Below are 54,679 nucleotides of genomic sequence, written 5' to 3' on the forward strand. Positions count from 1 at the left end.
GAATCGATGGCTCGCTGGTCTGATACTGCTCGTCGACTTTAATGAAGCCTTTGTCGGTAAGCTGCACATCGGTGTTTTCCAGGCCCAGATTGTCGAGCATCGGACGCCGGCCAGTGGCGTAGAAAATGCAATCCGCCTCCAGCTCTCGACCATCTTTAAGCGTGGCTTTCAAGCTGCCGTCAGCCTGCTTGTCGATGCGCGCGATGTCGGCGTTGAATTGCAGATTCAGGCCACGCTTGGTCAGTTCTTCCTGCAAGTGCTTGCGCACCGAACCATCGAAACCGCGCAGGAACAGATCGCCGCGATACAGCAGCGTGGTGTTCGCACCGAGGCCGTGGAAGATCCCGGCGAATTCGACCGCGATGTAACCGCCGCCAACCACCAGCACACGCTTTGGCAGCTCTTTCAGGAAGAACGCTTCATTGGAACCGATCGCATGTTCGCGCCCCGGAATCTCCGGAATCTGCGGCCAGCCACCGGTAGCGATCAGAATGTTTTTCGCGGTATATCGCTCGCCATTCACTTCGACTTCATGCGGACCAACGATCTTCGCGTGCGCCTCATGCAAGGTCACACCGCTATTGACCAGCAGATTGCGGTAAATGCCGTTGAGGCGATTGATCTCGCGATCCTTGTTGGCGATCAGCGTCGCCCAATCGAAATTCGCTTCACCCAGGCTCCAGCCAAAACCGGACGCCTGCTCAAAGTCTTCGGCGAAATGCGCGCCGTACACCAACAGTTTTTTCGGCACGCAGCCAACATTGACACAGGTCCCGCCCAGATAACGGCTCTCCGCCACCGCCACTTTCGCGCCGAACCCGGCCGCAAAACGCGCAGCACGCACACCGCCGGAACCGGCACCAATCACATAAAGGTCAAAATCGTAGGCCATTTCTATCTCCTCGGCAGGGGATCAGCATACCTGCAGTCACCCATTGGGCAAGCGCTGCCAGTCATATGGGGGCGTAAAATGAAAAAACCCGCCGAAGCGGGTTTTTCTTACCAACCGATCAAGCGCTCTTAGTAAGCCTTGCCAGTCTTGTAGAAGTTCTCGAAGCAGAAGTTGGTCGCTTCGATGTAGCCTTCAGCGCCACCGCAGTCGAAACGCTTGCCTTTGAACTTGTAGGCCATGACGCAGCCGTTCTGGGCTTGTTTCATCAGGGCGTCGGTGATCTGGATTTCACCGCCCTTGCCTGGCTCAGTCTGTTCGATCAGGTCGAAGATGTCCGGGGTCAGGATGTAACGACCGATGATCGCCAGGTTCGACGGCGCATCTTCCGGCTTTGGCTTCTCGACCATGCTGTGTACGCGGTAGATGTCGTCGCGGATCATCTCGCCGGCGATCACGCCGTACTTGCTGGTTTCCTGCGGATCGACTTCCTGGATGGCGATGATCGAGCAGCGGAACTGCTTGTACAGCTTGACCATCTGGGTCAGTACGCCGTCGCCTTCGAGGTTGACGCACAGGTCGTCCGCCAGGACCACGGCGAACGGTTCGTCACCGATCAGCGGGCGACCGGTCAGGATCGCGTGGCCCAGCCCTTTCATTTCGGTCTGACGGGTGTAGGAGAACGAGCACTCGTCGAGCAGTTTGCGGATGCCGACGAGGTATTTCTCTTTGTCGGTGCCTTTGATCTGGTTTTCCAGCTCGTAGCTGATGTCGAAGTGGTCTTCCAGAGCACGCTTGCCACGACCGGTCACGATGGAGATTTCCGTCAGGCCAGCGTCCAGAGCTTCTTCAACGCCGTACTGGATCAGTGGCTTGTTTACCACCGGCAGCATTTCTTTAGGCATGGCTTTAGTCGCTGGCAGGAAGCGAGTACCGTAACCGGCTGCTGGGAACAAGCATTTCTTGATCATATAAGTCCTTGAAAGGGCTGTGTGTACGAGTTTCGGCGCAGTCTAATCAGGCGGCGTGCACCTTACAATGCCCCGCACTGGCTAACCGATGCCAACATAGAGAAATATTCTCGCCGATAGTTCCATCGGCATACGGGCGCAGCCAGATCAGCGTAGCTCAAAGCTACCGGCAAACTGAATCACCATACGCTCATCGCCCCCCAATGCGAGCATTTGCCGGTATCATGGCGCCTTTGAACCAGCGAACGAGACAGATAGATGGCCGCGGTAAAAATCATCAACGGGTATGTGATCGACAAGAAAGACGGCAAGTGGACGCTGACCACCACCAATGGCGAGCACATCGCCGGGCCTTTCGACAGCGAGCAAATGGCGACCGATGTTGCTTCCGTATTCACGGACACTCCGGCATCGGCCAAGCGCCGTGGCAAAGATCAGGACTGATCTGCTGCGATATGCCCCAGCCCTGCCTTGAGCAGGGCTTTTTTGTGCCCGCGTACAAACAAGTGGCCAAACGCTATAACCTTTTCACACCGGCGCTGTCAGAGCGTCTAGTCCCCCTTGCTGAAGACCCGAACATGACCCTGAAAAAATGTCTGCCCCTGATTGCGGTATTGGCACTGGCCGGCTGTGCCACCTCCCAACCCACCTACCTGAACAACGGCGAACAGGGCCTGTCGATCGACTGCTCCGGCGAAGCCAACTCCTGGGCGACCTGCTATGAAAAAGCCGATGCGTCCTGCGCGGGCACCGGTTATCGCATTGTTGGCACTGACGGCACGCCCCAGCCCAAAGAAAGCGACAAAACCCTGGGTGTCGATGTCGGCAACTACAAGAACCGCAGTGTCGTCGTGGTCTGCAAATAGACCTTACATATGTATTTCGGCGAATTTGATCCCGAGTCCACGCACGACTTCGATCAGATCGTCGAGACGGTTGAACGACTCGACTTCGTCGTTTTCGTCGACCAGGAAGTAACTGCGGCCGGCGCTCTTCTTGAAAAACACAATCCACTCTCCCGGATTCGCCGGGTTCTGGATGACATGGGTGGCAGAGATCAGGCCCTCTACGTGGCGCTCCCGTACTTGCTCTCGCTTCATCGCGACTCCAGAAATGAAAATGCCGTCACAGCATGACTGCGACGGCATCGGTGCTGATGACTGTCAGTCTATCAGCCGGAAATGCACGCATTGGCGGCATTTTGTACGTCATGAGGACGAACCGGCACATTCGACATGCGCTCATGCAGCTTGATACTGCTGCCGCCGGAGCGATCTTCGATATCAAATACCGCCGCTGCGCCAGTGGAAAATTTCCCCGGCACGATGACCCGAACCCCATCCTTGTGCGGCTGCATTTGCAGCGCGCCACGACTGCCTGCCAGCTTATCGGCCAGGCATTGGGCATATTCATGGGGTTTCTTGCCGGAGATCACGCTCATGGTCGGCAGCGTTTCATTGATTTCCGAAACACTCGCACAACCACCCACAGCCAGAACCAATGGCAGACACACCACACCCCACTTCATACAAAACCTCCGTTAAAGACCGTCCGACAGCACAAATGCCGTTTTTCTCCGGGGCCTTCTGCATTTAACCCGCATCCGATTGCGAATATCTGTTCAAAATTGTCAAACCAACGCCCGACGGCCAGATAATAACCCGTGCGGGCTGATAAACTGCGCGCAATTACAAGCTATCGTTTTGATTTTGTAGAAAAAGCCCTTCTGGAGGCGCCCATGAAATTCATTCACCAGCGCGAACACCTCAACGAAGACGACATCGTCGTCATTCAATGCTCGCAAATGTGCAACATCCGTCTGATGAACGACGCCAACTTCCGCAGCTTCAAGAATGGCGGCCGTCACACCTATCACGGCGGCGCCTTCGACACCTTCCCGGCCCGTATCACCGCGCCGAGCACCGGTTTCTGGAACATCACCATCGACACCGTCAACCGTCGTCCGATCAGCGTGACGCGCAAGCCGACGCTGACTCACTCGATCAAGATCATCCGTCGCTCCAGCACCAAACTCAGCTGAGACACGCCGTTAAACCAGAAAGGAATACATGACCGTGGCCCAAACGACCAAATATGTCATCAAGTACAAGCTCAACGGCGAGCGCCGCTTCGAGTTCGCGCAGCTGGAAAACGGCACTGCCGAAGAAGCCAAGGCTGCGCTTGACGCGATCCACGGCAATGATGATGTGATCAGCGAAATTAGCGTCAGCAAAGCACTGTAAGCATCGACAGCGAATTCGACCGCAAGCGGCGGAGTGTTCTGCCGCAAGGCCCGGCCTAGACTGACTTTCTTCGACCAAGTGTCAAGGAGTCAGCATGTCGATGTCCCCTTCCCGGCTGGATTCGCTCGACTGGGCAGGCCTTGCGCAGCAACTGGATCAGGATGGCTATGCAACCATCCGTTCGCTGTTGCTCGCCGAAACCTGCGATCAACTGAGTGCGCTGTATCCGCAGACCGAACCGTTTCGTTCGCAGGTCATCATGGCCCGCCACGGCTTCGGTCGCGGTGAGTACAAATACTTCGACTATCCCCTGCCGACACCGGTAGAACGCCTTCGCTGCGCGCTGTATCCGCACCTGGTTCCATTGGCCAATCGCTGGTACGAACGCATGAACCTGCCCGAGCGTTTTCCGGCGAGTCACGCCAAGTTTCTTCAGCGTTGCCATGCCGCCGGTCAACGACGCCCTACCCCTCTTTTGCTGCAATACGGTCCGCAGGATTACAACTGCCTGCATCAGGACCTGTACGGAGAATCGTTTTTTCCGCTGCAAGTGGCGATTCTTCTGTCAGAACCCGGCCGCGACTTCAGCGGCGGAGAATTCGTTCTTACCGAACAGCGCCCGCGCATGCAATCTCGCCCGCACGTGCTGGACCTGACGAAAGGTGATGCGGTGATTTTTGCCGTCAACCAGCGCCCGGTCAAAGGCGTTCGCGGTGATTATCGAGTGACGATGCGCCACGGTGTCAGTCGCCTGCACAGTGGAAAAAGGCATACCCTAGGCATCATCTTTCACGACGCCACATGACACTCATGCAACCCAACACTTTTGATCTGTTCGCCGATCACGAACCCGAGCAACGCCCTCGCACCGAGCAGATTGGCGAACAATCGTGGGTGCTGCACGGTTTCGCACTGCCGTGGATCGAGCAGATCCTGCCGGCACTGGATGCAATTCTTGCCGCGGCGCCATTGCGCCACATGGTCACGCCGGGCGGATTCAGCATGTCAGTAGGCACCAGCAGTTGCGGGCCATTGGGCTGGATCACTGATCACCATGGTTACCGTTATTCAGGCGTCGATCCGCTCAGTGATTTGCCATGGCCAGCGATGCCGGAAGTATTCTCGGAGCTGGCGCATTCGGCAGCGACACAGGCCGGATTTGCTGACTTCAACGCCGATTCCTGCCTGATCAACTGCTATGTCCCCGGCGCCAAGATTTCATTGCACCAGGACAAAGACGAAAACGCCTACAGCGCACCGATCGTTTCGCTGTCACTCGGGTTGCCGGCGATGTTCCTCTTCGGCGGTTTCAGTCGCAGCGACAAGAGCCAGCGCATTGCCTTGCTGCATGGCGACATGGTGGTCTGGGGTGGCGTTGATCGCTTGCGTTATCACGGCGTGTTACCGATCAAGCAGGGCCGGCATCCGCGTCTGGGTGAACAGCGGATCAATCTGACCTTTCGCGTGGCCGGATAACCTGCAAAAGTTTGACCGCAAGGCCCGGAGTGTTACGCCTTGCGACGCTGGTTAACCTGAATCAAACAGGACAACGGATAACCACCATGAAAACGCTTTCGACCCCCTTCACGATTGAAAACGATCCACGCTGGGCCGCTGTGGTTGCCCGAGACTCACGAGCGGACGGGCAATTTGTATACGCGGTGAAAACCACCGGCATCTATTGCCGCCCGAGCAGCCTCTCGCGCTTGCCGAAGCCGCAGAACGTCGAGTTTTTCGATACCGCTGAACAGGCCGAGGCTGCCGGCTATCGGCCGAGCAAGCGAGCCGGCAAGGATCAGAGTGATGTCGCCGCGCAGCATGCCGCAACCGTCGCCATTGCCTGCCGCCATATCGAATCCGCCGAGACGTTGCCGGCGCTCAGCGAACTGGCGCAAACCGCTGGCCTGAGCCCGTTTCATTTCCATCGCGTGTTCAAAGCCGCGACGGGGTTGACGCCCAAGGGCTACGCAACGGCGCATCGCTCGCGCAAACTCCGTGAGCGCCTGGCGGACGGCGGCTCGGTAACCAATGCGTTGTACGACGCGGGCTTCAATTCCAATAGCCGTTTCTATGAATCAGCGGATCATCTGTTGGGGATGAAACCCGGTGACTATCGCGCGGCCGGGAAGAACAACGACATCCGCTTCGCCGTTGGCCAATGCTCGCTCGGAGCGATTCTGGTGGCACAAAGCGAACGTGGTGTGTGCGCGATTCTGCTGGGTGACGATCCGCATCAGCTGGTGTGTGATCTTCAGGATCAGTTTCGTAAAGCCAACCTGATCGGCGCCGATACCGGGTTTGAGCAATTGATCGCCAGAGTCGTGGGATTTATTGAAGCCCCGGCGATTGGTCTCGATCTGCCACTGGACGTTCGCGGCACGGCGTTTCAGGAGCGCGTGTGGCAAGCCCTGCGGGAAATCCCGGCGGGCCATACGGCCAGCTACGCCGAAATTGCCCGGCGCATCGGCGCACCGACGTCCATGCGCGCGGTAGCCCAGGCCTGCGGGGCCAACCGCTTGGCGGTGGCGATCCCTTGCCACCGCGTGGTGCGCAGCGATGGCAATCTTTCGGGGTATCGCTGGGGGGTCGAGCGCAAGCGTCAGTTGCTGGAACGCGAGACGACGTCCTGAGCGGACGTCCCGCCCGGTCGGCAGCTGTCAGCGATTAACGTCTACTACAACCCGTCCGCGAAGTTGCCCGGCGAGCAGCTTCGGCGCCGCATCAATGGCCTCACTCAGACCGATTTCATGGCTGATCAATGCCAGCAACGAGAAATCCAGATCCCTCGCCAGACGATCCCACGCCTCCAGACGACGCACCTTGGGTTGGGTCACGCTGTTGATGCCGGCCAGGGTCACGCCACGCAAAATGAACGGGGCGACCGAAGCCGGGAAATCCATGCCCTGCGCCAGACCACACGCGGCGACGGTGCCTTCGGAGCGAGTGCTGGCGCAGGCATTGGCCAAAGTATGACTACCGACCGAATCGATCACCGCGGCCCAGCGCTCTTTTGCCAACGGTTTGCCGGGCGCTGACAACGTTGCCCGGTCGATGATTTCGCCGGCGCCCAATTGCTGAAGATACTCGTGCTCAGAGACGCGGCCAGTGGAGGCGACGACGCTGTAGCCAAGTTTGCTCAGCAGCGCGATGGCGAAACTGCCGACGCCGCCATTGGCGCCCGTCACCAGCACTTCGCCCTGGTCCGGCGTCACGCCATTACGCTCGAGCGCCAGGATGCACAGCATCGCCGTATAGCCCGCCGTACCGATGGCCATGGCTTGCGCCGCTGTGAAGGCGTTGGGCAATGGGATCAGCCAGTCGCCATTGAGCCGGGCTTTCTGCGCCAGACCACCCCAGTGATTTTCGCCGACACCCCAGCCATTGAGCACCACCTGATCACCCACCTTATAGTCGGGGTGCGAACTGGCTTCTACGGTGCCCGCCAGGTCGATGCCCGGCACCATCGGGAATTTGCGCACCACCGGACTGCTGCCGGTAATCGCCAGACCATCCTTGAAGTTCAGCGTGCTGTACGCAACAGCGACGGTGACATCGCCTTCGGGCAATTGCTCCTCGTTGACTTGCTGCAGGTTGGCGCGATAACCGCTGTCGTCTTTGTCGATCACAATGGCGTTGAACATGACTGCCTCGCATGACTGGTTTCAGAATGTCGTGCCTTGAAATACCACATCGCAACACCCTGCCACATTCGACTTTGCGCCAACCGGTGAATCGGCCGGGTATTTCCAACGCGGGCGACTATGCTTTTTCGACGGTCGTGGTTTCGCCGTTATCTCTTCAGAATCTGGTTTGTCGATGGAGCTGACAATGTCTTACCCGCGCTCGTTCTTCGCGATGTTGATGCTGTGCCTGCTGGCGTTCGCAAATGCCTTGGCGGCGCCAGCCACTGAGGCCCCGAGCGAGCCGACCTGGCCGCAAGTCATCACCAGCGGCAAGGCGAAACTGACGGTGTATCAACCGCAACTCGACAGCTGGGACGGCTACACCCTCAACGCCCGCGCCGCCGTCGAAGCCACCGCTGCCGATGGCAAATCCACCTACGGGATCGTGCAGTTCAGCGCGCATACGCTGGTCGACAAGGCCACCCGCTGGGTCGCGCTGGATCAGTACAAAATCATCAAGGCCGACTTCCCGGCCGATGCCAGTCAAGCCGACACCTGGGTCGCGGCGCTGCAGAAAGACGCCGGAAATCGCAAGAAAACCATCTCGCTGGATCAACTCGAAGCGGCCGTCGGTGTACTGTCCGCCGAGCAGAAAGCTGACAGCGCGCCGCTGGAAAACACACCGCCAACGATCATCAGTTCCGACGTCCCCGCCCTGCTCGTCTATATCGATGGCGATGCGGCCTACCGACCGGTAGAGGGTACTGCGCTGCAGCGGGTGATCAACACGCGGCCGCTATTGTTGAAGGACGCGCAAGGCAAACATTATCTGCACGTCTTCGATGGCTGGATGGTCGCCGACCAGCTCGATGGTGCCTACACGCGCCTGGCCTCACCGCCGACGGAACTGGAGAAAACCAAGCAGGCCGCGATTCAGAGCCGGCAAGTGGATCTGCTGACCGGGCAAAGCGACCCGGAAGACAAGGTCCCCAGCCTTGCCAAGCCACCACAGCCAAAGATTTTCGTCGCGACCACGCCGACTGAATTGCTGGTCACTGACGGCGCGGTGCAATGGTCGCCGATTCAGGGCACAGGCTTGTTGTATGTCACCAATACCACCGGGCACATTTTCAAGGAAATCGGTGACCAGTACAGCTACGTGCTGATCTCCGGGCGCTGGTTTCGAGCAAGCGACATGAATGGCCCGTGGACATTTACCCCAGCCGACAAACTGCCGGCGGACTTCGCCAACATCCCCGACGACAGCCCGAAAGAAAACGTCAAAGCCTCGGTTGCCGGCACGCCGCAAGCCAAGGAAGCAGCGATTGCCGCGACCATTCCACAGACGTCGGCGATCAAAAAAAGCGCGGTGAAAATGACCACGCCACAATTCGATGGCGAACCGCAGCTCAAGGCTATCAATACGACAACCCTGCAATATGTGGTCAACAGCGCCACACCCATCATCCGTGTCGACAACAACAGTTGGTATGCGGTGGAAAACGGCATCTGGTTCACTGCCACCAGCGTGAACGGCCCCTGGGTTGTGGCCAGCTCCGTGCCGGCGGTGATCTATTCGATCCCGCCGAGCTCGCCCATGCATTACCTCACGTACGTCAAAGTCTACGAGTCCAGCGGCGATACCGTGGTGGTCGGCTACACGCCGGGTTATCAGGGTTCAAACCTGGATCCGGACACCGGCGTCGTGGTGTATGGCACCGGTTATCCCTACACGCCCTGGGTGGGCAGCGTCTGGTATGGCCCGCCGGTGACTTACGGTTTCGGCGTCGCCATCCGCTATACACCGTGGACAGGCTGGACCTTCGGCTTCGGTTTCGGCTGGAGCTGGGGCGGCAGCACCGTGGCGATGGGCTGGGGTTGGGGCGCGTACCCGTGGTGGGGCAATTACGGCTGGGGTTACGCCTGGGGACCGCACCTGTATCCGGCGCCACTGGCCTGGGGCGGCGCCGCTTACGGTTATCGCGGCGGCGCGGTGGCCTGGGGTCCGGGAGGCTGGGCCGGGACCACCGGTAATATCTACCATCAGTGGGGTGATCGCGCGACGGTCAGTCGCTCGGGCGCTGGGTACAACGCCTGGACCGGTAATCGCTGGGCCGGTCAGGTGGGTTCTTCCTATAACTCACGCACTGGCGTCGCGGCTGCTGGGCAACGCGGTGCCGTGCACAACGTCTATACCGGCAATTACGCAGCAGGACGCAGTGGCGTGGCAGTCGGGCCAAACGGCGGCGCCATTGCCGGCGAACGGGTCACGGCCGGCAATGTGCGCAACGGCACGCAGGTCACCGCCAATCGTGGCGCCGTGTACAACCCCAACACCGGCAACACCACTCAATATGGCGGTGTTCGCGGGCGCAATGGCGGTGCGGCACGCGTGGGCGACAACGTCTACGCGGGACACGACGGCAACGTGTACAAGAAGACCGACAACGGCTGGCAATCGATGGTCGGGGGCGGCGCGACTCGCACGGCACCGGTCAATAACAATGCGCAGTTGCAGAACCTCAACCGAGAATCCGCCGCTCGCAATTTCGGCAACCAGCGCACCAACAACTTTCACAACTCCTCACAATTCATGAACCACTCGTTTGGCGGCGGAGGCGGTGGGGGATTTCATCGACGCTGAAAAACTGTACGGGTTGTTCTGAATTTCGAACTGGCTGCGGATCCGCTTTTACTGCTAAAAAACCGGCTTTGCCTTTCATAGTTTGGAGTACAGCCTTCATGAGCCAATGGCCAGACACCCGCATTCTTGACCTGTTCGGCATTGAGCTGCCGATCATCCAGGGCCCGATGGCCGGTGCGACGAATTCGTCCATGGTCATCGCCGTGTGCAATGCCGGGGGCCTTGGCTCCATGCCGGCGGCGATGCTGAGCCTCGAGCAACTGCGCGAAGAGCTGAAAACCATTCGTCAACACACCGACAAGCCCTTCAACGTGAACTTCTTCTGCCATCAGCCACCGGCCGCCGATGAGCAACGCGCACGTGACTGGAAGCATCTGCTGGAACCGTATTACCGCGAACTGGGCATTGACTTCGATGCACCGACGCCGGTGTCGAACCGAGCGCCGTTCGATGCGGCGGCCTGCGACGTACTGGAAGAATTTCGACCTGAGGTCGTGAGTTTCCACTTCGGTCTGCCAGAGAAATCCCTGCTGGATCGGGTCAAGGCAACCGGGGCGAAAATTCTTTCTTCGGCCACCACTGTCGATGAAGCGATCTGGCTGGAACAGAACGGCTGCGACGCGATCATCGCCATGGGCTACGAGGCCGGCGGCCATCGCGGCATGTTTCTCAGCGATGACTTGAGCAGCCAGGTCGGCACGTTTGCCCTGGTGCCACAGGTAGTCGACGCGGTGAACGTACCGGTGATTGCCGCTGGGGCCATCGCTGATGCGCGAGGCGTGGCGGCGGCGTTCACATTGGGCGCTTCGGCAGTACAGGTCGGGACGGCCTATCTGTTCACACCGCAAGCGAAAGTCAGCGCCGCTCACCACAAGGCGTTGCGTAGCGCCAAAGAGAGCGAAACGGCGATCACCAATATCTTCACCGGGCGACCAGCGCGGGGTATTCTCAACCGCGTCATGCGTGAGCTGGGCCCGATGTCGCCGACGGCACCGGCATTCCCCTTGGCCGGTGGTGCGCTGATGCCGTTGCGAGCAATCAACGAAGCAGAGTTTGCCAACCTCTGGGCCGGTCAGGCATTCACTCTCGGCAAAGACATTGGCAGTGCTGAACTGACCCGGCAATTGGCCGAAGGTGCATTGGCAAAACTCACTCGCCAGTGACGCTAAACAGCGTGAGGATCAAGCCTCCTCACACTGGTTTTAACCAACGCTTCCCGTTTGGCGGCATTTCGCTATATATTTCGTTATATAGCGAATTCACCCCCTCGCATCGGCGCAGTCCACCTCCAACAATCACTGCCCTCTGCACCCGCCAACAACGGAGCTGTTACATGACCACTCGTGCCTCACGTTTTGCCCCTACCTGCCTGGCCTCTTTGCTCGCGGTCTTCGCCATCGGCGCTGCTCAGGCTGATGAAGTACAGGTGGCGGTGGCAGCCAACTTTACCGCGCCGATCCAGGCCATCGCTGCCGATTTCGAAAAAGACACCGGGCACAAACTGGTCGCAGCCTACGGCGCCACCGGCCAGTTCTACACCCAGATCAAAAACGGCGCGCCGTTTGAAGTGTTCCTCTCCGCTGACGACACCACCCCGGAAAAACTCGAAAAAGAAGGCGATACCGTCAAAGGTTCGCGCTTCACCTATGCCATTGGCACATTGGCGTTGTGGTCGGCGAAGGAAGGTTATGTCGATGCGAAGGGCGAGGTTCTGAAAAAGAACGAGTACCAGCACCTGTCCATCGCCAACCCGAAAGCAGCACCATACGGCCTGGCCGCCACGCAAGTGCTGGAAAAGCTCAAACTGACCGAAGCCACCAAAGCCAAGATCGTTGAAGGCCAGAACATCACTCAGGCTTACCAGTTCGTATCGACCGGCAACGCCGAGTTGGGTTTTGTCGCGCTGTCGCAGATCTACAAGGACGGCAAAGTCAGCAGCGGTTCGGCATGGATCGTCCCTGCTGATATGCACGACCCGATCAAACAGGACGCCGTCATTCTCAACAAAGGCAAAGACAATGCTGCCGCCAAGGCCCTGGTTGAATACCTCAAAGGCCCGAAAGCCGCTGCGGTGATCAAGTCCTACGGTTACCAGCTCTAAATGTCGCTGACGAGTGCCGATTTCGCGGCGATCTGGCTGACCCTGAAACTGGCGTCCCTGACCACCGCGATCCTGCTGGTTGTCGGCACTCCGATTGCCCTGTGGCTGTCGCGCACCCGCTCGTGGTTGCGCGGCCCGATCGGGGCGATCGTCGCCCTGCCCCTTGTTTTGCCGCCGACGGTGATCGGCTTCTACCTGCTACTGATGATGGGTCCGCACGGGTTTCTCGGCCAATTCACCCAATGGCTGGGCCTGGGCACTCTGACCTTCAGCTTCACTGGCCTGGTGATCGGCTCGGTGATCTATTCCATGCCGTTCGTGGTGCAACCGTTGCAAAACGCGTTCTCGGCGATCGGCACCCGTCCACTGGAAGTGGCCGCTACCCTGCGCGCCAATCCGTGGGACACTTTTTTCAGCGTGATTCTGCCACTGGCACGTCCCGGTTTTATCACGGCGGCGATCCTCGGCTTCGCGCATACCGTCGGTGAATTCGGCGTGGTGCTGATGATCGGCGGCAACATTCCCGACAAGACCCGCGTGGTTTCGGTACAAATTTATGACCACGTCGAAGCGATGGAATATGCACAAGCGCACTGGCTGGCCGGGGTGATGCTGGCGTTCTCGTTTCTGGTGTTGCTGGCGCTGTACTCCAGCCGCAAGACCCGCGCAGGCTGGAGCTGATCGATGATTGATGTACGTCTGAACATTGCCTATTCGGATTTCAGCCTCGACGTCGACCTGAATTTGCCGGGACGTGGCGTGACGGCGCTTTATGGGCATTCCGGCTCAGGTAAAACCACCTGCCTGCGCTGCATTGCCGGACTTGAGCGCGCCGAACACGGCTTTATCCGGATCAACGACGAAGTCTGGCAAGACAGCGAAAACGGTATTTTCGTCGCGCCACACAAACGTGCGCTCGGCTATGTATTTCAGGAAGCCAGCCTGTTTCCTCACCTGTCGGTGCTGGCCAATCTGCAATTCGGCCTCAAGCGTATCGCCAAATCACAGCGTCGGGTCGACATGGCGCAGGCCACCGAACTTTTGGGCATCGGTCATTTGCTCGAACGCCATCCGCAGCACTTGTCGGGAGGCGAGCGTCAGCGTGTCGGCATCGCCCGAGCGTTACTGACCAGCCCGAAACTGCTGTTGATGGATGAGCCACTGGCGGCGCTCGACAGTCAGCGCAAAAATGAAATCCTGCCCTACCTGCAACGTCTGCATGACGAGCTGGAGATTCCAGTGCTGTACGTCAGCCATGCGCAGGATGAAGTCGCACGCCTGGCCGATCACCTGGTGTTGCTCAGCGAGGGCAAAGCACTGGCCAGCGGCCCGATCGGCGAAACCCTCGCACGTCTGGATCTGCCGATGGCGATGGGCGATGACGCCGGCGTGATCATTGAAGGCCAGGTCAGCGCTTACGATAAGGAATATCAATTACTCAGCCTGCAGTTACCGGCCACCGAGATGAACATCCGCGTCACCCACGCGCCAATGGCATTGGGTCAGGCCCTGCGCTGCAAAGTACACGCACGCGATATCAGCCTGACCCTGCAGAACAGCGAGTTCAGTAGCATTCTCAATCGATTGCCGGTGATCGTGGTCAGCGAACAATCGGCCGACAATGCCGCCCACGTGCTGATTCGTCTCGATGCCGGCGGCACCCCGCTGCTCGCGCGCATCACCCGCTATTCCAGAGATCAGCTGGGTGTGCACCCGGGCCAGCCATTATGGGCGCAGATCAAAGCGGTCGCGGTCCTCGCCTGAATCATTCGGCACGACGGCAGTGGCGTGCGGTCAATCGTTTTACAGACCGCCGCGCCATCGAAGGAAACCGCCATGCCCGACACCGAGTTGATTGCCGAATTGCCCTCCGACCTGCATTACGTCGATGACACCCAGCCCGGTATCACCCGCAAAAAACTGCGCGGCAAGTTCAGCTATTTCGAACCATCAGGCCAGCGCATCAGCGATCCCGACGAGATCAAACGCATCAATGGCCTCGCCGTGCCGCCAGCCTATACCGACGTATGGATCTGCCCTGACCCGCGCGGTCATCTGCAAGCCACCGGCCGTGATGCCCGTGGCCGCAAGCAATATCGTTATCACGCTCGCTGGCGCGAAGTGCGCGATGCCGACAAGTACTCGCGGCTACGCGAGTTCGGTCTGGCGCTGCCAAAATTGCGCAAACAACTGGAGGCGCTGTTGGCCGCGCCCGGCTTCAGTCGTGACAAGGTCATGGCCACGGTGATCACTCTGCTCGACGCCACACTGATTCGCGTCGGCAACACGCAATATGCTCGCGACAACCGTTCCTATGGCCTGACCACCCTGCGCAGCCGACATGTCGAAGTCAACGGCAGCGCGATCCTGTTCCAGTTTCGCGGCAAGAGCGGCATCGAGCATCAGATCACCGTCAAGGATCGACGCCTGGCGCGCATTATCAAGCGTTGTCTGGAGATTCCCGGGCAGAACCTCTTCCAGTACCTGGATGAAAACGGCGAGCGCCACACCGTCAGCTCTTCCGACGTCAACGCTTACCTGCAAACCCTGACCGGCGCCGATTTCACCGCCAAGGACTATCGGACCTGGGCGGGCAGTGCTTTGGCCCTGGCGGTGTTGCGCGAGTTGCAATGGCAGTCCGAGACCGAGGCCAAACGGCATGTGGTGGAGATGGTCAAAGGCGTCGCCAAGCAGTTGGGCAACACCCCGGCGGTCTGCCGCAAGTGCTACATCCACCCCGCCGTGGTGGAAAAATTCATGCTCGGCGCTCTCGCGGAACTGCCTCGTCCACGCGTGCGCAAAGGCTTGCGCGCCGAGGAAGTGGCATTGGCGATGTTCCTTGAGCGAATGAGCGAAATGACCGACGCATCTTGATCCACGGGGGAGCGTCATCTAGGCTAGCCACCCTCTCCTCTTCCGGACGACTGCAGACGTGAACAATTCAACCTTCTAAAAATGTACTCGCGACACGCCGTTCTCGGCGTTTGTCAGTGTTCACGACATTTTTTGGAGGTGCCGATGACTCACGTCTCGCGTACAGCCGCACTCGTTTCCCTGAATCAACTGGGTTTTCAGTTTGCCAATGGCGCAACGCTTTTCGAAAGCCTGAGCCTGAATTTTGATGGTCAACCGACCGCTATCGTCGGGCGCAATGGTGTCGGCAAAAGTGTACTCGCACGTCTGATTGCCGGACAGTTGCAGCCCACCTCCGGCAGCGTGTTACATTCAGTTCCCGCGCATTACGTCGCGCAGACTTTTGTTATTAAACCGGGGCAAACCGTGGCAGAAGCTACGGGAACGGCCCCGGCGCTCAGCGCACTGGAGCGACTGAAGCTCGGCGGTGCCACTGCCGGCGACTTCGATCTCATCGACGAACGCTGGGATCTGGCGGAGCGTTTGCGCCAAATGCTCGATGAGGCCGGGTTGAATGACATCACCACTACGGACCTCGCCGAAAATCTCAGCGGCGGCCAGCAGGCCAGAATTGCCCTGATCGGTGCGCTGCTGAGTCCGGCGCAATTGCTGGTACTCGCCGAACCGACCAACCACCTCGACGGTGCCGGTCGGCAATGGTTGAGGAACGTGCTTGAACGATGGCGCGGCGGTCTGATTATCGTCAGTCACGACCGGCAATTGTTGGAGCAGATGCAGCGAATCGTCGAACTTACGTCTACGGGGGCAAGCGCTTTCAGCGGAAGGTTCTCGGAATTCGCCGAGTATCGCCGGGTACATCAACAAGCGGCGCAGGCGCAACTCGATCAGGCCCGTACCGAGCGTCAGCGTCAGCGTGAACGCGCACGACTGCAACGCGAGCACGACACGATTCAGCGCCATGCGGCTGGCAGCCGGCGCAATGCGCAAACTGCAAACGTCTCTGGCTTCGAACGGGCGGCGATGAAAGCGGCCGCGCGCGACATCATGGGCCACGTAAAGGTCGGTCATCAGGCACGCAAATCCGATCTGGATGAGCGCGTTCGAGAGGCGTACGCCAACGTCCGCCCGGACGACGGCGTGCTGATCAATCTGCCGGGCAGTGTGGTTCCGAGTAATCGCCGGGTGTGCACGCTGATCGACGCATGCTTGCCATGGTTGCCGGCCGATGCGCCCAGCACACGACTGGATCTCGTCATTCAAGGACCGATGCGTATTGCTGTCAGCGGGCACAACGGTTGTGGCAAATCGACGTTGTTGAAATTATTTGCAGGCGAAGCGTCGCCGGTCAGCGGTGAGTGCAACACGCATGTGCCTTTTGCCTTTCTCGATCAACAGCTTAAATTGCTGGATGACCACACCTCCATCGTCGATCAGTTGCAGGCGCAGCAAACGCCCCTGAGCGAAGGCACGTTGCGCAGCTTCCTCGCTCAACTGCAACTGGATGCGCAGCGTGTCACCCGGCCCTGCGCCTCACTCAGTGGTGGCGAACGCTTGAAAGCAGCGCTCGCGTTGGCGCTGTGGCGCCAGACACCGGCGCAATTACTGCTGCTGGATGAGCCCACCAATCATCTGGACCTGGCGTCGGTGCAAGCTTTCGAACAAGCCCTGCAGACATTTCCTGGAGCGATTGTCGTGGTTTCCCACGATCAAGCATTTCTAAGGGTGTTAAATCCAAGCCATCACCTGATCTGGCACATCGAAGGCTGGCGTTGGCAACCGACGAGCTGAGCTGTGTATTTTTTGCACGATTGCCGAGGGCTTCTATAGTTGATCTGACACGAATCAGCTGCGGTGACGCCATGGAAGACATTTTCGTCGTGAAGCGTTGCAACAAGATCATTATTCACGGTCGACGTGCCGGTGATTGCCAGCATGATCCCGCAGAAGCCATTGGCTGGCATCGCATCTGTGACACGCGCACGGGCGGTTTCATCGGCGATGGCTACGACGCAGAGGAAGACGCGCTGCGCGAATGCAAGCGTCTCAACGCAGTCAGTTCCCCACTACCGGCCCGCGAATCGTCCGGCTGATGCCAATCAGAAGCGGGTCTATACTGAAACCAGCTGAAGGAGCAGCACCCCACGGCAGAAGGCTCGCAACACGCGGGCTTTTTGCTGCAGCTCAGGTTTCATAGAACGGAGGTGTTCCATGTCCGAAAAAGAGTCCATCACCACCCTCCTCACCCTGCTCGACGCTCGACAAGCGCGCCTCGCGGCCGCCTGCAAAGAGATCGCCGACTGGGTCGACCACCAAGGCGGACACCCGACCGCCCTGCGCATCCGTGACCGGCTGAACGACATCGAGAAGGATGCTCCGCTGATTCGCAATACGCTGTCGGCGCTCAAACCTGCCGATCGGCCACTGCCTCGGTTCAGATGACGCAGAACTCGCCAGGGCCTCGGGAGTTTTCTTCACCGCGGTGACACATCCGTCACCGCGTGCGCGTATGGTCGCTATGTTGGTTTTTCCAGCAATTACGTGTTTCACCTAACGACCACTGTGCACCAATGACTCCTTTGCACGACAGCGATCACCCGCCCGCATGCGGGTATTTTCTTGTCTGCGCCCAAGCAGCGAACGGCGCTGGGCGTGAGTTGTCACAACTCATACATGTTGCAAAGGAGACAGTTATGGTTATCCACTTCAATGTTGACGGGCATCTGGCCTGTGGGCATCAAGGCAAACAACTTTCAGCGAGTACCGAACTCAATCGTGTGAAGTGTCGCAGTTGCCGCAATACCGATGCCTACAAACAGGCACGAAAGGATCAGCGTAACGCAGCCCGAAGAATGTCCCGACAGGGCAAAACCACACACAGCGCAACAGACTGGCGCACAGAATGGATCGAACGGCTGACAGCAATGGCCGGACTCCAGCGCTTGCCTCGAGGTTTTAGCGGCCAGGCGTTTGTTTAGCCCCGCATAAAAAAGGCACAAAAAAAGGCCTGCATGAGAAAGCTCATGCAGGCCTTTGATATTCATGGTGCCCGAAGCCGGAATCGAACCGGCACGCCCTTACGAGCGGGGGATTTTAAGTCCCATGCGTCTACCAGTTTCGCCATTCGGGCGGTAGCGCGGTACTGCTGTCTTTCTGCTTCAGAAGTCGAGATCCTGACAGGATCCAACCTTGAACAACAGAGCGGGAAATATATACATCACTTCCCGGTGAAGCAAGTTTGCAATGGCCGTTTTTCAAGACTAAATCTTGCGGCGCAATGCAAATAAAAAAGCTCCGTAAATCATGGATCTACGGAGCTTGTTTATAGTGGAGGCCGAGGTCGGAATCGAACCGGCGTAGGTGGATTTGCAATCCACGCTACAAAGCTAAGTAGATCAATAGGTTAGCACGCAATGCGTTCCGCAAGCTACTGATTTCTAAAGCGCTCTAGGGCCCGTTCCATAAGGGTGCCTGAAACAGCTGCGGAACGCTTTTCAAGCTGATTACTACTGCCCAACTGCTGGATTGCGAGCGCATTTGGATGGTCGACTACGCATTTTTGGATACTCAATGCGGCCTTGTAGGCCGCATGATTAACCGAGAAAAAGGAACCTGCCATGTCATCACGCCTAGCAGCCGTGCACCCTAACAAGAATCCAAATGAAGGAATTTGCTAGTCAATGCACGCCCTTTTCAACCCTTACAAACTCATCCGTTCAGATCAGCGATGGATGGGGCTCGATCATAGCCGTGATCAATGATCGCCTCCATGGTTGACGTTTCCGAAGGAGGTGTCAGGAGAAACCCACTACGAACGGCCGTAAGCGCAAGAGAAGCATTTTCGTCATCTATCAGGTCGCGATAAGTTGCCAGGATATCCTTGTACGTTTTGACTGCGATGCGTTCCGCGTCATACCAAAGGTAGATTTCACTCCACAGTATGTACGTCCACCCCTTGCATTTGACTTCCTCCAAGCGGGTTTCGAGAGTCTCCCTGTGACGCTTAAGCATAATTTCTCTCCAGATGCGATGGGTTGCGAGGGAATTTACAACAGACAACCCATTTAACACCGACTAAATTATTAGTGCTAGCTATTTAATTAACAGCGGATAAATTTGCGCACCTCCCATTGCTTCGCTAGGTGCTTGAGATGTCCCCGGGCAGTCGTGCTGAAGATACAGAACGAAATTGAAATCGCTCCGAGGATCGCGGGTAATGAAAGATTCGAAACAGCCCGATTGCGCTTTTCGCGGAGTCAGTGCCCGGTTTACAAGGGGTCAGGCAGATAGTTAGCGCGCAAGCGTTCCCATGGCAGTCCCATGGGTTTGTGGGGCATTCGAACACGCAAAGGGCTATAGAGGGATATCCGTTTTTTCGGGAACGGCATCGGAAAAAGGTAATTTCGGCAATTTAATCAACTGATCGGTCTGAGAGGCATGATTTGACTGGCCTACAAGGAATCGGCACAAGGTAATTCTTAGGTAATGTAGAGGTAAGGTAATTACCTTGTAAGTAAGTAATTTTTCTGTTTATTCACCCTCTATAAATCAGTCACTTACGCTCATATTACCTTTTTCATTACTCAAAATTACCCTCCGAAGTAATCCAGCGAAGCCAGTGGATACGGGGCTTTCAGCGGTCTACCGATATCCGAATTACCACATTACTTTTTTCCGACTCCGCTCCTGAAAATCAGCGCCTGAGGGTGCCTCATGTCTGACGAAACAACGACCCTGGGAAAACGCATCGGGTGCCCTACCCTTCGCAGGGATTCGCAGGCTTTCTATCTCATTCATTCAGTATCACAATGCCCAGCCTTAGCTGCGCTAAGTGGATCTCAGGACTGCGGAAAAAAAGACCCATTTAGCCCGCAGGCGAGGTGGGGGGACGACGGCGCGCGCCAGCGAGCATCATTCGCCACGACAGCGCTGCCGTGCATACGCGTTAGAAATTGCCGAACACCGGTATACTGAGAACGATTAACCCTGGTCTGATGAGCAAGATCAGTGAAGTGATAGCAGCGCTGCCGAAAACAACACTTTGTGAAAGGAATCTCTGGGATGATCGAAGGCTACTCAGAAGAACAATTCGGGACAGAAATCCATAGGCATGTTCGTCCATCGAAACCAATTGACACTATTGAACTTCTGAAAGGACGTCAGAGCGAACTTGACGAAATAAGGAGAGCGTTATTTGCGGATGGACGCCATATATTCATTTACGGTGATCGCGGGATAGGAAAATCATCACTTGCCCAAACCGCAGCATTCCAATACCAAACTTCTGACGCTTCAATAATTCAAATAGGGTGTACTAAAACCAGTACATTCCTAGACATAATTGAAAGCATTGCTCGAAGCCTAATTGATTCTCTAGATACTACAGAATTACAAACCAAAGGCGGCATAAATCTAAAAATAATAACCCTCGAAGTAGCATATAAAACAAGCAGCAAACCAGAAGCACCAAAAATAACAAACATGGACCAAGCGCTTGATGTAATTTCCGACATTCGCGAAATACACTCTGACAAACCAATAATTGTAATTGACGAATTCGATGCAATAACCAATCAAGAAGAGCGCTTTAAATTTGCCGAATTCCTTAAAAAAATGGGAGATTCCGGCATATATGTACCAATGATTTTTAGCGGTATCGCTACTTCCTTGGACGATCTTCTAGGCGGACACTTATCCAGCATTAGGCAACTCAAACCAATACCCCTTAGCCCAATCTCCTGGGACTCAAGATGGGATATCTTAGTTGAAGCTCTCGAGGCCTTTAAGATAACCTTCGACGAAGAAATAAAATATCGCGTTGCTGGAATAAGTGATGGCTTCCCCTATTACGTCCACTTGATAACCGAACATTTACTTTGGGCGGTATTTGATGATAAGGAAACTAGCCATCAAGCAACATCCAAGCATTACATCATAGCATTAGAAAACGCCGTAAAATCTGTGCAAGAGCAAATAAGGAAGCCTTATGATAAAGCCACTCTCAGGCACAGCCAAGATTTTCACCATATAATTTGGGCGGCGGCAGACTCTGCAAATTTACACCGAAACATAGATTCAATGTATGCATCATATGAGCGCATACTCAGAGACCTAAGTCGAAGTGATCATCCAGAAAAAATACAACCTATTGACCGTAAAAAATTCTCTCAACGACTTAGCATTCTAACCAAAGAATCCCATGGTGGTGTATTAAGGAAAATGAGTGAAAACAGGAATGGCTGGTATCAGTTCTCAGAGAATATGCTTCGTGGATTCGTTCGATTATTGGCAGAGACTCACGGTGTACAGCTGTGGATTGAGGAAGCCAAAGCTCCGAAACAGCTAATTCATCCTCGTCCGCAAACCCATGGTGGCTCAGCACGATACCAGTCATCAGTGCCCTATGGTGTCGGACTTAAAGATGATGAGTAATAGACACCCACCATCGTCTAATATAGAAACGCGCTCAGCAACTCTTTGGGAGAAATGAAATGCCTTTGGACATGACTGCAGATCTTCGCTTTCCCATGGGTGCATCTACACCACTGGAAAGAAACGTAGTGGACGAGTTTCTTAGCTTGGCGAGGAGAATCACTACAAAAGGCGACAAGCAGTACGTAATTGAGAAATTCAAGGAGAACTTTTCAAAGGTTAGTAGCTACCCATACTCGAGTAGCTCCAGCCTCTCATGGGCAGAATCAGACCTAGAACAAAGAGCATCAGAGGCGGCTTCCGATGCGCCCGCCTTTATCTCTGCATTTTGTGACGCATGCGAACATTTGCAGCACTATGAAATCCACACACCTAGTCACGCGAATATAAATTCCATCCTTGAAAGAAACAACGTTCCGTTCCGAATTTCAGACAACACTCTTCTTGAGGCTTCAAATTATTTAACGCCTCCAGCACTTACATTATCCCCAACGAGTGTTGTAGAACGCGCTTTATCGGACGCAAAAGCACTCCTTGGCAGTACTAGTTCTTCAAACGCGGTGGACAGAGCACACACAGCCCTGCATGGATATTTATTGCATCTATGCGGACAGATAGGACTTCAACTACCAGAAGATACGACATCATCCAAAGCTTTCAAACTACTTCGGGAGCAGCATCCCGCCCTCGCTCCAGACGGCCCCCGCGCATCTGAAATAACAAGGGTACTCCAGTCATTTTCCGCGTCCATCGACGCATTTTCCACGATCAGAAACAAAGCGAGTCTCGTGCATGCAAACGAGCTACTTGATGAACCTGAAGCAACCTTCATTATAAATTCTGTTTACTCAGTTTTCAGGTATATCCAAGACCGAATTAAAAGACACGAACAAAATAATACCTAATGATAGAACAAAGAGAGCTACAACTCATTACTAGCTCTCTTTTACTCCAATGCACGGAGACTCAAAATTTACGACTATTACTCTGTTAATTCGACTCGATAAGCTCTGAATCGTATAACCTCATCCCCCATCCAATCGTTCACCTTTGTCATTCGGGTCTGAATCGGCTCCAGCTCATTGGCTGCATAGATTTGCGCCGCCTCCCTGATTGATCCGAACCCGCCCGCGTTCTGCGGAACGATGCCCATCAACTGCGGTGGAATCCGCAGGCTCGCCAATATGTCATCCCGCGTCTGATTCTTAATCGAGTTGAACTCATCCTTCGCCGCCACCTCGCTCACAGGGATCAGTTGAATCCCGTCTTTCTTACCAGTCGGCGAGTAAACGAACAAATTCCGGAAATTGCCTGGTCCCTTCGATTCCTTCAGCGCCTTGCGCAACGCATCGATGTCAGCCTCGGTTTGCGCCGCATCTGTCATATACAAGATGAACCCAGCATGACTCCCGTTCTCGTAATACTTGCGCCGAAACAACGTCGCCGACTCGTTCAACAGCGCCGACTGCAGCGCGCTGATCCACTCCGGCAACCCATAAATTTCCTGGTGCAGATCTGCCTCACGCAGATGAAAAATGCTGTCCGGCTCAAACGCATGTTCGTCCTTCCATCCCCGCACTTGGTAAAACTGCCCGTCCGGGCCGGCACGCATGTACTTGGCCAACGGCGTTTCCAGTTTGCGTACCCCGCTCAACTGCGAGCGGCGCCCTTCAAGGTAGCCATTGCCCAAGCACAGGAAGTCCAACGCAAACTGCTCAAACGAAGCCCGCGACAGCAGCCGATGCGGGATAAACGTCTTGCTCAATAGGTTGCGTTTGAACATCAATCCCGAATGCAAATGCACGCTCGCCCCCACCGACCGGGCCAGCCCGTCCAGCGACAACGGCGGCTCATACCATCGCCCGTTGAACCGGCACTCCAGGTAATCGAAAACCTCCCGGCCACCCAGCACTGGCGTCGGCTCGCCGAAGGAAAAAACCTGCGTCCCGGCGCCGGTAGCGGGTGCAGTGGCGGGCAACATCTGATTGGCAATTTGTTCAGTCATCAGTAAATCTCCATGCGCCCGGTATTGGCAGTGGTCTGCCCCTCAAGCGGTTCGTGGTGCAATGCGTGAAAGAGCGCCCAGGCCAGATCGGCGTGGCCGGTGTTGTCGTTGCGGCCGGCCGTGTAGGTGTACTGACGTCCGCCGGCGGTGACGGTTTTGCGGATCGCCATCAGTGACTGGGCCATGTCCGTCCAGCCGGCATCAAATTCGAGCCGGCCCTTGTGGATCACGTCGTAGGCCTTGAGTACCAGGCGGGTTTTGACTTCGGGCGAGTAGCTGAAGGTGGTCACCGCCGGGAAGAACTGGCGCACCAGCTGGGCCACGCCGCTGCCCAGACCGGTCACGTCGATCCCGATGTAGGTCACCCAGTAGCGGTCGCAGACGCTCTTGATGAACGCGGCCTGCGCGGCGAAGTCCATGCCCCGGAACTGGTGACGCTCGAGGATGCGGAACTTGCCGCCCGGAACCAGTGGCGGCGCGACCACCACCATGCCGGAACAGTCGCCCGTCTCGGCCGGGTCATAGCCGATCCAAACCTGGCGGTCGCCGAACGGGCGCATGGCGAAGGGTTTGTAGTCCTCGGCCCACTCGACCCAACTGTCCACCATGCACGATTGCAAAAGGGTCAGCGGAAAGATGCTCGCGCCATCGTCGACGAACTCGCACATCAGCAGGTTGGCGAACGCCTCGGGGCTGTACTCGCGGCGCAGTTCCTCAATATCGAACAGGTCACAACCGCCCCGCTCCGCATCCAGAATCGTGACGATCTGCCGCCACAACCGATCCTCACAGAACCGGCCCTGCTGGAGCGCACCGTGGGACACGTCAACCTTCGTATGCTGTGCGGCGGGCTTGCCCTTGTTGAAGCGCTCGCCCGTCCAGAAGGTGTACGCCTCGTGGGCCATGCTCGACGGCGTAGAAAAGTAGGTCTTGCGCCACTTCTTGTGCATCGCCATGCCCGAGGCGACCTTATTCAGCTCTTCAAACTTGAACGTCCAGAAGAACTCATCGAAGTAGAAATTGCCGTGATAGCCCTGGGCAGTGCGGGCGTTGGTACCGAGGAAAAACAGTTCGGCGCCGTTGGGCAAAACGATGGGATCGCCAGTCAGCTCGACGCCGATAATCTCGCGGCAGAACGCTTGAATGTAGCCCCGGAACAGGTAGGCCTGGTTCTTCGAAGCCGACAGGAAAATCTGGTTGCGGCCGGTCTCCAGCGCATCGATGAACGCCTCGCGGGCGAAGTAGTAAGTCGCGCCGATCTGCCGACTCTTGAGAATGACGCGAGTGCGCTGATTGCCGGCGCGGTACCAATCCTTCTGATAATCGAAACAGCCATCGATGAAGGCCTCGCGCAGCAGCTCGATCTGGTCTTCATCAATTTCGTTTTTAATGGCCTTCTTCTTTGGCTCAGCGTTGCGCTTTGCCAAGTTCGGGTTGAGGTCGGTTTCGGTACCGCCTCCCTGAAAGCGCTGGATCCGCGCTTGGCGCTCCAGTTGCCGGTGCAGCAGATCAATCTCTTTGAAATCAGCGCCGCTTTTCCCTTCCTTAAGGATCAGTTGCACCAACCGCGCTTCCAGTGCGCCACCAATGCGTTCGACGCTGTCCGCCCGGTCCCACTCATCGCGGGCCTTCCAGCTATGTAGCGTCTTTTCCTTTCCGCCCGTAGCCTCGGCGATCTCGCAGATACGCCAACCCATCCAGTAGAGAAACTTGGATTGGCGGCGCGGGTCGATAGGCAGCAGTTCGGTCGTAGTCATGGCCGCGATGCTGCCTTATGAACCGATGCTCTCTATAACCCTGTCCTTGTCGTCCTTTACCCAACAACTCAACGATCACGGCTATACGGACAGTCCTTTGCCTTATAATTGATTGCTCTTGCAGCGAAAATTAGATTATCTTCAGTAACATCTAATGCTTACTCAACATCCAGATCAATGACACCTACATTTGCTGTATATTCTCCAGTACGACCAATAACTCGATTCATAATCGCCGCGGGTGTCGTGGAACGGAAATTAATAACATGCCCAATGAGCACATCATCATCGGTGATTTCCTGAGATTCACTTTCCATCCATTGCTCTAATTCCTCTACAGTCAAACCTGTCATATCAGCTAGACGCTGCTCCAGAGTTAACTCGTAGGTTATTGTTTCGTCAGGATATAGCACGGCGTCATACTTTGCAGGCAGTAACGAAAACTCACCCCACCCTAGGTTTGTTATCGCCAGCCCCATACCACTGGTAACTACAGGCCCGTACATCAAAAGAGTTCGACCTATCGCGGTTTGATCAATACCATGTTCCACAGAGTCTCGAACGGACATTTTTAGGAAGAAATCTCGATAACCAGACTCAGAGCGGTACTCGATTTGAGTCATCTGTATATTTGAAGGATTGCCCGCTCCCATTGCAAATGAATCGATAATTTTCCCATAATATAGCTTTGCATGTTCATTTGTGTCTTCGACAAACGCTCCATCTGTCAAAGCATCACTTAACAATTGAGCATACTGCGCCCCCGGTAGATAGTAATACTTGTGGTAGTTCTTATCAAAATTGCGTGTCAGCCCACGCACCGTCGTAATACGACTAGGGACTTTAATCTTCTGGCCGTTATGCCTTGGAATGGGAATATCAGCAAGGTCACCGTTGATATCTTCGACTACAGGTCCACTGTATTGCTGGCCAGGTAGCATCGGAGCCACAGGCCGTTCCTTCATGAATTCTTTTACAACAACTAGCAACCCATCATCTATTGCTTGCTTCGCTTCCTCCTCGTCAGTGAAATGAAGCCCCTCACGCTTTTTCACTCTTAACCCACAAGGAAGCCTTCTTTTGCTGCTATGTGCAAAAAAAGCGGGTCTTCCATTAGCGTCATTTTGCGCATTACTTGGCGATATGAACAACTCAACGCAACATTCTGGGCAAAAAATTTCACCCTTCATTTCCTGTTGGTATTCTGATGTCAGAATAGATCTTGCTGTCGAACGAAGCACTGATTTATTACCCGAATCAAATCTCCATCCAGCAAGATAGTATGCAAATTTTATGCGGTTATTATTCAAGCTATCCCCTGCCATATCACGAACTCCTATTCAAATGCACTTAAGTCAGCAAACATGAACGACAAATCTAAAGTGGATCCAATTTCACACCGCACATAATGGCATGAAGCCAGCGCTTTTCAAAATGCCTGCTCCCGATCATGTGATCGCGAGATCTACAACCGCTACGCGTTGAAGTAATGAGTACGTGTAGCGACCATCCCCCCTCATCACAGCGTTCTGCTCGTCCAGCAGCAGGCTACCCTATGCACTGAGGTTTCCCGACATGAAGAAATTCCGCAGCAACTGGTTCCGCGTCGCCGTCGAGGGCGCTACCTCGGACAAGCGCACCATCAAACGCAACTGGCTGGAACAGGCTGCGAAGAACTTCAACCCATCCACCTACGGCGCGCGAATCTGGCTTGAGCATTTCCGCAGCTTGCTACCCGACAGCCCATTCAAGGCCTACGGCGATGTTCTGGCGGTGAAAACCGAAGAAGTGGACATCAACGGACAAAAGAAACTGGCTCTGTTCGCCCAGGTCGAGCCGACGGCTGACCTGATCGCCATGAACAAAGCAAAACAGAAGATTTACACCTCAATCGAAATCGACGACAGCTTCGCCGATACCGGTGAGGCTTACATCGTGGGTCTCGGTGTGACTGACTCACCGGCCAGTCTAGGCACCGACGTGTTGTCATTCTCGGCCCAGAAACCAGACGTCAGCCCGTTCAAGGATCGCCACTACTCCGCGACATCAATGTTCACCGAGGCGCTGGAAACAGAGCTGACGTTCGAGGAATTCGAAGAAAAACCGAGCATCGGCGCTCACTTACTCAGCACGGTGAGAAACCTGCTCGGCGGCAAGCAGAGCAAGGATGACAACGAGTTCGCTCACATCAGCCAAGCAGTCGAAACCGTCGCCGAACACGTCAAGGATCTGCCCGCACAAATGGCAGCTGCGAAGAAGTGTTCGGCAAGCCTGCAGAACCGGCTGGATCAACTGAGCAAAGACTTCACCGAACTGAAAACCCAACTTTCCACCACCCAGGATCCCAACCAGAAAACGCGCCCTCCGGTAACCGGCGGCGACAACTCGGTAGTGACTGACTGCTGAAAGTCAGCCCCGCACAACCAAGGACGACCATCATGCGCAACGACACACGCGTTCTTTTTAATGCGTACCTGCAACAGCTCGCCCAACTGCACGGCGTGAGCGACGTCACCACCAAATTCACCGCTGCACCGAGCGTTGCCCAAACGCTCGAAACCCGCATTCAGGAATCAAGCGCGTTCCTCACCTCGATCAACATCTACGGCGTAACTGAGCAGTCTGGCGAGAAGATCGGCATCGGTATCGACGGCACTATTGCCAGCACCACCGACACTACCGTGAAGGATCGCGAACCCCGTGACCCGAGCAGCCTGGACAACCGCGGGTACACCTGCACTCAAACTAACTTCGATACCGGCCTGCGTTACCAAAAGCTGGATCAGTGGGCGAAGTTCAAAGACTTCCAGGCGCGCATCCGTGACGCGATCATCAAAGTTCAGGCGCTCAACCGGATCATGATCGGCTGGAACGGCACCAGCCGCGCCTCCACCTCAAACCCGGCCACCAACCCGCTGTTGCAGGACGTCAACATCGGCTGGCTGCAAAAAATGCGCATCGAAAACGAAGCCCGCGTCATGGCCGAAGTTGTGGCAGGCAGTGGCAAGATCGAGATCGGCGCCGGCAAGGACTTCGAAAACATCGACGCCTTGGTTGTCAGCATGGTCAACGAGTTCATCGACCCCTGGTATCAGGAGGACACCGATCTGGTGGTCATCTGCGGCCGTCAGCTGTTGGCCGACAAATACTTCCCGATCATTAATAAAACCCAGGCGCCGACCGAAATGCTGGCCGCCGACATCGTCACCAGCCAGAAACGCCTGGGCAATCTGCCGGCCGTCCGAGTGCCGCACTTCCCGGCCAACGGCCTGCTGGTGACTCGCCTCGACAACCTGTCGATCTACTGGCAGGAAGGCACCCGCCGCCGCACCGTCGTCGACAACGCCAAACGCGACCGCATCGAGAACTTCGAATCAGTCAACGAAAGCTACGTGATCGAAGACCTGGGCTGCGCCGCCATGGCCGAAAACATCACCCTGAGCTGAGGCGGATACCATGACCAACCCCTGCCGTCGCCATTTTGTTCGTGTCAGTGCCGCCATCGAAGCGGCAGCGGCCAACCCCACTCAAACCATGGCCGGCGCCACGGCCTATGAACATCAGCTCAATCAACTGCTGCAAGACCGCCTGCGCCTGAAACAGGTGCAGTCCAATCAGGGCAAAGCCGAACTCAAGCGTCAGTTGCTGCCCGATTACATCCCCTACGTGCAAGGCGTGCTTGAGGGCGGCAAAGGCGCACAAGATGAAGTGCTGACCACCATCATGGTCTGGCGCATCGACGCCGAAGACTTCAGCGGCGCCCTCGACATTGCCGACTACGTGCTCAAACACAAATTGATCATGCCTGACCGGTTCGAACGCACCACCGGCTGCCTGGTCGCGGAAGAAGTTGCCACCGTCGCGCTCAAGGCGCTGAAAGTCGGCGAACCGTTTGAGCTGGCGATTCTGCAACGCACCGCTGAACTTACCGACGCCGAGGACATGCCCGATCAGGCCCGCGCCAAGTTGTTCCTCTCCATGGGGCGCGTGACGCTGGAAGGCATCACCGATGAGAAGCCCGGGCAACCCGGTCAGGTACAGGCCGGCATTGATCTGCTGAAAAAGGCCATCGACCTACACGACGCCTGCGGTGGCAAAAAGGATCTGGAGCGGGCCGAACGCCTGCTCAACAAACTCGCTGCCACTGGCAGCTAACCGAGCATCCCCACGCACCCCGCCGGCTCGGGGCGGATCGGCCAGGCCGCTCCTCCTGAACGTGAAGCCCCGACCACCGGCGACCTACAACAGAGCACAGACTCATGAGCGGATTCGTAGCGGGCGGCAGCACTACTCCGGCCCCCAGCGGCCACATCAACACCGACCCCTTCTGGCCATCGATCGACCTCGACGACGTGCGCGGCACTTTGCGCATCGACTCCAGCGTCACGCCGATCCGTCTGGAAACCGCGACCATCGCCGCCGCCATCAGCGTGAACCGCGAGTTCGCCACATGGCGCCGCGCCAAGCAGGCCGAAGGCTACGCCACTCTCGCGGACGTACCGGCCGAACAAATCGAGGACAAATCCGAACTTGTTCACCTTTATCAGCGGGCGATCTACGCCGCGACCGGTGCGGAGATCTGTGAGCGCTACCGCTCATACGACAGCACCAACAGCGGCAACCAGAATGCCGAAGAACTGACCCCGAGCATCGACGAATTGCGCCGCGACCAACGCTGGGCCGTGCGCGACTTCCTCGGCCTCGGCCGCACCACCGTGGAGTTGATCTGATGGCCGTCAGCATCCGTGCTCAGCAGAGCGACACCGTCGATGCCCTGTGCTGGCGTCACTACGGCCGCACCGCCGGCGTGACAGAAGCGGTACTCGAAGCCAACCCCGGACTCGCCGACCACGGCCCGACCTTGCCGCAAGGCCTTTTGGTGCAAATGCCCGAAGCACAGGTCGCAATCCGGCAACGACAGATGATGAACCTATGGAACTGAGAACCAATAATGAACAAGCCTGAAAACTTGCGCGCTCATTTGCTCGCAACCGTCAGTGAGCTGAAGCACAACCCTGACCGGCTGTTGATCTTCATCGACAACGGCAAGATCCGCTGCACCGCCGCTCACTCGCTCTCGTTTGAGTACAGCTTTTACCTACAGGTCATCCTCACCGACTTCGCCGGCCACCCCGATAGCGTGATGTTGCCGTTGCTGGGTTGGTTGAGCGTCCATCAGTCCGAGCTGCTGGAGAACCTGAGCAAGGCCGCTGACGGCATCCAGTTCGAGGCTGACATTCTCGACAACAGCAAAGTGGATATGAGCCTGACACTGCCGCTGACCGAGCGTGTGGTGGTGGGTAAGGACGACCAAGGCAACACTTCTATTCGACATCCTGGCGAACCCCAACGGGCCGCTGACTCTCTTGATCCGAACTGGATACCTGGTGCGCAGGGTACTGGTAGTGAATGGGTGCTGCCGAAATGACCAACCGCCTGGAAGCGCTGGAAGATTGGGCGGCGGGTTTGCTCGGACAGCTTGAGCCGACATTGCGAAACAAACTGGCTCGCAGCCTCGGTCAAGTGTTGCGCCGTAGCCAGCAGCAGCGAATCATTGCCCAGCAAAACCCAGATGGCAGAAAGTACGCGCCGCGAAAGCAGCGCAGCCTGCGAGGTAAACAGGGACGGGTGAAACGGAAGTTGAAGATGTTTCAGAAGCTTCGTGCCGCCAGTTTTCTGAAGAAATACGGCGATGGGAACGCGATATTCATTGGGTTTGCCGGGCGCGTAGCCCGAATTGCCAGAGTGCATCAGTATGGCTTGAGGGATCGTGCTGAGCGCGGAGCATCTGACGTGCAGTATGACAAGCGTGAAATTCTTGGCTTCACTGACAATGATCTTGATTTGATTCGAGATGGTCTTTTAACGCACCTTGGCAAGCCGCTTCACCGGTAAAATCCTGTTGCTCCCAAGCATAGATCGCATAAAGTAACGCCATACCAAAGCGCCACTACAGGAATTAAGCAATGGAGCGTATTGACGCGCCGGTCAAATTGAATGTCAACTTAACTACCGAAGACATAACTAAAAATTTAGAAATTATTGAGGTGTGCCACCGCAACACTCACGTTCAAGATAGTCACTACATACTCATTGAAACCCAGCTTAAATCAACAACATGGTCGTTACAGGGAACTCCGACCGCAAGCTCCAAGATAACAGTGAGAGCCACTTATTTATATGGAAGTCAAGGACTCTTCAAAGCAGGCCAATTGATCAGCGAGATGGGTGGGGAGCTTAACGATAGTCGCAAAATGGTAAAGCTGACAAACGGCTCAGTCATGGTAGACGGATGCATGCAAGGCTTACACATAGGCACCTATATCTTCCACAAAATTGTTTCTTGGGCGAAACAGTTCGACCCCTCTTACACTGTTGCTCCAATAACAGTGATTTCTGGTGATGCTGGCAAGGGAAACAAAGAGCGCCGTAATAAACTTTACATGAACTCAGGCATACGTTTTATATGGGAGGGAGAGGAAGGCAGGGAAGGAAGGTCCGACCCTGCATTAACTATTTCAGAACTCACTCCATATGCAAACTGGCCAAACATCAATAAAGACTATGGAATGAAAGCCCTAGACAAGACATGGAGGGAGCTTTCAATACTAAAAGAGAGAGTTCGAGGTCTAAAAAAATCGCAGCGATACTATCGAAAAGAATACGAAACTATCAGATCACGCCTGCGTGCTATAGCGAGCTTTCTGAATATGCCCATGTACGCCATTTGCATTTTGCTTGGGCTTGGCATCGGAAAAGCATTTGGATGGTATCAAGGTTTCTAAAACGAGCCTGCGAGATCGTAGTGTAGTTGATACGACTACCACTAGCCGAGGCTGCACTCGCACGAGCATGGCGCCACGATCGGCGCCATGAGACTGATGCGAATATTAACTCAGTCAGAGACATGTCAATTGATCACCTTGTCCTTTAAACGACATTTATCAAACTTCACCTTTGTACAAAATTGACGGCTCTATCTTATCTTCGTGAACCTGATGCAATGTCGTCAGAAAACTTTTACCCGCATCAGTCAGAGCAAAAGAAATCTTCACATACTGCTCCGAATCTCGCTTCATCATATTTACCGTACGCATAGCAAGTGAAATCTCTCTTTTAGAAAGCCGCAAAATCAACAAAATATCTCCCAATCCGTCTTCCATGTGAAAATCATTATGATATCCATGCATAAACTTGAAAATATCCATTAACATCATCGAATTGATCACACGAACCTGATCGTGGAATTGATCAACATCAATTTCTTTCTTAACGAGCCGACGAAAAACCCCACCTATAATTTTGGCTTTCTGTTCAGAATCAACTTTTTCGAGAAGTTCAATAAGAGAGAAGAGAAATTCTTCCTTTTTACCATCCTGCTCCAACATCAAAGAAAAATTTTTCATTTCTTCTTCGGTGTAAGTACCGGCCGAACTATAGAACTCCTCGACCTTCTGTTTGAACCGGAAACTTTTGAAACGCCTAAATCCTTTTGAGACACCAAATATCGATGAAATTACAGGAACTTCCTTCAGCACCTCGCTTTCAATAAATGCGTCAATGATCGCCTCGGCGTAGTCTGTCACTGGCATTTCACCAGCTGCTTCTCTGACACGCCGTTTCAAACTTACTTTCTTCATACGACACCCTTCATCAATTAGAGGAAAGAAATTATAGGCCAAATTCGCTCCCCCCCTTTTGTTATTCCTGATTGTAGAGGCACCTCTTACAAGTGCCGGCTGCTGCGTTCGCGCATGTGAAACATCACGATCCGTTCATGAACGACTTAGCCACCCTTGCCCGCCTGATCGAAAACCTCATCCGCCTCGGTACCATCGCTGCCGTCCAGATGAAGCCCCCGCGCGTGCAGGTCAAAACCGGAACGCTCACCACCGGCTGGCTTCCATGGATCGCCGCCCGTTCCGGCGCCGACCGCGAATGGAACCCACCCACCGAAGGCGAGCAGGTCATCCTCTTCAGCCCATCCGGCCAGCTTAGCAACGGCGTGGTCCTGACAGGCCTGTTCAGCGACAACATCCTGGCCAACGGCGACCGCGAAGGCCTGCACCGCTGCACCTACCGCGACGGCACAGTCATCGAATACGACAGCGTTGCGCACCACCTCAACGCCACACTGGCCGAAGGCGGCACCACCAACCTGACCAGCATGGGCGGCATCCACATCGTCGGCCCGATCACCCATGAGGGCGACTACACCCAGACCGGTAACCAGAACATCACCGGCACGGTAACTGTGTCCGAAAACGTCATCGCGGCCGGCATCAGTCTGGTGAAGCATCTGCACGGCAATGTCATGCACGGCAGCGCGAAAACGGGGAAACCGGAATGAATCGAGAAACCGGCGCAGCCCTCGGCTTGGTCGAACACATCGCCCAGTCCATCACCGACATCCTGACCACTCGCATCGGCACCCGCGTCATGCGCCGCGAATACGGCAGCCTGCTCCCCGAGCTGGTGGATCAGCCGTTCAACGACTTCACCCGCTTGCAGGTATACGCCGCCACGGTCATGGCCCTGATGCGCTGGGAAACCCGCATCAGCCTCAGCCGTATCCAGTTCATCGGCGCGAACCTTCAGGGCCTGGCGTCGCTGGAGTTCGAAGGCACCATCGTCGATAACAATCAGCCGCTGAGCCTGAGCGTGCCTCTGCAACTGGGGGGCAGCGTATGAATACTTTTGTCGCCATCGACCTTGGTCAACTGCCGGCGCCGCAAATCGTCGAACAGATCGATTACGAACAAATCCTCGCCGAGCGCAAGGCCTACGCCGTCAGCCTCTGGCCGATCGAAGAACAACCCGAGATCGCCGCCCGGCTCAACATGGAATCGGAGCCGCTGACCAAATTACTCGAGGAAAACGCCTACCGGGAAACCGTCTGGCGTCAGCGGGTCAATGAAGCATCCGTTGCCAATATGCTCGCCCTGGCCAAGGGCACAGACCTCGAACAACTCGCCGCTAACTTCAACGTGAAACGGCTGGTCATTCAAGCTGCAAACCCAGCTGCCGTGCCGCCCCTCCCCAAGCTGATGGAAAGCGACGACAGCTTGCGCGAACGCGCGCAAATGGCATGGGAAGGCCTCAGCACCGCCGGCCCGCGCAACAGCTACATCTTTCACGCCCGAACCGCTGACGGACAGGTCGCCGACGCCACCGCCGAAAGCCCGGCGCCGGCCGAGGCCATGGTCACCGTGCAATCCGTGCTCGCCGATGGCACCGCCTCGCCAGCACTCCTCGACAAGGTCAAAACGTACCTCAGCGACGATGACCGCCGCCCTGTCGCGGATCGGCTTACGGTCCAGGGCGCGGAGATCATCAATTACCAGATCAAAGCCAGGATCTACCCACTGAGCAACGGCCCTGAAACCGAATTGGTCCTCGCAGCAGCCGAAGTCCAGTTGCTCCAGTTCGTGCACCAGCGCCGGCGTCTGGCACTAGAAGTTTCCGAATCCATCGTGCATGCCGCGCTGCACGTCGAGGGCGTGCGCAAAGTCGTGCTGGAAGACTGGGAAGACATCGTCGCCACCAAGTACCAGGCGCCGTATTGCACAAGCGTGGAACTGACATTGGGGGTTGAGTGATGACCTACCAGCCACTGCTACCCGGCAACTCGACACCACTGGAACGCCAAGCCGCACAAGCTTTGGCAGAAATCCAACGCGTGCCGATTCCGTTGCGCACACTCTACAACCCGGACAAATGCCCCCTGCCCTTGCTGCCTTACCTGGCTTGGGCTTTTTCCGTGGATCGCTGGGACAGCAAATGGCCCGAGTCGGCCAAGCGCGCAGCCTGCCGCGCGGCGTACTACGTCCACTCGCACAAGGGCACCATCGGCGCCTTACGCCGTGTAGTAGAACCGCTGGGCCACCTGATCGAGATCGCTGAATGGTGGCAGAGCATCCCACTCGGCACGCCCGGCACCTTCACCTTACGCATCGGCGTCCTCGACTCCGGCATCACCGAAGCCATGTACCAGGAACTGGTGTGGCTCATCGACGACGCCAAGCCCCTCACCCGGCACCTGACCGGCCTCGACATCATTCTTGAGTCCCGACTCGACGCATTCGCTGGCATCTCCGTTTTCGACGGGGACGATATTGACGTGTACCCCTGGAACAACCCGGACATCGACATCCCCGTCCGGGGCTACGACGGCCTAAGCATCTACACACTCGACGAACTGGATCTGTACCCCCATGGTTGATCACAACTCTATATTCGGCGGCATGCTGACCACGGCGGGCGCCGCCAAGAAAACCAACTGCGACGCCCTCGGCATTCCGTGGAAACCGAGCCATATGCTGATCGGTGATGCCAACGGCACCGCCCCCACGCCTGATCCTTCACAAACTCAACTGATCAATCAGGTCCATCGCGCACCACTCAATCAGCTTCACGTCTCCCCTACCGATCCAAACGTGCTGATCGCCGAACTGGTATTGCCCCCAGAAGTGGGCGGCTGGTGGATGAGAGAGTTGGCACTCGAAGATAGCGACGGCGTGTTTTGTGCGGTTGCGAATCTGCCGCCCTGCTACAAACCTCTGCTTGCCCAAGGGTCGGGACGTAACCAGGTCGTGCGGATGCACATCATCACAAACGGCACCGCCAACATTCAGATCAAGATCGATCCGGCCGTGGTATTGGCGACCCGAGATTATGTGGATCGCGCCGTCATCGCACGCTCAGCGTTCACCAAGGTGTCGTCATCCAGAACCTTGAAACCTCAAGAAATGGGCATCGTTCTGATAGACGCCAGTGCTCGAGCCTTGAATATCCAACTACCAGCATCTGACGCCAAACTCGGTATGCGAGATGTGGTTGTTCACCGCAAAGACAACAGCATCAATCGGCTAGTCATCAAGGCAAACGGCAAAGACAGCCTGAAGTTTCATACGCACTTGAACCCAGAGGGTTATCCATTTCTAGTGCTGATGGGCGCCGGTGATTGGTGGCACTTGCGCAGTGATGGAGCCGGGAGTTGGTGGCCAATAGGCCGCTTTGACAGTACGACATTGGGCCGACCAGTTTTCGAAACCACAACCGTGTTCAGTCCTGGTGGCTACGGCGCCATGAGCGGGCAATTACTCAACAGAAATGAATGGCCATGGCTGTGGGATCACGCTCAACAATCGGGAATGCTTTACCCAGAAAAACATACATATCTGGAAGGTGCATGGACGTTCGGCGACTACAAAACAAACTTTCGGATACCCGAAGCAAGAGGTGAATTTTTCCGGGTGCTTGATGAGGACCGGCGCGTCGATAAATCGACTCTGGCAGGTGTCACTAAACGAGGAAGCGCAGTTATTAGCAATATCACTGGCCGCACGCGCGTGAAGATCGGGATGATTCTGGAGGGTGGCGACTTTCCAAATGGCACCACCGTTGTTTCGGTCGACAGTTCAGAGATTGTTGTCTCCAACAAGTCGCAGACGGATGGCGCCGGTGAGTGGCAGCTTATTGGTCGGATTGCCGGCTCATGGACACCCGACACTTTTGAGCGGCACACCCACCCTGTCTCGATGGGTTCCGGCAAGGGGGACCGCGTAGCGCTCCTTTCCGCCCCTTCAACCTCTGCAGCTCATATCAAACATGTAGAGGCCTACAACACATCGCCGCCTTTAATTGGACCGGTGGGAAAGGAAGAAACCCGGCCACGCAACATCGCCTACCCGGCTCGAATTAAATTGATCTGAGGCCTTCATGATTACCTATTTGATTGATGATGCCGGCGCCCTGAGCGGCCCGGTGACGTTCCCTGATATTCCCGGTTTCGGCCCGCAACTCCCTGGCAACGCGGTGCAGGTTCCGAAAGTCCTTACTCAGCCCGAAGCAGGCACGACATGGGCGCAACTTGATGGAGATATCCGGCAGGTGCGCGATGTGCGAGGCACCGTTTTCCGCACAGTTGATGGCACCAGCCAATCATGGCAGCAATTAGGCGAACTGCCCGAAGGGCTCACGGCTCAACCATGGCCAGGCGAGCACTTCCGATGGATCAACGAACAATGGACACTCGACGAACTTTCCTTGCAAGCGGCCCAAAGTGCTCAGACCCTGCTGCACCGCGATGGCCTGTTGCGTAACGCGCAATTACGCATCGCACCGCTTCAGTACGCGGAAAAGCTGGGGACTGCGACACCTGAAGAACTGACCGCTCTAACGGACTGGATGCGCTACAGCGTAGAACTCAATCGCATCGAACACCGAGATTCATTTCCCGACATCGTCGATTGGCCGACACCTCCAGACCACAACCCTCGCCGTTGATGCAGGGTTGTAACCCTGCCCCCTACAACGCTCAAAGCACGACGTAATCATCCTCCAGCGGCAACCTGTGCATCGACTTCACGCTCACTACACAGGCCGCTCCCATGTCTGATTATCTTCACGGCGTCCGGGTCATCGAACTTAACGATGGCTCACGCCCGATCCGCACGATCCCGACTGCCGTCATCGGTATGGTTTGCACCGCTGATGATGCCGATGCAACGGCCTTCCCACTGGATACACCGGTACTGATCAGCAGCGTACAGAGCGTCATCGGCAAGGCCGGTGAAAAAGGCACGTTGGCGATCAGCCTGCAAGCCATCGCCAACCAGACCAAACCCTACGTCATCGTGGTGCGCGTGAAGGAAGGCCAGGACGAAGCGGAAACAGCCAGTGCCTTGATCGGCACTACCATCGAATCCGGCAAATACACCGGCATGAAAGCGCTGCTTGCGGCCAAGTCTCGACTGGGGTTGGTGCCGCGCATACTGGGCGTGCCCGGACTCGACTCGTTGCCCGTGGCCACCGCCCTCACGGCACTTGCTCAACAACTACGCGCATTCGCCTACATCAGCGCCTGGGACTGCCAGACCAAAGAAGAGGCCGTTACTTACCGTCGCAACTTCGGGGCGCGGGAAGCCATGGTCATCTGGCCTGATTTTCTCAACTGGAACACCGCCACCAGCAAGACTGCCAACGCGAGCGCAGTGGCCAATGCGCTTGGCTTGCGCGCCAAGATCGATCAGCAAACCGGCTGGCACAAAACCTTATCCAACGTCGCCGTGAATGGCGTCACCGGCATCAATGCCGACGTGTTCTGGGATCTGCAAAACCCGGTGACCGATGCCAACTACCTCAACAGCCAGGAAGTGACCACGCTGATCAACGAGGGTGGTTTTCGTTTTTGGGGCAGCCGCACCTGCAGCGACGATCCGCAGTTCGCTTTCGAGAACTACACCCGCACCGCGCAAGTCCTGGCAGACACCATGGCCGGCGCGCAAATGTGGGCGATGGACAAGCCCATGCACGCCTCATTGGTGCGCGACATGATTGAAGCGGTGAACGCCGAGTTTCGTACCAAGGTCGCGGCAGGTTATCTGGTCGGCGGGGGCTGCTGGTATCCCGAAGACATCAATACCAAAGACACGCTCAAGGCCGGCAAGCTCTGGCTGGATTACGACTATACGCCGATCCCGCCGCTGGAAGACCTGACCCTGCGTCAACGCATCACCGACCGCTACCTCATCAACTTCGCCAGCCAGATCAACCGCTAACCGGAGAACGGCGCCATGGCCCTGCCACGCAAACTGAAAAACCTGAACCTGTTCAACGATGCCAACAGCTACGTCGGCGTGGTCAAGTCCGTCACCCTACCCCCGCTCGGCCGCAAAATGGAGAGTTATCGCGGCGGCGGCATGAATGGCCCGGTCAAGGCTGACTTGGGTTTCTCCGACGACGGCATCCAGTTCGAATGGAAGACCGGCGGGCTGGATCTGATCGCGTTGCGCCAGTTCGGCGCAGTGAACGCTTCAGGTATCGCCCTGCGTTTTGCCGGCGCCTTCCAGCAGGACGACACCGGTGATGTAAGCGCCGTTGAAGTGGTCATGCGTGGCCGTCACGAGAGCATCGAGATGGGCGACAACCAACCCGGCGAAGACACCGAACACAGCATCACCACCACCTGTTCCTACTACAAGCTCATCGTCGATAACGAAGAAATCATTGAGATCGATCTGCTCAATTTCATCGAAAAAGTGAACGGCATCGACATGCTCGAAAAGCAGCGTGCCGCGATCGGTCTCTGACCTTCCCCAACCTTTGGACACTCCCATGCAAAGCATCGAAACACACGAAACCAACCCTTCTGTCGATGACAACAGCGTCATCCTCGACACGCCCATCACTCGCGGAAAAACCACGATCAACACACTCAATCTGCGCAAACCTCAATCTGGCGAACTGCGCGGCGTGCAGTTGATCGAGTTGCTGAACATGGACGTGGCAACCCTGATCAAGGTCCTGCCGCGCATCACGTCGCCAAGCATCACAGCGCCGGAAGCCGCCGGCATGGATCCGGCGGATCTGCTGGCCTGCGGCAGCAAGATTTCCGCTTTTTTGTTGCAGAAGTCGGCGAAGACGGATGTCTGCCTCGTTGCGTAGAGGACGCCATGGCTGACTTGGCGGTGGTCTTTCATTGGGCGCCAGCGGACATGGATGCGCTGGGTCTGCAAGAGCTGATGGACTGGCGCGAGCGCGCCAGGTTGCGGAGTGTCGTCGATGGCGAATGATCTGAAGCTGCGCGTACTGCTGAGTGCCATCGATCAGGCCACTCGACCACTGAGGGCGATCAACAACAGCAGCATCGGCGCAGCCCGCGCCTTGAATGACGCCCGCGAAAAGCTCAAGGCGCTCAACTCGCAGCAAAAGGATTTGAGCGCCTGGCGCTCGCAACGTGCGGCGGCCGAGATGACGGCTCAGGCGCTGCAAGCAGCACGCAACAAAGTCAGAACGTTAAGTCAGCAAATGGCCGCCACTGCCGCGCCGACCAAGGCCATGACGCAAGATTTGCGCAATGCCGTCCGTGAAGCGCAGAAGCTCAAACAACAACACCAGCACAACAGCGAGCAGCTACAGCGGCTTCGTACTCGGCTACACGGTGCGGGCATCAGCACGCAAAACCTCAGCCAGCATGAGCGCCGCCTGCGTGAGCAAACCGATGCTACAAATCAAAGCATTGCTGAACAGACCCGACGTTTAGCGGCATTGGCGTCTCAACAGCGAAGGCTGGCAGCGGCCCGCGCCGCTCTACAAAGTCAGCGAGATGTTGCCAGCACGATGGCAGGAAAAGGCACGGCAGCGGCCGCAAGCGGAGGCGCGGCGCTGTATGCCAGCGCAAAGATGATCATGCCCGGCATCGACTTCAACGCCAGCATGAGCAAAGTGCAAGCGATCACCCGCCTTGATCAAAACGCTCCCGAGCTCTCGGATCTGCGCAAGCAGGCGCGTGGGTTAGGCAGTTCCACGCAATTCACTGCCGGCCAAGCCGCCGATGCTCAGGGTTTTCTGGGCATGGCCGGCTTTCAGCCGAAAGCGATCAAAGCCGCAATGCCCGGCATGCTCGACCTCGCCTCTGCCGGCGGTACTGAGTTGGCCCAGACCGCCGACATCGCTTCAAACATTCTCTCCGGACTCGGCATGGATGCCGAGCAGATGAGCAAACTGGGCGACGTACTCGTCGGCACGTTTACCCGCTCCAACACCAATTTGCAGATGCTCGGCGAAACCATGAAATACGCCGCACCAATGGCCAAGACCTACGGCGTCGAGCTGGAAACCGCCGCCGCGATGGCGGGCAAATTGGGGGATGCGGGTTTGCAAGGCAGCATGGGCGGCACGGCCCTGAGTTCGATCATGAACCGCCTGGCAGCGCCGCCTAAAGCTGCTGAAAAAGCACTCGCACAATTGCAGATCCGCACTGCTGATGCTTACGGCAACTTGCGGAAAATGCCGGACATCCTCAAAGAGATTCACGACAAAACCAAAGACTTGGGCACTGCGAAAAAAGGTGGGCTGCTCAAGGCGATTGCCGGTGAAGAAGCCGTCAAAGGCATGGCCCAATTGGTGGATCAGGCCGGCAATGGCGAGCTGCAAAAACTGATTGCGAGCCTGCGTGAAAGCCAAGGCGAGGCAGCTCGCACCGCCAAAGTCATGGCTGACAATTTGAAAGGCGACCTGACGACGCTAGGCAGTGCCTGGCAGGATCTGGGCATTGAATTGCAGAATCAGCAGGACGGGCCTTTACGGTCGCTGATCCAATCCCTCACGGAGGTTATTCGCGGTGTAAAAAGCTGGGCCGCCGAGCATCCAGAACTGGCGGCCGCCATTGTAAAAACCGTAGCAATCATCGCGGGGTTAGCGGTGGTACTCGGCGGCCTGATGGTTACGGTTGCCGGTGTCATGCTGCCCTTCCTGGCGCTGCGGCTTATGCTCCTTAGCTTGGGGATTCGCCTGCCCAGCCTGATCAGCCTGTTGTGGAGTCTTGGTCGCAAGGTGCTGCCGTTTGTGGGTAAAGCGCTGCTGCTGATAGGGCGCGCGCTGATGTTGAATCCCATCGGCTTGGCCATCAGTGCCATTGCCAGCGCCGCCTATCTGCTCTATGAAAATTGGGACGCCGTGAAGCTCTACTTCACCGATGCCTGGAAAGAGATCAAAGCAGGTTTCAACGGTGGCACGACCGGCATCCTCAAGACCCTGATCAACTTCAGCCCCGTGGGTTTGCTTTATCAGGCCTTCGCGGCCGTCATGAAATACCTTGGCATTGAGCTGCCCGGCCGGTTTACCGAGTTCGGCGGGATGATTATCGACGGGCTGATTAAAGGGCTGAAGGCCGGGATCGGCGAGCTGAAAAATGTCATGGGCGATATCGGCGACTCCACCATTGGCTGGTTCAAGGAAAAGCTCGGTATCAACAGCCCTTCCCGCGTCTTTGCCGAGTTGGGCGGTTTCACCATGGCCGGCCTCGCTCAAGGACTGGAGCGTCATCGGCGTCAACCGCTCGGTGTGCTGAGAGGTTTGGCCCGCCAACTCAACGATACAGGCAAAGCCATCAGTGTTATGCCGGGCGCGATAAGCCACTCGCTGACCGTCGACAAAAGATCTCCGCTCAAACCTTCTACACCTTCGACTCACGACAGCCACGACACTTACGAGATCAACATCCACCCTGCCCCGGGCATGGATCCGTTGACGATTGGTCGTGCGGTACGCGCCGAGATGAGCCGCATCCAGTACGAGAAAGAAGCCCGTCAACGCAGCCGTTTGGCCGACCTGGAGTAACGCCCATGATGCTTGCCTTGGGCATGTTCGTCTTCAGCCTCTCCACCGCGGCCTATCAGGCCCTGCAACGCCAGACCGAATGGCGCCACGCGAGCAGAAACCGTGTCGGCTCGGCACCGGCTCGGCAGTTTTTGGGTCGAGGTGACGACTCGATCACCCTGCCCGGCGTCATCCTGCCGGAACTCGCCGGCAGCGCGCTCAGCCTCGATGCACTGCGGCTGATGGCCAACACCGGTAAAGCTTGGCCGATGGTCGAAGGCAGCGGCCGGATCTACGGCTTGTGGATCATCGAAAGCCTGAGCGAAACCAAGACCCTTTTTTTCCGCGACGGCACACCCCGGCGCATTGAATTCACAGTGAGCCTCAAGCGCATCGATGACGACCGTATCGATCTGATCGGCACCGGGACCAGCGTGGGCATCAGCATCATGAGGGCGCTGATATGATCGACACCGCCCTCTCCCCCGTCACCGGTTATCTGGATAAAGCCCTCTCACGCTACCAGCGGGATGCTGCATACCCAGTGCCGGCGTTCCGCATCACTGTCGACGGCAACGACATCGCCAAAATGATCAGCCCGCGCCTGATAGGCCTGGACCTCACCGACAATCGCGGCATCGAAGCCGATCAGCTCAGCATCACCCTCAGCGACCATGACGGCCTGCTGGCCATCCCTCCCACAGGCGCGCTAATTCGCTTGTGGCTGGGCTGGAGCGACACCGGCCTGATCGACAAAGGCACCTACACCGTCGACGAAACAGAACACTCCGGCGCGCCCGATGTGCTGAGCATTCGCGCTCGATCCGCCGATCTACGTAGGAGTCTGAAGACCAAGCGCGAACGCAGTTGGAGCAACACCACCCTCGGCGGCGTGCTCGGAGACATCGCCTTGGGCAACGGCCTGACCGCCACCATCGCCGGCACTCTCGACGGTTTACCCATCCTGCAGCTCGACCAGGCCAACGAATCCGACGCCAATCTGATCAGCCGCATCGGCGAAGAATTCGATGCCGTCGTCACCGTCAAGGCTGGCTGCCTGTTGTGCCTGCCGGCCGGCGGCGGCAAGACCGCCAGCGGCGCCGAACTGCCCCACATCACCCTGACTCGCGCCGACGGCGACCAACACCGCTACCTGCAAGCCGACCGCGATAGTTATGACGGCGTGTGCGCTTATTTCTACGACGTGAACAGTGCCGAGAAACAGCAAGCCATCGCGGGTGGCGGCGAAAACCTCAAGGATCTGCGCCACACGTACAGCGATCGGCAATCGGCCCTACGCGCCGCCCGCGCCGAGTTCAACCGACTGCAACGCGGCAGCGCGACGCTCAGTTACGTCTTGGCTGTGGGTAGACCGGAACTGATCCCGGAGCTGACTTACACGCTCGAAGGCGTGAAACCCGAAATCGACGAAATCATCTGGTACGGAGGCAACGTGCAGCACTCCCTCAGCGCAGACAGCGGCTACATCGTCAGTGTGGAACTTGAGAGCAAATTACCGGAGGACACAATCGAGGCATTGGCTGAGGAGAACAAAGACGAATTCACAGGCGTCATCGCGTACTACCGAGACAAGAAAACCGGAGCGCAGAAGCCGGTAACGACTGGCGAACAGCGCAAGCCAAAACGCTTACGGCGGCTGTACGCCACTGAGAGCACCGCCAAACGTGCGGCAGATCGCGAATGGAAAAAGCTACAACGAGAAAAACCATGACCCATCAAGGACGATTGCATGCAGGACATACGATGCGGCCACTGCTGCCGCAAACTCGCCGCCGCCAGCGGCTTCACTGAATTACAAATCAAGTGCCCGCGTTGCCGGACACTCAACCACCTGAAGGCCCCGAGCCTCCCCCCAGCGTGCCGCGAGCATCCAGAACAACGAGTTCCTGAATGCCCCAACCCACCCTTGGCAGCCTGTTCGCAGGCATAGGAGGCTTTGATGTCGGATTTGAAAACGCGGGATACCGCAGCGCCTGGCAAGTCGAACTCAACCCCATCAACCGGGCTGTGCTTGCCGATCGATTTCCACACGCCACCCAATACGAAGACGTGCGCCACTGCGGCGCCCACAACCTCTGTTCGGTCGATGTCCTCACCGCAGGATTCCCCTGTCAGGACATCAGCATCGCCGGCGCCCGAGAAAGCAACCGAGACACCCGCGGACTGCGCGGCGAGCGCAGCGGATTGTTTTGGGAAGTCATACGAATCCTCAAAGAAATTCAACCTCGCTGGGTGGTGCTTGAGAACGTCGTTAACCTGCTCGCTGTCAACGATAGCCACGACTTTGAAACAGTCATCCGGGCCCTTGCGGACTGCGGGTATGTGGGATTTTGGAGAGTGCTTAATGCTCAATATTTCGGAGTCCCCCAGCAGCGTCGCCGAATATTCCTGGTCGCAGGTTATCGACAAATGCCCCCCTTCGAGTTCCTGGCTGACGCCGCGCCAGTGGACGCAATACCTCCAGCGTCTCAATCGCAGCACTGGCCACGCCCAGCGGATGCCTGGGCTGCCAATACTTTACTGGCGAGCAAAGCCGGCTCCCAGATCGCTTTGGGCTGTACCACTCTCGTCGCTCACGCGAACGGATGGGATCAGATGGCTGAGCGGCAGCGAGCGGCTGAGGATGATGGGCTTTGCCTCGGACTGGATGCGGCCAACCTTGCAGAGGCTTTCGGTGCCGGAAATGCCGTTGTTACGCAGGTGGCGGAGTGGATAGGAAGCGGTTTGATGTCGATAAGATGAACCAATGCGTAGAGGCCTGGGGCAATCTGGAACTCTGCGCGCAATTACCAATTGCATAACTGTTTCCTGAACCTCACTACCGGAGTATTTCTTGCATTCAACAACGGCAATGGCACAATAGCATCACAGCCAACACCACGATAGAGTTCTTTCATGGACGAATTTTTAAAGCTTCTAGCCTGTCTTATCCTGCCCTTTGCCTTCAGTATTCTTATAGTTAAAATTGCATTCAAAATATATAACTCATCAAAAAAACAAGTTGATAATCATTATAAAGAACTCAATCCTTTCTCCCTTGATGCCAGTAGAGGATTGGCAGAGCAAGGTTATCTATGGCTAAGCATTTCAGCTCCGGCGATGTATTTTTTCACTTTCGGTTACTTTTCTTGGCAAGGGTATACAATCTCGATTAACTCGGACGGACTTTCCGAATTTTTGAGAATCAGCACCTTACCAATAGCGCTTCTCTCACTCTCTATCCCGCTATCAATTCTGGTTGCGCGAATACATGCAACCCATCAAACATCTATTCAGATTGCCGCCACCAATGTAAAAAACAACATGGATGGCTATTATGCTCATCGAAAAGCAATGTTTGAGTATTTTGGCGGAGTTAAGGAAGTTACATATCCGGGTAAAATCACTGGAGATTTTCACGCTCACCCTCGATTACACCTTAGATTCTTCATCGACAAAGGCCCAGCAAACGGCACGCCCGAAATCAACTCTAAGAAATTCAAAGAGTCGATAGAAATTTTATCAGAGATACAAAGACATATACACATAGCACTAAATTCAGAGACATCCCAAACAGAAAATATTAAAAATTACGCCCATGCCTGCACAAAAATATTTTCGCTCGCCGGGACGCTTAATCTTCCATGCGTCTATGAAGACCTCAAGTCAAAAGAACGAACATTCGATATCTGCCTAAGCAGCGACGACCATGAAAAAGACGACATAAAATTCCACGGAGTTGGAATGAGTACCGATCATCTAATAGGTAGTTACCGATATATCAGATCTTTCTTAAGAGTCCTGTGTGAGTTCGCTGGGCATGATGTGATTTTTTTTGACGAGAAAAAATACTTGGCTATTGACAAAGGAAACGATTATAGATCCAGACCTTATCATATTCTAGACATAAACAAATTTTTGCAATCCGCTCGAGATATCAGCTACCACCACAAAAACGCCCGCCGGGAGAAGTATCAAACCAAGATAGGTTGAGAAACTTTGATTACCATAGTCAATACACCACTCGCACAACACGGCAATATTAATGATAATACTCCCGATCATCATAACTTTCTTCATATTCATCGCCGCATTTTATTACGCCGACAGATATCTAAAAAATAGAACCATATGGATAAAAAACCCGACACTCAAACTTAACTACAGCTTCCACGAATGGCAGCTTGCAGACTACTCAGCTCTGGCAATAATTCTCGGAGTCGGCCTGCTTTTCATGACCGCCCTACTAAAAGCGATGGGCGGGGCGATACCGCGCATAATTTTCGTCACAGAATTCCTTATAATTTGCACTAGCACTATAATATTCTCTATCAGCTATTACAATCTAACAAAGAAGTACAAACAATACTCCGGCCTATTGAAAATCTCCGCAGCTCTCGCAACCTTGATCATAGCGGCGATGGCCAACGCAATATCCGACGCTACTCTTGCCGACTACACACACGTAGACCCCGCAAAATTTCCGGCCGCACAGAAAATATTCACGCTAATAATATCCGTAGCACTATGGATTTATGTTGGATTGCACGGAATATTTCCTGCGTTTGCATTTATAGTTTTAAACATTATTAAGAAAAACTATCTTCACGATATCAAGAAGAAGAAAAGAAGTTATTTTGATTCATGTACAAATTTTAAGCAGAGCGACGTCAGAGACTTCAATTTAGGCTTTGCGTCATTAATTGGAACAGCATATACATTTTTTATTTTGGCTGGCTCAATTTCAAGCATAGATACAAGATTTATCGACAAAACGATGAAAGAGGTACTCGTTTTTGCGTCTTTCCACCTACCTCCCGCAGCTTGTAATATTGAGACATCCTATAGTGATTCTTTATTAGCCTTTATTGGCGATGACAAGTTCATGATGGCCATACCAGACAAAGAGCTAGGCTACATTTTCCGAGAGGAAAAATGTAAGATACAGCCTATCTCACCTACTCGTCAGTACATAAAACCAATTCACCGCTTTCGTTATAACAACAACGAATTCAAGTCACCACAAGCAATTCCAGAAAAAATTTGCCCTGCAACCTTTTGCTCTATCATTAACGGCAATTTCTGCATTTAACGCAAAAGCCACTATTTAACATAGATTTATTAATTCATCTTATCCGTACACGCCAGAACCTTAAGCTGGCTCCACCCATCGACATCGAGCGAGATATAAAAGCCGTGCAGAGATTTTTACTCAAAATATTATCCGTTACCTGAAACTCTCGAAAATCAGGGCGGTCTTGCTAATTGCATTTGACCGTCCACAGCTGATTAAACCTTGTAGTGAAACTCTGACTCATCATCTCTCGACGCATCCCCCAATCAGCCGTCGCAGGGACGCTTCCAGAACGCAGCGTCCCCCTGCCCCAGCGCTGATTGATCTCATCCAGAACTCCCATGACCTTTTCCGCAGCAGCAGGCTGGGACCGAGCAAACAGGTCATCTGTGAACTCACCCGGCTGCCGCAGATCCATCAGCAAAACCTCAGCCTTACTGTATTTGAAGCCAGGCCGAAACAGGCGGTTGACCGCCTCCACCGCCGCCTTGGTCAGCAGACGCACGTCGTTGGTGGGATATGGCAGCTCAACCAGCGCGCCATTGGCGTACTTGGCTTCCTCGGGGTTGAACATGCCCGTGCGGATGCTGACGCGGATTTTCTTGCACAGTGAATTTTGCGCGCGCAGCTTTTCGGCTGCCCTTTCCACATAGGTGGCCACCGCTTCCTTAATCGGCTCCATGGTGGTCAGGCGTTTGCCGAACATACGGCTACTGCAGATCTCTTGTTTAGCTGGCTCGGCCTCGGCGAGCTCCAGGCACGCGGTGCCAGAGAGCTCACGCGCGGTTTTCTCAATCACTACGCTGAATTTCTGTCGAAGCGTCCAAGGATCAGCCTTGGCCAGATCCATCGCGGTTTTGATGTTCATGGTCTCAAGGTGAGCTTTCATCCGGCGCCCGACGCCCCAGACTTCACCGACATCGGTGTTACGCAAAACCCAATCCCTTTTCACGGGATCGCAGATATCCACCACGCCGCCCGTGTGGGCTTGCAGCCGCTTTGCAGTGTAGTTGGCGAGTTTCGCCAGGGTTTTAGTTGGAGCAATGCCGACGCCTACCGGGATGCTCGTCCCCTTGTAGACAGCCGCGCGAATCGTTCTGCCGAATGCAGTCAGATCCCCGGGTATGCCGGTCAAATCGGCGAACGCCTCATCAATGCTGTAGACCTCAACGGCGGGCACCATGGACTCGATGATCGTCATCACCCGCTCGCTCATGTCGCCATACAACGCGTAGTTGCTGCTGAAGACCTGCACGCCGTGTTGGCGCAACACGTCTTTGATTTGAAAGTATGGCGCGCCCATTTTCACAAAGGGTTTGGCGTCGTAGCTGCGGGCAATGACGCACCCATCGTTGTTGCTCAGGACGACGATCGGGGTCTTGGCAAGGTCAGGGCGAAAGACTCGCTCGCAGCTTGCGTAGAAGCTGTTGCAGTCAATGAGGGCAAAGACCTGCTCACGACCTGCCATGGTCGCGCACGCTGTAGGTCACTACGCCCCAAATCACCAACTCATCACCCTCCATCACGTAGCGCGGCGGGTATTTGCTGTTTGCCGATAGCAGCATGACGACGTTGTCGCGGCGGTGTAGGCGTTTGCAGATGGGTTCGGCGTTGAGGCCGGCGATGACAATATCGCCGTGCTCGGCATTGAGGCTGCGATTGACGATGACCAGATCGCCGCAAAATATTCCCGCGCCTTGCATGCTGTCGCCCTCGATCTTGGCAAGGTAGACGTGCGGCGCTCGGATATCGAATAGCTCGTCCAGGGAGATATGCTTTTCGATGTGGTCGGCGGCTGGGGACGGAAAACCCGCCGGTATACGGAACGAGTAAAGCGGGAGCGTTTCGCCGCCCGCCGACAACGGGCCAAGGATGGTGACACTCATGATTCGAACCTGGATGAGAAATGGACTGTAGAGACGAGGTGACCCGTCACTGCCTACTCATCGCTATTGATGTCGAGCATCGATTCCACCGCAAAGGCTAGCGCCCCATCCGCCAACTCAAGCAGATCGCAGAGGTCGTCGCTATCAATCACCTTATTTGTGTATAGGGTGCGGGCTCCGGTCAGGAGTGCTTTGTGGTGAGCACCTGGTCGAGCGAAAAGCGCGGATCTATCGGCGAGCATCGCCTGCCAGTGCGTTAGGTCTTTTGGCTGTGCGACAGATGTGACAGTGGTTGAGCTTTTCATCGATTCAGTTTCCCATGCGAATAATACTGTACGCATAACCAGTATATTCAGAGTCTTCGGATGATACCTACAGATGCCGACGAAATGCCCTACAAGACTTTAAGAAATGAATGATGGAAAATCTTATTTTTGACAGTTTTAAAGGCAAAAAAAAAACCCGTCTCAGCCGAAACTGAAACGGGCTTTTCCCCACAATAACGACTACTACTTCAGGTCGTCGAAGTGGTCTCGCAGGAACTCGTAAAAGCGAAACGCTTTAAACAATCTCCATACGAGGCTCAGCGTACGCAGCAAAAGCTTCATACGTTTTGGCCTCCAGGTTGGGGGCCAAACCTCCAGCACACTTACCGGATCACGCGTGCCTTCAGCAGATACGCCAGTATTGCCTGTGAGGCGGCCGGTTGAGACCCCTCCGAGGCATCATCCGGCACGGGTGCAAAACCGTGTCAGAGGGCATAAATCTGTTATGCCACCAGCCAAACCTCACCGCCGCACTGGCATACGAGCGACGGCATCTTAACCTGATCCACAGGGGTTCTCTGGCAAAAGGATAAGGGGCTTTTGTAAATCGGTATTTCTGCCAGCATCATCGCTTCGGGGTATCGGCCAAAAAGCACTTTTCGGCGATTTGGTCGTGTGGCGCAAAAATCACCTTGCGAGGATGAGCGAAGATTAATAACATGACCGTACGCCAGTATTGTCTGTGAGACGTACTTAGCCCGAGCCGCAAGCGAAGGCTTACAAAAAAACCGCCCTGCAAAGGCGGTTTTTTTTCGCCTGCCGTTTGCAGGTACGGTGTCAGCGATTTCCCGAATACGGCTTTTGAGGTACGCGATCAAGCCGGGCACAGGTTTCGAAGCAATCGACTACAGCCTCTTGAAACGCTATTTGTAGCTCTGCGACTGAAGTCCCGTGGAATCCAACGAGATCTTTGATACCTATTATTTGGCCGACAAAAAGGCCATCTTCATCACTGTATTCAATTCGGCCCGCATAGCCGTTGTATCTCATGTTGCTCACTGGGTGACTCCTGATCTCTCATGGAAAGCCTACGCGTCACAGGCAAGTGAGTCCGCGGCTTGTTGGCACGGCCATCAGAATATCGAGTGACTCTGGTCGAAGTTGTAGGCAAAATCCGCGAGTTGCGTAAGGAAGCACGACTTCTCAGCTTTGAGTAGGTAAGCGCCTTGCCCATCTTCAACTCGCCGGAATATTCTCTAACCGTCGCTGCACATCCAGCGATCGGGCTTGGTAACCCGACGAGTTGCGTAACAGCGCCCCGCTCACTATTGCAGGCTTTCTAGTCCAAAATCGTGTGTTATGGCGGCTGTGCGTGGGACGCCTTCGGGCGTGCCGGTTCCCTTGACTCCCGGTTTACCAACCTGCGCACAGCTGCCACCCATTTCGCTTGGTAACGAAATCGGCAGCACCCTATGTCAAGGAGTTAGACAATGCCTTCTATAAATCCGCTTCAACTCCCGCATCACCCTCTAAGCACTGCATCAGTCTTCTTTCATAACGTCTCCACATATGGAGGTGCCAAATGATCGAAGAAGCCGAAGAAAAAACCATCGGTCACACCCACTTCACCTATTGCGCGGACAAGCCACTGTTTCAGGTTTGTGCCGGCGTTCCGTTCAAGGACGCATTGACTCACGCATCAGATCTGCTGTGCCTGGCCAAATCACTGGCAGAAGACGCCGCTTTCGCGAAGGAAACTGACCGATATGCTTGGGGCGCGCACTTCCTGACGGTGTTCGCAAAAGCCGTGGTCGATGATGTCCTCAAAGCCATGTCACCACGCCCCGGCCCGGTGACTCTGAAAGCCGCAAAATAGCGAGCGGAACCTCTGCGTTTGAGTGCTTCGACGGTGGTTGGGCGTGCTTTTGGCGCCCTCTCCCAAGCATCAAAAAGCCCGACGCAGGGCCGGGCTTCCTTTGGGCTTTCCATTTCTATCCAATTAATCACAAAAGTTATGGGTCGCTCGAACTAAACAAGTATCACGGCTTGTGGATAAGCGCCTGTGATATGCGCTGTATGTATCCACGATCCGCTTCAGACATCGCTCTGTACCATGTAAGAAGATTCCGCTCTTCTTGCGTTAACTCGGACATTTCGCACTTTGGTTTATCCGTGCGTATGTTCTCTTTTTTGTCTTGATCCAAATGCCCACTACTCCATTAAGTGCATTGAGGGGCAACGTTACTCATGAGTGTGGAAAATCAAAACTGAAATCCGTCGTAACGAATGTTTTAAATCTCGACGAGTTATTTCTTGGCAGCAGAAAGGTGGGTGACTTCGGCCATAGCGCCGACAATTCGATGCACAGCTTTTTGGTCATGTTCAGACAGCGTTCGAAGCTGTTGAATGAGTTGGTTTTCAGCAGCATCCAGCTCGTTGGCAGCTGGCGATAGACGTACACCGGTCAAGACATAAAGGACGTCCACACCGGCTCTGGCCACGGCGGTGAGGTAGGCAGAATCAGGATTACGCTCGCCTTTTTCATAGCTACCCTGCGTGTTGCGAGTGATGCCGCCCTGCTGTGCAAAGGCATCTTGGTTAAGGCCCAGGCGCGTCCTTTCCTCGCGCAAGCGCTCACCTACTCCAACGTCCAAGTCTTCCTGAGATGCACAACTTTTCAAGCTTTCACCCTTTACAGGCCCAACTATTTGGGCATAATGAAATCAAACCAACACGAATGCACACGAATGGACACTATGCCCGCCCCACTCACAACCGAGCAAGCCCGAGCGGAACTTGATCGGAAAGGCATCAGCCTTGCCGAGTTTTGTCGCCGTAATGACCTCAATAGCAACTTGGTCAGTGATTTGCTCAACGGCCGCAAGAAAGGACTTCGCGGCAAAGCCCATAACGCTGCGGTGTTGCTGGGCATCAAGGTCGGCACTGTTAGCGCCGGAGACTGAGATTCAAATCGTTCACTCAACGCAAGGATGCCGCCATTGAGCACTTACAAACTTGTTTGCCCCCATTGCCATAACCGCATGCGAATACGCACCAGCGAAGGCACTCATATTTTTCTGCGTGTCGCTTATCTGCAATGCCTCAACGAAGCCTGCGGCTGGTCTGTCCGGGCTGAGTTTGAGATGACGCATGAGATGAGCCCCAGCGGTATGGCAAACCCTTCCGTGCAGCTCCCCCTAGCGTGTGTGGCGCTGCGTCGAGCGGCCATGCAGCCCGATGACAATCAGATGTCGTTGATTCCGCCTCAGGCAATGGAGGCCGCACGATGAACACCATCCATTTTGCCCCTGACTATCGCACCTGCATGCAGGACGCAGCTCACGCCTACCTGTTGCGGCATCGAGCTGAGTACCTCGTCGACTCAGATCGCTTGTTCAGTAGCGCCGAACACCATTTGATCGTAGCCCTTGAGGTTCCGGCCAACCTCGCAGAAAAGCTGGTGTACCTGGCGTGGAATGACTTGCTGCAGGCCGAACGCGCACCTAGCCAGGTCACCGACACGCTCTAACCCTTCTCATTTCAGTACCCCGCATCCCTGATCCACAGGGTGATGGGAATGCTTTGCCTAAAAATCGAGGATTTCATGGAAGATTCCATCTGCATCAACCTGACACTGAGCCGTATCGAAGCGTGCAAGCTTCTGGATGACATTCGCGATCTGTATGCCGCACTTCATCAAAAGCACTGGGACGAAGAGCGATTCAGCCTCATTCCCATCGAACACAGGCTCAACGCAATGCTGGCAGCCATTCCGTCGTTGAAAGTTAAGCAGCAGTTGATCACTGCGCTCTCTGAAGAAATCTGGAGAAGGCGTTCTTGGTGAGTGCCTTTCCCAGCACTTTGCACGCCGATGTATTGCAGCGCCTCGCAGATGATTATGGACTCAAGCGCCGCTTGAGCACCGATTACCTGCGAGGCGGCAAATGCCCCACGTGTGGAAAGAAAGAGCTCTACACGCGGTATGCCGAGCCTTGGTTGCTCATCTGCGGACGAGAAAGCAAATGCGCGCAGCAATGGCACGTCAAAGATATCTACGAAGATTTGTTCGACGACTGGAGTAAGCGCGCGCCCTCCTCTGAGCAATTTCCCTTGGCGACCGCTCGGGCTTACCTTGAGTTTGCCCGAGGCTTTCGGTTTGAACTGATTCAGGGCTGGTTCTCTCAGGAAACGTATTTCTCTGAGGCGTTAAACGCCGGCAGCGCCACGGTGCGGTTCACGCTGGAAAAGGGAGGTTACTGGGAACGCCTGATCGATCGGCCGCATCGCTTCGGCAAGATGAAAGCGCGCTTCAAGCCCGGCGACAGTCCGCGTGGTGTCTGGTGGTGCCCGCCCTCTATCGAGCTGCTGGAGGTCAAAGAGCTGTGGATTGTCGAGGGCATTTTCGACGCGATCGCTCTGGTGCATAACGGTATCGCGGCAGTGTCCGCGATGTCGTCCAACCTTTTCCCTGAGGACTCATTGAAGGCGCTGGTTCGCCAGCGCGGCGGCAAGTTGCCCAAGCTGGTGTGGGCACTGGACAACGAACCGGGCGCGCACAAGTACACCAAGCGCTGGGTGCACCAGGCTCGCGCCCTGGGTTACGAGTGCGAGGCCGCGCAGATCCCGCAGACGAACAGCCGCAAGGTCGACTGGAACGACCTGCATCAGCGCTGGGCTTTCATCGATGATGAAAATCAGCGCGCCGAGCAGATCAAAAAAGACGTGGCGACCGCCCGCTATCACGGCTCCTTGCTGATAGCGGAAAGCGCTTCAGAGAAAGGCGTTTTGATGTACGACTGGCGCGAGCGCCATGA

The 54,679-nt window shown here is 55.7% G+C and carries 63 protein-coding genes, 1 tRNA gene and 1 pseudogene (2 of these 65 cut by a window edge); 50 read left to right on the forward strand and 15 right to left on the reverse strand.

Features of this window, described 5'->3' with window-relative positions; translation table 11 throughout:
• Positions 1 to 892: the 5' portion of a glutathione-disulfide reductase gene (gene gorA / locus ACWR1S_RS07360; protein ID WP_454562995.1), read on the reverse strand. 467 nt of this gene lie to the left of the window's left edge; 892 of the gene's 1,359 nt are visible here — the first part of the coding sequence; it begins with the start codon at positions 890 to 892; its stop codon lies beyond the left edge, outside the window.
• 128 nt (positions 893 to 1,020) lie between these two features.
• The gene (gene galU / locus ACWR1S_RS07365) at positions 1,021 to 1,860 is read right to left on the reverse strand and encodes a UTP--glucose-1-phosphate uridylyltransferase GalU (RefSeq protein ID WP_007912230.1); all 840 of its coding nucleotides are present in this window, start codon (positions 1,858 to 1,860) and stop codon (positions 1,021 to 1,023) included.
• 258 nt (positions 1,861 to 2,118) lie between these two features.
• Here galU and ACWR1S_RS07370 point away from each other — a divergent pair, with 258 nt between their 5' ends.
• Together ACWR1S_RS07370 and ACWR1S_RS07375 are read left to right on the forward strand one after the other, a co-directional pair.
• Entirely contained in the window at positions 2,119 to 2,304 is a 186-nt protein-coding gene (locus ACWR1S_RS07370) for a hypothetical protein (protein ID WP_007912238.1), read from the forward strand.
• A gap of 134 nt (positions 2,305 to 2,438) precedes the next feature.
• Entirely contained in the window at positions 2,439 to 2,726 is a 288-nt protein-coding gene (locus ACWR1S_RS07375) for a hypothetical protein (RefSeq protein WP_137217858.1), read from the forward strand.
• A gap of 3 nt (positions 2,727 to 2,729) precedes the next feature.
• On the opposite strand, the gene ACWR1S_RS07380 is transcribed toward ACWR1S_RS07375, so the two are convergent.
• The gene (locus ACWR1S_RS07380) at positions 2,730 to 2,960 is read right to left on the reverse strand and encodes a hypothetical protein (protein ID WP_007912247.1); all 231 of its coding nucleotides are present in this window, start codon (positions 2,958 to 2,960) and stop codon (positions 2,730 to 2,732) included.
• 71 nt (positions 2,961 to 3,031) lie between these two features.
• A complete protein-coding gene (locus ACWR1S_RS07385; RefSeq protein ID WP_454562996.1) occupies positions 3,032 to 3,388 on the reverse strand; it encodes a hypothetical protein in 357 nt (118 codons plus the stop codon).
• Between the two features lie 210 nt (positions 3,389 to 3,598).
• On the opposite strand from ACWR1S_RS07385, the gene ACWR1S_RS07390 reads away from it, so the two are divergent.
• The 5 genes from ACWR1S_RS07390 to ada all read left to right on the forward strand — a co-directional run bounded on the left by ACWR1S_RS07390 (position 3,599) and on the right by ada (position 6,733).
• Positions 3,599 to 3,901 (forward strand): DUF1883 domain-containing protein, encoded by a 303-nt coding sequence (locus ACWR1S_RS07390; protein WP_016984992.1) that lies wholly within the window; start codon positions 3,599 to 3,601, stop codon positions 3,899 to 3,901.
• A 28-nt stretch (positions 3,902 to 3,929) separates the two neighbouring features.
• Entirely contained in the window at positions 3,930 to 4,103 is a 174-nt protein-coding gene (locus ACWR1S_RS07395) for a hypothetical protein (protein ID WP_177412542.1), read from the forward strand.
• Positions 4,104 to 4,197: 94 nt separating this feature from the next.
• Complete coding sequence (locus ACWR1S_RS07400; protein WP_454562997.1) at positions 4,198 to 4,908, forward strand: 2OG-Fe(II) oxygenase; 711 nt, start codon at positions 4,198 to 4,200, stop codon at positions 4,906 to 4,908.
• Between the two features lie 5 nt (positions 4,909 to 4,913).
• Entirely contained in the window at positions 4,914 to 5,579 is a 666-nt protein-coding gene (gene alkB / locus ACWR1S_RS07405; RefSeq protein ID WP_454563069.1) for a DNA oxidative demethylase AlkB, read from the forward strand.
• Positions 5,580 to 5,665: 86 nt separating this feature from the next.
• The gene (gene ada / locus ACWR1S_RS07410) at positions 5,666 to 6,733 is read left to right on the forward strand and encodes a bifunctional DNA-binding transcriptional regulator/O6-methylguanine-DNA methyltransferase Ada (protein WP_454562998.1); all 1,068 of its coding nucleotides are present in this window, start codon (positions 5,666 to 5,668) and stop codon (positions 6,731 to 6,733) included.
• 27 nt (positions 6,734 to 6,760) lie between these two features.
• On the opposite strand, the gene acuI is transcribed toward ada, so the two are convergent.
• Positions 6,761 to 7,744 (reverse strand): acrylyl-CoA reductase (NADPH), encoded by a 984-nt coding sequence (acuI, locus tag ACWR1S_RS07415; RefSeq protein WP_454562999.1) that lies wholly within the window; start codon positions 7,742 to 7,744, stop codon positions 6,761 to 6,763.
• Positions 7,745 to 7,931: 187 nt separating this feature from the next.
• On the opposite strand from acuI, the gene ACWR1S_RS07420 reads away from it, so the two are divergent.
• The 10 genes from ACWR1S_RS07420 to ACWR1S_RS07465 all read left to right on the forward strand — a co-directional run bounded on the left by ACWR1S_RS07420 (position 7,932) and on the right by ACWR1S_RS07465 (position 18,320).
• The gene (locus tag ACWR1S_RS07420; RefSeq protein WP_454563000.1) at positions 7,932 to 10,370 is read left to right on the forward strand and encodes an autotransporter; all 2,439 of its coding nucleotides are present in this window, start codon (positions 7,932 to 7,934) and stop codon (positions 10,368 to 10,370) included.
• Positions 10,371 to 10,468: 98 nt separating this feature from the next.
• Positions 10,469 to 11,533: an NAD(P)H-dependent flavin oxidoreductase gene (locus ACWR1S_RS07425; RefSeq protein ID WP_454563001.1), complete on the forward strand. Its 1,065-nt coding sequence runs from the start codon at positions 10,469 to 10,471 to the stop codon at positions 11,531 to 11,533.
• 170 nt (positions 11,534 to 11,703) lie between these two features.
• Positions 11,704 to 12,471 carry a molybdate ABC transporter substrate-binding protein gene (modA, locus tag ACWR1S_RS07430; protein ID WP_454563002.1) on the forward strand — a complete coding sequence of 256 codons (768 nt, stop codon included), beginning with the start codon at positions 11,704 to 11,706 and terminating at the stop codon, positions 12,469 to 12,471.
• Complete coding sequence (gene modB, locus ACWR1S_RS07435; RefSeq protein ID WP_454563003.1) at positions 12,472 to 13,152, forward strand: molybdate ABC transporter permease subunit; 681 nt, start codon at positions 12,472 to 12,474, stop codon at positions 13,150 to 13,152.
• Positions 13,153 to 13,155: 3 nt separating this feature from the next.
• Positions 13,156 to 14,235, forward strand: a complete 1,080-nt coding sequence (gene modC / locus ACWR1S_RS07440; protein WP_454563004.1) for a molybdenum ABC transporter ATP-binding protein — start codon at positions 13,156 to 13,158, stop codon at positions 14,233 to 14,235.
• 72 nt (positions 14,236 to 14,307) lie between these two features.
• The gene (locus ACWR1S_RS07445) at positions 14,308 to 15,345 is read left to right on the forward strand and encodes a DNA topoisomerase IB (protein ID WP_454563005.1); all 1,038 of its coding nucleotides are present in this window, start codon (positions 14,308 to 14,310) and stop codon (positions 15,343 to 15,345) included.
• Between the two features lie 144 nt (positions 15,346 to 15,489).
• Complete coding sequence (locus ACWR1S_RS07450) at positions 15,490 to 17,133, forward strand: ATP-binding cassette domain-containing protein (RefSeq protein ID WP_454563006.1); 1,644 nt, start codon at positions 15,490 to 15,492, stop codon at positions 17,131 to 17,133.
• Positions 17,134 to 17,204: 71 nt separating this feature from the next.
• Complete coding sequence (locus tag ACWR1S_RS07455) at positions 17,205 to 17,435, forward strand: hypothetical protein (RefSeq protein WP_454563007.1); 231 nt, start codon at positions 17,205 to 17,207, stop codon at positions 17,433 to 17,435.
• Positions 17,436 to 17,553: 118 nt separating this feature from the next.
• Positions 17,554 to 17,784, forward strand: a complete 231-nt coding sequence (locus ACWR1S_RS07460) for a hypothetical protein (protein ID WP_454563008.1) — start codon at positions 17,554 to 17,556, stop codon at positions 17,782 to 17,784.
• 251 nt (positions 17,785 to 18,035) lie between these two features.
• Positions 18,036 to 18,320, forward strand: coding sequence for a hypothetical protein (locus ACWR1S_RS07465; RefSeq protein WP_454563009.1), 285 nt, complete (start codon positions 18,036 to 18,038; stop codon positions 18,318 to 18,320).
• A gap of 65 nt (positions 18,321 to 18,385) precedes the next feature.
• Here ACWR1S_RS07465 and ACWR1S_RS07470 read toward each other — a convergent pair.
• Positions 18,386 to 18,472 (reverse strand) — tRNA-Leu (locus ACWR1S_RS07470).
• A 578-nt stretch (positions 18,473 to 19,050) separates the two neighbouring features.
• Positions 19,051 to 19,353, reverse strand: a complete 303-nt coding sequence (locus ACWR1S_RS07475) for a hypothetical protein (protein ID WP_122590935.1) — start codon at positions 19,351 to 19,353, stop codon at positions 19,051 to 19,053.
• A gap of 1,050 nt (positions 19,354 to 20,403) precedes the next feature.
• Here ACWR1S_RS07475 and ACWR1S_RS07480 point away from each other — a divergent pair.
• Together ACWR1S_RS07480 and ACWR1S_RS07485 are read left to right on the forward strand one after the other, a co-directional pair.
• Positions 20,404 to 21,774, forward strand: a complete 1,371-nt coding sequence (locus ACWR1S_RS07480) for an AAA family ATPase (RefSeq protein WP_454563010.1) — start codon at positions 20,404 to 20,406, stop codon at positions 21,772 to 21,774.
• A gap of 59 nt (positions 21,775 to 21,833) precedes the next feature.
• Positions 21,834 to 22,679: an abortive infection family protein gene (locus tag ACWR1S_RS07485; RefSeq protein ID WP_454563011.1), complete on the forward strand. Its 846-nt coding sequence runs from the start codon at positions 21,834 to 21,836 to the stop codon at positions 22,677 to 22,679.
• A 77-nt stretch (positions 22,680 to 22,756) separates the two neighbouring features.
• On the opposite strand, the gene ACWR1S_RS07490 is transcribed toward ACWR1S_RS07485, so the two are convergent.
• The 3 genes from ACWR1S_RS07490 to ACWR1S_RS07500 form a co-directional block, all read right to left on the reverse strand.
• Positions 22,757 to 23,755: a phage portal protein gene (locus tag ACWR1S_RS07490; protein ID WP_454563070.1), complete on the reverse strand. Its 999-nt coding sequence runs from the start codon at positions 23,753 to 23,755 to the stop codon at positions 22,757 to 22,759.
• Between the two features lie 23 nt (positions 23,756 to 23,778).
• Positions 23,779 to 25,536 carry a terminase ATPase subunit family protein gene (locus ACWR1S_RS07495; RefSeq protein ID WP_454563012.1) on the reverse strand — a complete coding sequence of 586 codons (1,758 nt, stop codon included), beginning with the start codon at positions 25,534 to 25,536 and terminating at the stop codon, positions 23,779 to 23,781.
• Positions 25,537 to 25,694: 158 nt separating this feature from the next.
• The gene (locus ACWR1S_RS07500) at positions 25,695 to 26,861 is read right to left on the reverse strand and encodes a hypothetical protein (RefSeq protein WP_454563013.1); all 1,167 of its coding nucleotides are present in this window, start codon (positions 26,859 to 26,861) and stop codon (positions 25,695 to 25,697) included.
• A gap of 250 nt (positions 26,862 to 27,111) precedes the next feature.
• Here ACWR1S_RS07500 and ACWR1S_RS07505 point away from each other — a divergent pair, with 250 nt between their 5' ends.
• The 8 genes from ACWR1S_RS07505 to ACWR1S_RS07540 all read left to right on the forward strand — a co-directional run bounded on the left by ACWR1S_RS07505 (position 27,112) and on the right by ACWR1S_RS07540 (position 32,321).
• Positions 27,112 to 27,942, forward strand: a complete 831-nt coding sequence (locus ACWR1S_RS07505; protein WP_454563014.1) for a GPO family capsid scaffolding protein — start codon at positions 27,112 to 27,114, stop codon at positions 27,940 to 27,942.
• Positions 27,943 to 27,974: 32 nt separating this feature from the next.
• Positions 27,975 to 28,982, forward strand: coding sequence for a phage major capsid protein, P2 family (locus tag ACWR1S_RS07510; RefSeq protein ID WP_454563015.1), 1,008 nt, complete (start codon positions 27,975 to 27,977; stop codon positions 28,980 to 28,982).
• A gap of 10 nt (positions 28,983 to 28,992) precedes the next feature.
• On the forward strand, positions 28,993 to 29,691 hold the full coding sequence (locus tag ACWR1S_RS07515; protein WP_454563016.1) for a phage terminase small subunit: 699 nt from the start codon (positions 28,993 to 28,995) through the stop codon (positions 29,689 to 29,691).
• Between the two features lie 104 nt (positions 29,692 to 29,795).
• Entirely contained in the window at positions 29,796 to 30,266 is a 471-nt protein-coding gene (locus tag ACWR1S_RS07520) for a head completion/stabilization protein (protein WP_454563017.1), read from the forward strand.
• Positions 30,266 to 30,478: a tail protein X gene (locus tag ACWR1S_RS07525; RefSeq protein WP_127651642.1), complete on the forward strand. Its 213-nt coding sequence runs from the start codon at positions 30,266 to 30,268 to the stop codon at positions 30,476 to 30,478. The genes ACWR1S_RS07520 and ACWR1S_RS07525 overlap by 1 nt, the downstream gene beginning before the upstream one ends.
• A gap of 9 nt (positions 30,479 to 30,487) precedes the next feature.
• Positions 30,488 to 30,964 (forward strand): phage tail protein, encoded by a 477-nt coding sequence (locus tag ACWR1S_RS07530; protein ID WP_127651643.1) that lies wholly within the window; start codon positions 30,488 to 30,490, stop codon positions 30,962 to 30,964.
• Positions 30,961 to 31,431, forward strand: a complete 471-nt coding sequence (locus tag ACWR1S_RS07535) for a phage virion morphogenesis protein (RefSeq protein ID WP_454563018.1) — start codon at positions 30,961 to 30,963, stop codon at positions 31,429 to 31,431. The genes ACWR1S_RS07530 and ACWR1S_RS07535 overlap by 4 nt, the downstream gene beginning before the upstream one ends.
• A gap of 71 nt (positions 31,432 to 31,502) precedes the next feature.
• Positions 31,503 to 32,321 carry a hypothetical protein gene (locus tag ACWR1S_RS07540; protein ID WP_454563019.1) on the forward strand — a complete coding sequence of 273 codons (819 nt, stop codon included), beginning with the start codon at positions 31,503 to 31,505 and terminating at the stop codon, positions 32,319 to 32,321.
• A 159-nt stretch (positions 32,322 to 32,480) separates the two neighbouring features.
• Here the strand turns inward: ACWR1S_RS07540 and ACWR1S_RS07545 are convergent, their stop codons facing one another.
• The gene (locus ACWR1S_RS07545; RefSeq protein WP_454563020.1) at positions 32,481 to 33,176 is read right to left on the reverse strand and encodes a hypothetical protein; all 696 of its coding nucleotides are present in this window, start codon (positions 33,174 to 33,176) and stop codon (positions 32,481 to 32,483) included.
• A 137-nt stretch (positions 33,177 to 33,313) separates the two neighbouring features.
• Here ACWR1S_RS07545 and ACWR1S_RS07550 point away from each other — a divergent pair, with 137 nt between their 5' ends.
• The 17 genes from ACWR1S_RS07550 (at position 33,314) to ACWR1S_RS07630 (ending at position 47,731) form a co-directional block, all read left to right on the forward strand.
• Entirely contained in the window at positions 33,314 to 33,886 is a 573-nt protein-coding gene (locus ACWR1S_RS07550; protein ID WP_454563021.1) for a phage baseplate assembly protein V, read from the forward strand.
• Positions 33,883 to 34,227, forward strand: a complete 345-nt coding sequence (locus tag ACWR1S_RS07555; RefSeq protein ID WP_454563022.1) for a GPW/gp25 family protein — start codon at positions 33,883 to 33,885, stop codon at positions 34,225 to 34,227. The genes ACWR1S_RS07550 and ACWR1S_RS07555 overlap by 4 nt, the downstream gene beginning before the upstream one ends.
• Complete coding sequence (locus tag ACWR1S_RS07560; protein WP_454563023.1) at positions 34,224 to 35,135, forward strand: baseplate J/gp47 family protein; 912 nt, start codon at positions 34,224 to 34,226, stop codon at positions 35,133 to 35,135. The genes ACWR1S_RS07555 and ACWR1S_RS07560 overlap by 4 nt, the downstream gene beginning before the upstream one ends.
• Positions 35,135 to 35,758, forward strand: coding sequence for a phage tail protein I (locus ACWR1S_RS07565; RefSeq protein WP_454563024.1), 624 nt, complete (start codon positions 35,135 to 35,137; stop codon positions 35,756 to 35,758). Before ACWR1S_RS07560 ends, ACWR1S_RS07565 begins: the two co-directional genes overlap by 1 nt.
• Positions 35,751 to 37,250, forward strand: a complete 1,500-nt coding sequence (locus tag ACWR1S_RS07570; protein WP_454563025.1) for a phage tail protein — start codon at positions 35,751 to 35,753, stop codon at positions 37,248 to 37,250. Before ACWR1S_RS07565 ends, ACWR1S_RS07570 begins: the two co-directional genes overlap by 8 nt.
• 7 nt (positions 37,251 to 37,257) lie before the next feature.
• Entirely contained in the window at positions 37,258 to 37,824 is a 567-nt protein-coding gene (locus tag ACWR1S_RS07575; protein ID WP_454563026.1) for a tail fiber assembly protein, read from the forward strand.
• A 104-nt stretch (positions 37,825 to 37,928) separates the two neighbouring features.
• Complete coding sequence (locus tag ACWR1S_RS07580) at positions 37,929 to 39,098, forward strand: phage tail sheath protein (RefSeq protein WP_454563027.1); 1,170 nt, start codon at positions 37,929 to 37,931, stop codon at positions 39,096 to 39,098.
• A 15-nt stretch (positions 39,099 to 39,113) separates the two neighbouring features.
• Positions 39,114 to 39,629 (forward strand): phage major tail tube protein, encoded by a 516-nt coding sequence (locus ACWR1S_RS07585; protein WP_454563028.1) that lies wholly within the window; start codon positions 39,114 to 39,116, stop codon positions 39,627 to 39,629.
• A 25-nt stretch (positions 39,630 to 39,654) separates the two neighbouring features.
• Entirely contained in the window at positions 39,655 to 39,984 is a 330-nt protein-coding gene (locus ACWR1S_RS07590; protein ID WP_454563029.1) for a phage tail assembly protein, read from the forward strand.
• 8 nt (positions 39,985 to 39,992) lie between these two features.
• Positions 39,993 to 40,112, forward strand: coding sequence for a GpE family phage tail protein (locus ACWR1S_RS07595; RefSeq protein ID WP_122661797.1), 120 nt, complete (start codon positions 39,993 to 39,995; stop codon positions 40,110 to 40,112).
• Positions 40,102 to 42,660, forward strand: a complete 2,559-nt coding sequence (locus tag ACWR1S_RS07600; RefSeq protein WP_454563030.1) for a phage tail tape measure protein — start codon at positions 40,102 to 40,104, stop codon at positions 42,658 to 42,660. The genes ACWR1S_RS07595 and ACWR1S_RS07600 overlap by 11 nt, the downstream gene beginning before the upstream one ends.
• Positions 42,661 to 42,665: 5 nt before the next feature.
• Entirely contained in the window at positions 42,666 to 43,106 is a 441-nt protein-coding gene (locus tag ACWR1S_RS07605) for a phage tail protein (RefSeq protein ID WP_454563031.1), read from the forward strand.
• Positions 43,103 to 44,371, forward strand: coding sequence for a phage late control D family protein (locus tag ACWR1S_RS07610; RefSeq protein WP_454563032.1), 1,269 nt, complete (start codon positions 43,103 to 43,105; stop codon positions 44,369 to 44,371). Before ACWR1S_RS07605 ends, ACWR1S_RS07610 begins: the two co-directional genes overlap by 4 nt.
• Before the next feature lie 18 nt (positions 44,372 to 44,389).
• Positions 44,390 to 44,590 (forward strand): Com family DNA-binding transcriptional regulator, encoded by a 201-nt coding sequence (locus ACWR1S_RS07615; RefSeq protein WP_082228557.1) that lies wholly within the window; start codon positions 44,390 to 44,392, stop codon positions 44,588 to 44,590.
• On the forward strand, positions 44,551 to 45,402 hold the full coding sequence (locus ACWR1S_RS07620) for a DNA cytosine methyltransferase (RefSeq protein ID WP_454563033.1): 852 nt from the start codon (positions 44,551 to 44,553) through the stop codon (positions 45,400 to 45,402). Before ACWR1S_RS07615 ends, ACWR1S_RS07620 begins: the two co-directional genes overlap by 40 nt.
• A 153-nt stretch (positions 45,403 to 45,555) precedes the next feature.
• Positions 45,556 to 46,632 carry a hypothetical protein gene (locus tag ACWR1S_RS07625; RefSeq protein ID WP_454563034.1) on the forward strand — a complete coding sequence of 359 codons (1,077 nt, stop codon included), beginning with the start codon at positions 45,556 to 45,558 and terminating at the stop codon, positions 46,630 to 46,632.
• Positions 46,633 to 46,684: 52 nt separating this feature from the next.
• Positions 46,685 to 47,731, forward strand: a complete 1,047-nt coding sequence (locus ACWR1S_RS07630; protein WP_454563035.1) for a hypothetical protein — start codon at positions 46,685 to 46,687, stop codon at positions 47,729 to 47,731.
• 169 nt (positions 47,732 to 47,900) lie between these two features.
• Here the strand turns inward: ACWR1S_RS07630 and ACWR1S_RS07635 are convergent, their stop codons facing one another.
• The 3 genes and pseudogenes from ACWR1S_RS07635 to ACWR1S_RS07645 form a co-directional block, all read right to left on the reverse strand.
• On the reverse strand, positions 47,901 to 49,181 hold the full coding sequence (locus tag ACWR1S_RS07635) for a Y-family DNA polymerase (protein ID WP_454563036.1): 1,281 nt from the start codon (positions 49,179 to 49,181) through the stop codon (positions 47,901 to 47,903).
• Positions 49,168 to 49,599, reverse strand: a complete 432-nt coding sequence (locus ACWR1S_RS07640) for a LexA family protein (protein ID WP_225138110.1) — start codon at positions 49,597 to 49,599, stop codon at positions 49,168 to 49,170. The genes ACWR1S_RS07635 and ACWR1S_RS07640 overlap by 14 nt, the downstream gene beginning before the upstream one ends.
• 1,112 nt (positions 49,600 to 50,711) lie before the next feature.
• Positions 50,712 to 50,915, reverse strand: a pseudogene (locus tag ACWR1S_RS07645) (type II toxin-antitoxin system HicB family antitoxin); the annotation flags it as partial.
• Positions 50,916 to 51,447: 532 nt separating this feature from the next.
• Here ACWR1S_RS07645 and ACWR1S_RS07650 point away from each other — a divergent pair.
• Positions 51,448 to 51,741 carry a DUF3077 domain-containing protein gene (locus tag ACWR1S_RS07650; RefSeq protein ID WP_454563037.1) on the forward strand — a complete coding sequence of 98 codons (294 nt, stop codon included), beginning with the start codon at positions 51,448 to 51,450 and terminating at the stop codon, positions 51,739 to 51,741.
• 430 nt (positions 51,742 to 52,171) lie between these two features.
• Here ACWR1S_RS07650 and ACWR1S_RS07655 read toward each other — a convergent pair whose 3' ends face one another.
• The gene (locus tag ACWR1S_RS07655; protein WP_454563038.1) at positions 52,172 to 52,546 is read right to left on the reverse strand and encodes a helix-turn-helix domain-containing protein; all 375 of its coding nucleotides are present in this window, start codon (positions 52,544 to 52,546) and stop codon (positions 52,172 to 52,174) included.
• A gap of 75 nt (positions 52,547 to 52,621) precedes the next feature.
• Between ACWR1S_RS07655 and ACWR1S_RS07660 the strand changes: the two genes are divergently transcribed.
• The 5 genes from ACWR1S_RS07660 to ACWR1S_RS07680 all read left to right on the forward strand — a co-directional run.
• On the forward strand, positions 52,622 to 52,828 hold the full coding sequence (locus ACWR1S_RS07660) for a DNA-binding protein (RefSeq protein WP_122591160.1): 207 nt from the start codon (positions 52,622 to 52,624) through the stop codon (positions 52,826 to 52,828).
• A 36-nt stretch (positions 52,829 to 52,864) separates the two neighbouring features.
• Positions 52,865 to 53,155 carry an ogr/Delta-like zinc finger family protein gene (locus ACWR1S_RS07665; RefSeq protein WP_454563039.1) on the forward strand — a complete coding sequence of 97 codons (291 nt, stop codon included), beginning with the start codon at positions 52,865 to 52,867 and terminating at the stop codon, positions 53,153 to 53,155.
• A complete protein-coding gene (locus tag ACWR1S_RS07670) occupies positions 53,152 to 53,394 on the forward strand; it encodes a hypothetical protein (protein WP_454563040.1) in 243 nt (80 codons plus the stop codon). Before ACWR1S_RS07665 ends, ACWR1S_RS07670 begins: the two co-directional genes overlap by 4 nt.
• Before the next feature lie 75 nt (positions 53,395 to 53,469).
• Entirely contained in the window at positions 53,470 to 53,709 is a 240-nt protein-coding gene (locus ACWR1S_RS07675; RefSeq protein ID WP_454563041.1) for a hypothetical protein, read from the forward strand.
• A protein-coding gene (locus tag ACWR1S_RS07680; protein WP_454563042.1) for a bifunctional DNA primase/helicase crosses the window boundary here: on the forward strand, positions 53,706 to 54,679 show its 5' end (the start). The gene runs 1,750 nt beyond the window's last position; the window shows 974 of its 2,724 coding nt (coding positions 1-974); its start codon is at positions 53,706 to 53,708; the stop codon falls past the right edge of the window. The genes ACWR1S_RS07675 and ACWR1S_RS07680 overlap by 4 nt, the downstream gene beginning before the upstream one ends.

The organism is Pseudomonas sp. AIG (assembly GCF_977020205.1).

Excerpts from the sequence above, each read along its gene's own strand:
- ACWR1S_RS07610 (WP_454563032.1), top strand. The coding sequence starts at position 43,103 with ATGATCGACACCGCCCTCTCCCCCGTCACCGGTTATCTGGATAAAGCC.
- modC (WP_454563004.1), top strand. The coding sequence starts at position 13,156 with ATGATTGATGTACGTCTGAACATTGCCTATTCGGATTTCAGCCTCGAC.
- ada (WP_454562998.1), top strand. The coding sequence starts at position 5,666 with ATGAAAACGCTTTCGACCCCCTTCACGATTGAAAACGATCCACGCTGG.
- galU (WP_007912230.1), bottom strand. The coding sequence starts at position 1,860 with ATGATCAAGAAATGCTTGTTCCCAGCAGCCGGTTACGGTACTCGCTTC.
- ACWR1S_RS07625 (WP_454563034.1), top strand. The coding sequence starts at position 45,556 with ATGGACGAATTTTTAAAGCTTCTAGCCTGTCTTATCCTGCCCTTTGCC.
- ACWR1S_RS07635 (WP_454563036.1), bottom strand. The coding sequence starts at position 49,181 with ATGGCAGGTCGTGAGCAGGTCTTTGCCCTCATTGACTGCAACAGCTTC.
- ACWR1S_RS07565 (WP_454563024.1), top strand. The coding sequence starts at position 35,135 with ATGACCTACCAGCCACTGCTACCCGGCAACTCGACACCACTGGAACGC.
- acuI (WP_454562999.1), bottom strand. The coding sequence starts at position 7,744 with ATGTTCAACGCCATTGTGATCGACAAAGACGACAGCGGTTATCGCGCC.
- ACWR1S_RS07570 (WP_454563025.1), top strand. The coding sequence starts at position 35,751 with ATGGTTGATCACAACTCTATATTCGGCGGCATGCTGACCACGGCGGGC.
- ACWR1S_RS07370 (WP_007912238.1), top strand. The coding sequence starts at position 2,119 with ATGGCCGCGGTAAAAATCATCAACGGGTATGTGATCGACAAGAAAGAC.
- ACWR1S_RS07615 (WP_082228557.1), top strand. The coding sequence starts at position 44,390 with ATGCAGGACATACGATGCGGCCACTGCTGCCGCAAACTCGCCGCCGCC.
- ACWR1S_RS07455 (WP_454563007.1), top strand. The coding sequence starts at position 17,205 with ATGGAAGACATTTTCGTCGTGAAGCGTTGCAACAAGATCATTATTCAC.
- ACWR1S_RS07390 (WP_016984992.1), top strand. The coding sequence starts at position 3,599 with ATGAAATTCATTCACCAGCGCGAACACCTCAACGAAGACGACATCGTC.
- modA (WP_454563002.1), top strand. The coding sequence starts at position 11,704 with ATGACCACTCGTGCCTCACGTTTTGCCCCTACCTGCCTGGCCTCTTTG.
- ACWR1S_RS07660 (WP_122591160.1), top strand. The coding sequence starts at position 52,622 with ATGCCCGCCCCACTCACAACCGAGCAAGCCCGAGCGGAACTTGATCGG.
- ACWR1S_RS07450 (WP_454563006.1), top strand. The coding sequence starts at position 15,490 with ATGACTCACGTCTCGCGTACAGCCGCACTCGTTTCCCTGAATCAACTG.
- ACWR1S_RS07425 (WP_454563001.1), top strand. The coding sequence starts at position 10,469 with ATGAGCCAATGGCCAGACACCCGCATTCTTGACCTGTTCGGCATTGAG.
- ACWR1S_RS07495 (WP_454563012.1), bottom strand. The coding sequence starts at position 25,536 with ATGACTACGACCGAACTGCTGCCTATCGACCCGCGCCGCCAATCCAAG.
- ACWR1S_RS07630 (WP_454563035.1), top strand. The coding sequence starts at position 46,685 with ATGATAATACTCCCGATCATCATAACTTTCTTCATATTCATCGCCGCA.
- ACWR1S_RS07460 (WP_454563008.1), top strand. The coding sequence starts at position 17,554 with ATGTCCGAAAAAGAGTCCATCACCACCCTCCTCACCCTGCTCGACGCT.
- ACWR1S_RS07550 (WP_454563021.1), top strand. The coding sequence starts at position 33,314 with ATGAACGACTTAGCCACCCTTGCCCGCCTGATCGAAAACCTCATCCGC.
- ACWR1S_RS07485 (WP_454563011.1), top strand. The coding sequence starts at position 21,834 with ATGCCTTTGGACATGACTGCAGATCTTCGCTTTCCCATGGGTGCATCT.
- ACWR1S_RS07515 (WP_454563016.1), top strand. The coding sequence starts at position 28,993 with ATGACCAACCCCTGCCGTCGCCATTTTGTTCGTGTCAGTGCCGCCATC.
- ACWR1S_RS07545 (WP_454563020.1), bottom strand. The coding sequence starts at position 33,176 with ATGAAGAAAGTAAGTTTGAAACGGCGTGTCAGAGAAGCAGCTGGTGAA.
- ACWR1S_RS07520 (WP_454563017.1), top strand. The coding sequence starts at position 29,796 with ATGAGCGGATTCGTAGCGGGCGGCAGCACTACTCCGGCCCCCAGCGGC.
- ACWR1S_RS07650 (WP_454563037.1), top strand. The coding sequence starts at position 51,448 with ATGATCGAAGAAGCCGAAGAAAAAACCATCGGTCACACCCACTTCACC.
- ACWR1S_RS07510 (WP_454563015.1), top strand. The coding sequence starts at position 27,975 with ATGCGCAACGACACACGCGTTCTTTTTAATGCGTACCTGCAACAGCTC.
- ACWR1S_RS07500 (WP_454563013.1), bottom strand. The coding sequence starts at position 26,861 with ATGGCAGGGGATAGCTTGAATAATAACCGCATAAAATTTGCATACTAT.
- modB (WP_454563003.1), top strand. The coding sequence starts at position 12,472 with ATGTCGCTGACGAGTGCCGATTTCGCGGCGATCTGGCTGACCCTGAAA.
- ACWR1S_RS07465 (WP_454563009.1), top strand. The coding sequence starts at position 18,036 with ATGGTTATCCACTTCAATGTTGACGGGCATCTGGCCTGTGGGCATCAA.
- ACWR1S_RS07580 (WP_454563027.1), top strand. The coding sequence starts at position 37,929 with ATGTCTGATTATCTTCACGGCGTCCGGGTCATCGAACTTAACGATGGC.
- ACWR1S_RS07420 (WP_454563000.1), top strand. The coding sequence starts at position 7,932 with ATGTCTTACCCGCGCTCGTTCTTCGCGATGTTGATGCTGTGCCTGCTG.
- ACWR1S_RS07475 (WP_122590935.1), bottom strand. The coding sequence starts at position 19,353 with ATGCTTAAGCGTCACAGGGAGACTCTCGAAACCCGCTTGGAGGAAGTC.
- ACWR1S_RS07675 (WP_454563041.1), top strand. The coding sequence starts at position 53,470 with ATGGAAGATTCCATCTGCATCAACCTGACACTGAGCCGTATCGAAGCG.
- ACWR1S_RS07490 (WP_454563070.1), bottom strand. The coding sequence starts at position 23,755 with ATGTTGCCCGCCACTGCACCCGCTACCGGCGCCGGGACGCAGGTTTTT.
- ACWR1S_RS07380 (WP_007912247.1), bottom strand. The coding sequence starts at position 2,960 with ATGAAGCGAGAGCAAGTACGGGAGCGCCACGTAGAGGGCCTGATCTCT.
- ACWR1S_RS07530 (WP_127651643.1), top strand. The coding sequence starts at position 30,488 with ATGAACAAGCCTGAAAACTTGCGCGCTCATTTGCTCGCAACCGTCAGT.
- ACWR1S_RS07525 (WP_127651642.1), top strand. The coding sequence starts at position 30,266 with ATGGCCGTCAGCATCCGTGCTCAGCAGAGCGACACCGTCGATGCCCTG.
- ACWR1S_RS07620 (WP_454563033.1), top strand. The coding sequence starts at position 44,551 with ATGCCCCAACCCACCCTTGGCAGCCTGTTCGCAGGCATAGGAGGCTTT.
- ACWR1S_RS07560 (WP_454563023.1), top strand. The coding sequence starts at position 34,224 with ATGAATACTTTTGTCGCCATCGACCTTGGTCAACTGCCGGCGCCGCAA.
- ACWR1S_RS07585 (WP_454563028.1), top strand. The coding sequence starts at position 39,114 with ATGGCCCTGCCACGCAAACTGAAAAACCTGAACCTGTTCAACGATGCC.
- ACWR1S_RS07575 (WP_454563026.1), top strand. The coding sequence starts at position 37,258 with ATGATTACCTATTTGATTGATGATGCCGGCGCCCTGAGCGGCCCGGTG.
- ACWR1S_RS07640 (WP_225138110.1), bottom strand. The coding sequence starts at position 49,599 with ATGAGTGTCACCATCCTTGGCCCGTTGTCGGCGGGCGGCGAAACGCTC.
- ACWR1S_RS07385 (WP_454562996.1), bottom strand. The coding sequence starts at position 3,388 with ATGAAGTGGGGTGTGGTGTGTCTGCCATTGGTTCTGGCTGTGGGTGGT.
- ACWR1S_RS07375 (WP_137217858.1), top strand. The coding sequence starts at position 2,439 with ATGACCCTGAAAAAATGTCTGCCCCTGATTGCGGTATTGGCACTGGCC.
- ACWR1S_RS07555 (WP_454563022.1), top strand. The coding sequence starts at position 33,883 with ATGAATCGAGAAACCGGCGCAGCCCTCGGCTTGGTCGAACACATCGCC.
- ACWR1S_RS07590 (WP_454563029.1), top strand. The coding sequence starts at position 39,655 with ATGCAAAGCATCGAAACACACGAAACCAACCCTTCTGTCGATGACAAC.
- ACWR1S_RS07480 (WP_454563010.1), top strand. The coding sequence starts at position 20,404 with ATGATCGAAGGCTACTCAGAAGAACAATTCGGGACAGAAATCCATAGG.
- alkB (WP_454563069.1), top strand. The coding sequence starts at position 4,914 with ATGCAACCCAACACTTTTGATCTGTTCGCCGATCACGAACCCGAGCAA.
- ACWR1S_RS07505 (WP_454563014.1), top strand. The coding sequence starts at position 27,112 with ATGAAGAAATTCCGCAGCAACTGGTTCCGCGTCGCCGTCGAGGGCGCT.
- ACWR1S_RS07445 (WP_454563005.1), top strand. The coding sequence starts at position 14,308 with ATGCCCGACACCGAGTTGATTGCCGAATTGCCCTCCGACCTGCATTAC.
- ACWR1S_RS07600 (WP_454563030.1), top strand. The coding sequence starts at position 40,102 with ATGGCGAATGATCTGAAGCTGCGCGTACTGCTGAGTGCCATCGATCAG.
- ACWR1S_RS07670 (WP_454563040.1), top strand. The coding sequence starts at position 53,152 with ATGAACACCATCCATTTTGCCCCTGACTATCGCACCTGCATGCAGGAC.
- ACWR1S_RS07540 (WP_454563019.1), top strand. The coding sequence starts at position 31,503 with ATGGAGCGTATTGACGCGCCGGTCAAATTGAATGTCAACTTAACTACC.
- ACWR1S_RS07595 (WP_122661797.1), top strand. The coding sequence starts at position 39,993 with ATGGCTGACTTGGCGGTGGTCTTTCATTGGGCGCCAGCGGACATGGAT.
- ACWR1S_RS07605 (WP_454563031.1), top strand. The coding sequence starts at position 42,666 with ATGATGCTTGCCTTGGGCATGTTCGTCTTCAGCCTCTCCACCGCGGCC.
- ACWR1S_RS07535 (WP_454563018.1), top strand. The coding sequence starts at position 30,961 with ATGACCAACCGCCTGGAAGCGCTGGAAGATTGGGCGGCGGGTTTGCTC.
- ACWR1S_RS07400 (WP_454562997.1), top strand. The coding sequence starts at position 4,198 with ATGTCGATGTCCCCTTCCCGGCTGGATTCGCTCGACTGGGCAGGCCTT.
- ACWR1S_RS07395 (WP_177412542.1), top strand. The coding sequence starts at position 3,930 with ATGACCGTGGCCCAAACGACCAAATATGTCATCAAGTACAAGCTCAAC.